Here is a 47,317-nt window from a genome sequence, read left to right as displayed (position 1 = left end):
GCGTTGTACCATATCCACGCTCAAGTGGTTCAATAACGAATTTACCATATTTGGAATCGTCACTGATCTCAACCGTTTCGATTTTCGGCTTTTCGATTTCAATCATTTTTTAAACCCTCCTTCAAAACGTCGAAACCCTCGGTTAGACGATGCTAACCGAAAGTCCCTATTAGGCAGTTCCTAATTGTGCACAACAAGAGATGTCTGTTAATATTTGCCAAACATATATCATAATCCATTATAGACAATTTTTGAAAATTTATACAGACAAATTATACACGACGACGTTTTGGTGGACGGCATCCGTTATGTGGAACTGGAGTAACGTCTCTGATAGCAGTTACTTCAAGACCAGCAGCTTGAAGAGCACGGATAGCAGCCTCACGACCAGCACCCGGACCTTTAACCGTTACGTCAAGAGTTTTTAAACCATGTTCCATAGAAGTTTTAGCAGCAGTTTCAGCAGCCATTTGTGCAGCGAAAGGAGTAGATTTACGAGAACCTCTGAAACCTAATGCTCCAGCACTTGACCAAGAAATTGCGTTACCATGAACATCAGTGATTGTTACGATTGTGTTATTGAAAGTTGAACGAATATGAGCTGTACCAGCTTCAATATTCTTTTTCACACGACGTTTACGTACATTTGTTTTACGTGCCATGTTGAATACCCTCCTTTACTTAAAAAATATTATTTCTTCTTGTTCGCTACCGTACGGCGTGGGCCTTTACGAGTACGAGCATTGTTTTTAGTGTTTTGACCACGAACAGGTAAGTTACGACGGTGGCGAATACCACGATATGAACCGATTTCGATTAAACGTTTAATGTTTAAAGAAACTTCACGACGAAGATCCCCTTCAACTTTTAACTTGTCGACTAATTCACGAATTTTACCTAATTCTTCTTCTGTTAAATCACGTACACGTGTGTCTTCTGAAATACCAGCTTCAGCTAAGATTTTTTCAGAAGTTGCACGACCGATTCCGTATACATAAGTTAAAGAAACAACCACGCGTTTGTCGCGAGGAATATCTACACCAGCAATACGAGCCATTCTAGTGCACCTCCTTCTTTATTAACCTTGTTTTTGTTTATGTTTTGGATTTTCACAAATTACCATTACTTTACCACGTCTGCGGATAACTTTACATTTTTCACAGATTGGTTTTACTGATGGTCTCACTTTCATGATTTCAACCTCCTTGTAGATTACGGAGTGCATAATTATTATTTAAAACGGTACGTAATACGGCCACGAGTTAAATCATATGGAGATAGTTCAACAGTTACCTTGTCACCTGGAAGAATACGAATGAAGTTCATACGAATTTTACCAGAAACGTGTGCAAGAACTACATGACCATTTTCTAATTCAACTTTGAACATCGCATTCGGAAGTGTTTCCGTAACGGTACCTTCAATTTCAATTACATCATCTTTCGCCATTAGGGCATTCTCCTTTCTTCGAATCAGTAGCTTGCTTGTAGGCAAACATACGCTTAGGAACATTAAGCCAAAGTGCTCTGATAAGTTGGAGATTTTTTGGCCTACAAAAGACCTATGTTATATCAATCGTTCCAAGCAAAGCTAAGTTTAAGCTTTTAAATAATAGTATCAGTTTTGACGAAATGACAAAACGTCATACGCATGGAACGACGATCCTATCGTTCAATTATTAAACTAACTCTTTTAAAAGATTATCAATGTCCGTAAAAACTTTGTTAATCTCTTGTTCACCTTCAATTGTTTTTACATAACCAAGGTTATTATAAAAATCAAGTAAAGGCTGAGTTTGTTTGATATTTACTTCAAGACGGTTCGCAACTGTTTCTTCATTATCATCCGCACGTTGATAAAGTTCTCCACCACATTTTGGGCAAATACCTTCTTCAACAGGAGGATTGAAAATTAAGTGATAAGTAGCTCCACAGTCTTTGCAAATACGACGACCTGTTAAACGTTCAATTAAAAGTTGTTGGTCTACATGAATGTTTAACACGAAGTCAATTTTACGATTCATTACTTTCAGAGTCTCTTCTAGTGCTTCAGCCTGCGCAACTGTTCTAGGAAAGCCATCCAATAAGAAACCGTTTTGGCAATCATCTTTAGCTAATCGTTCACGTACAATACCAATTGTTACCTCATCGGGAACAAGATGACCTTGATCCATAAACGATTTTGCTTGAAGACCTAGTTCTGTGCCGTCTTTAATCGCTGCACGGAACATATCGCCAGTAGATATATGAGGAATGCCGTATTTTTCGACAATTTTCTCAGCTTGTGTGCCTTTGCCTGCACCAGGAAGTCCCATTAGAATTAAATTCATGGTTAATCCTCCTCTAAATTAGGAGAGCAATAGGGAAAATTATCAATTCCCTACGCTCGATCTTTAATAAAGCCTTTGTAGTTTCTCTTAACAAGCTGACTTTCTAATTGTTTCATTGTTTCAAGTGCAACTCCGACTACGATTAGTAAACTTGTACCTCCAATTTGAGCTGAAGGTGGTAAGTTCGCAATTTTACCAAATACAATTGGTAATAAAGCGATGACAGCTAAGAAAATAGCTCCTACGAAAGTTAAGCGATATAAGACTTTAATGATATATTCTTGAGTGCTTTTACCTGGGCGAATGCCTGGGATATAGCCACCTTGCTTCTGTAAATTTTCAGCCATTTGTTCTGGGTTAGCCTGAACAAATGTATAAAAATAAGTGAATGCAATGATCAAGATTAAATAAAATGCCATTCCCCATGGATTGTTATACGTAAAATGCGTTTTAATCCAATCAGTTACGTTGTTACTAGGTAAAAACGAAGCGATTGTTGATGGAGTGATTAAAAATGAAACAGCGAAGATTACCGGAATAACCCCAGCACCATTTACTTTTAATGGCAAGTGAGTTGATTGTCCTCCGACATAACTATTATTACCATTGTTACGTTTAGCATATTGAATTGGAATTTTACGATTAGCTTGTTGGATGTAAATTACAGCTACGATTACTAATAGTAAAACTAAAAACACTAAGCCAACTTTAACAATATTTAAGAATAGCGCGTCTCCAGCACCTTTAAATTGTTGCTGATAGACTTGGTTCATTGTATTAGGTATAGCAGCAACTATACCACCAAAGATGATAACTGATATACCGTTCCCAACACCTTTAGCAGTAATCTGCTCACCTAACCACAATAAGAAAGATGTTCCAGCTGTTAGTACAATTGCTATATAAAGATAGGTTGACCAACCTGGATTTTCTATTAACATTCCGCCAGTAACATTATTCATACTGATTGATAACCCAATTGCTTCTACAAAACCGAGAATAATTGTGATATATCTAGTCAGTTGAGTAAGTTTACGTCGACCAATCTCACCTTGCTTCGACCATTCAGTTAATTTAGGAACTACGTCCATTTGAAGTAACTGGATAATGATTGAAGCAGTAATGTAAGGCATTATACCCATTGCAAAAATCGAGAACTGTTTAAGAGCTCCTCCACCGAAAGTATTTAGAACTCCAAATACGCTCAATGAGCTATCTTGAGAAGCTAAAACCTCAGCGTTGACGTTTGGAACAGGTATAAACGTCCCAATACGAAATACAATTAACATTAATAACGTAAAGAATATTTTTTTTCTAATATCTGCAATGCGCATAAAGTTGGAGATTGTCCGGAACATTTTAGATCACCTCAGCATTTCCACCAGCTGCTTCGATTGCCTCTACTGCAGAAGATGAGAACTTGTGAGCTTTAACAGTAAGTTTAACTTCTAACTTACCATTACCTAAAATTTTAATACCAGATAATTCTTTACGAACAATACCAGTTTCAATCAGTAACTCAGGAGTTACTTCAGTTCCGTTTTCGAAGCGGTTTAACGTTTCAACATTAACGATTGCGTAATCTTTACGGTTGATGTTAGTGAAACCACGTTTTGGTAAACGACGGAATAAAGGAGTTTGACCACCTTCAAATCCAAGACGAACACCGCCACCTGAACGAGCGTTTTGTCCTTTATGACCTTTACCAGCAGTTTTACCAGTACCAGAACCAATACCACGACCGATACGTTTAGATACTTTACGAGAACCTTCTGTAGGTTTTAATTCATGAAGTTTCATTAGGGCACCTCCTTACTTATTCATGTTTCATTAAATTTCTTTTACAGATACAAGGTGAGAAACTTTGTTAATCATCCCACGCATTGCAGCGTTATCTTCTTTAACAACAGTTTGGTTTGTTTTAGTAATTCCTAAAGCACGAACTGTTGCTATTTGATCTTGTTTACGACCAATAACACTACGAGTAAGGGTAATTTCTAACTGTTTAGCCATCGTTATCCCTCCTTATTAACCTAGTAATTCTTCTACAGATTTACCACGTAATTTAGCAACTTCATCCGCACGTTTCAAGTTACTTAAACCTTCGATAGTAGCACGTACAATGTTTACCGGTGTGTTTGAACCAAGAGATTTAGATAAAATATCATGTACTCCAGCAAGTTCTAATACCGCACGAACAGGACCTCCTGCGATAACTCCAGTACCTTCAGAAGCAGGTTTTAAGAATACTTCACCAGCTCCAAAACGACCAGTAATTACGTGAGGAATTGTAGTTCCAACGATTGGTACATTAATTAGATTTTTCTTAGCATCTTCAACAGCTTTACGGATTGCATCAGGTACTTCTTGAGCTTTACCAGTACCAAAACCAACATGACCGTTTTTGTCACCAACAACTACTAATGCTGCAAAGCGGAAACGACGTCCACCTTTTACAACTTTAGCAACACGGTTGATCGTAACTAAGCGTTCTTCAAGCTCTAATTTATTAGGATCAATGCGACGCATGTATGTCCCTCCTTCTTTTATTAAAATTGTAAACCAGCTTCACGAGCAGCTTCAGCTAAAGCTTTTACGCGACCATGATATAAGTAACCACCGCGGTCGAATACAACTTCAGTAACACCTTTTTCAGTAGCGCGTTTTGCAACTAATCCACCTACTAAAGATGCTGCATCGATATTACCAGTACCATTTAAAGTTAATTCTTTATCTAAAGTTGATGCACTTGCTAATGTAACACCATTAACATCATCAATGATTTGAGCATAGATATGGTTGTTTGAACGATAAACGTTTAAACGTGGACGTTCTTGAGTACCAGATAATTTAGTACGAACACGAGCATGTCTTTTTTTACGTACTGCATTTTTATCAGCCTTAAAGATCATCTTGGTCACTCCTTTCTCTTATCTAGTTATAGATTACTTCGCAGTTTTACCTTCTTTACGACGAACCATTTCGCCTTCGTAACGAATACCTTTACCTTTGTAAGGCTCTGGTGGACGTACTTGACGGATGTAAGCAGCAAGTGCGCCTACACGTTCTTTGTCGATACCTTTAATACTGATTTTAGTATTTGAAGGTACTTCGATTTCAACACCATTCTCAGGAGTGATCTCAACTGGGTGAGAGAAACCAACAGCTAAAACAAGTTTGTCACCTGTTTTTGTTGCACGGTAACCTACCCCAACTAGTTCAAGGTTACGAGTATAACCATTAGTTACACCTTCAACCATGTTTCCTAAGATAGCACGAGTTGTACCATGAAGAGCACGGTGCTCTTTATTATCAGTTGGACGTGCAACTGTTAATACATTCTCGTTTAATTCGATTGTCATATCAGGACTAAAAGTACGAGTTAACTCACCTTTAGGTCCTTTTACTGTAATAGTATTGTTGTTATTAGTAAGAGTAACTCCAGCAGTAATTACAAGTTCTTTTTTACCAACACGAGACATTCACTACACCTCCATTCTCTCTGTGTTTTATTACCAAACGTATGCTAAGATTTCGCCACCAGTTTTAGCTTGACGAGCTTCTTTATCTGTCATTACACCTTTAGATGTTGAAATAATTGCAACACCTAAACCGTTAAGTACGCGAGGTACTTCGTCAGCTTTCGCGTAAACGCGTAAGCCAGGCTTAGAGATTCTTTTTAATCCAGTGATAACACGTTCGTTGTTCACACCATATTTTAAGAAAATACGGATGATACCTTGTTTATCATCTTCAATGTACTCAACGTCACGGATGAAACCTTCACGTTTTAGAATTTCAGCAACTTCTTTCTTTAGGTTAGAACCTGGGAATTCTAATTTCTCGTGACGTACCATGTTCGCATTACGAATGCGAGTAAGCATATCTGCAATAGGATCTGTCATGACCATGTTCAGATAACCTCCTTCCTAATATCTATTGAATTACCAACTAGCTTTTTTAACGCCAGGGATTTGTCCTTTATAAGCAAGTTCACGGAAACAAATACGGCAAAGTTTAAATTTACGTAATACTGAGTGTGGACGTCCGCAACGTTCGCAACGTGTATACTCTTGTACTTTAAATTTCTGAGCACGTTTTTGTTTCGCAATCATTGATTTTTTAGCCACGTTTTCGCCTCCTCTTCTTTAGCGCTGGCTTTCATTATTTTTGAAAAGGCATTCCAAATAATGTTAGCATTTCACGAGCTTCTTCATCAGTATTTGCAGTAGTTACAATAACGATGTCCATACCACGTACTTTGTTTACTTTATCATAATCAATCTCTGGGAAGATTAATTGCTCTTTAACACCTAATGTGTAGTTTCCACGGCCATCGAATGACTTTTTAGAGATCCCACGGAAGTCACGTACACGAGGTAAAGTTACAGCAACTAATTTTTCAAAGAATTCGTACATACGCTCACCGCGTAATGTAACTTTCGCACCGATAGGCATTCCTTCACGAAGACGGAATTGAGCGATTGATTTTTTAGCTCTAGTTACAACAGGCTTTTGACCTGCGATTAAAGTTAATTCCTCAACAGCAGTATCTAATGCTTTTGAATTTGAAACAGCCTCACCAACACCCATGTTGATGACGATCTTTTCAATTTTTGGCACTTGCATAACTGATTTATAGTTAAACTTGCTCACAAGAGCAGGAGTGATTTCATTTTGATATTTCTCGACTAGGCGGTTCATTCAGTTGACCTCCTTTCATAAATTTCTATTATTTATCAAGTAATTCGCCTGATTTTTTTGCAATACGTACTTTTTTACCATCCACTAATTGGTAACCTACGCGTGTAGGTACTCCAGTTTTTGGATCTAATGCCATAACATTAGAAACATGGATTGGTGCTTCTTTCTCGATGATGCCACCTTGTGGGTTAGCTTGAGTAGGTTTTGAGTGTTTTTTAATGATGTTAACACCCTCAACAAGTACGCGGTTTTTCTTTGGAAAAGCAGCAAGGATCACACCTTGTTTTCCTTTGTCTTTACCAGAGATAACTTGAACTTTATCACCTTTTTTTACATGCATCTTCTTCGTGCACCTCCTTAATAAGGCTTTCTGAAGTATTTATTAAAGTACATTAATTAAAGTACTTCTGGAGCTAATGATACGATTTTCATGAAGTTGCTATCACGTAATTCACGTGCAACTGGTCCGAAAATACGAGTACCACGTGGGCTCTTATCATCTTTAATGATAACAGCTGCGTTTTCATCAAAACGGATGTAAGTACCATCTGGACGACGAACACCACGTTTCGTACGAACGATAACAGCTTTGACTACATCACCTTTTTTAACAACGCCACCTGGTGTTGCTTGTTTTACTGTACAAACGATGATATCACCAATGTTTGCAGTTTTACGGCCTGAACCACCTAATACTTTAATAGTAAGTAATTCACGAGCACCTGAATTGTCAGCAACTTTTAAACGAGTTTCTTGTTGGATCATGTCAAATTGACCTCCTTTCGGATTAAGAATGATATCCGATCATCTATTAGATAATAACAGCTTCTTGTACGATTTCAACTAAACGGAAACGTTTTGTAGCTGATAATGGACGAGTCTCCATGATTTTTACGATATCGCCAACTTTTGCAGCGTTTAGCTCATCGTGCGCTTTATATTTCTTAGAATATTTAACGCGTTTTCCGTATAGTTTATGTGTTTTATAAGTTTCAACTACAACAGTAATTGTCTTATCCATCTTGTCAGAAACTACACGTCCTGTGTAAACTTTACGTTGGTTACGTTCGCTCACTGTGCAAACCTCCCCTCATTATTAATTATTAGAGTTAATTTCTCTTTCACGTACTACAGTTTTCATACGAGCAATACCTTTACGAACCTCACGAATACGCGCAGTGTTCTCTAATTGACCTGTAGCTAATTGGAAACGAAGGTTGAATAACTCTTCTTTAAGAGATTTCACTTTTAATTCAATTTCAGCAGTAGTAAGATCGCGAATCTCATTAGTTTTCATTAGAATCACCACCATTGTCTTCGCGTTTTACGAATTTACATTTAACTGGTAATTTGTGAGCAGCTAAGCGAAGTGCTTCACGAGCTATCTCTTCAGATACACCAGCGATTTCGAACATAATTTTGCCAGGTTTAACAACTGCAACCCAACCTTCTGGAGCACCTTTACCACTACCCATACGAACCTCAAGAGGTTTTGCAGTGTAAGGTTTAGAAGGGAAGATCTTAATCCATACTTTACCGCCACGTTTCATGTAACGAGTCATTGCACGACGCGCTGCTTCAATTTGACGGTTAGTAATCCAAGAAGCTTCAGTTGATTGTAAACCGAATTCACCGAATGCAATTTCAGTACCACCTTTGGCACGTCCACGCATTTTTCCACGATGTTCTCTTCTATATTTAACACGTTTAGGCATTAACATAATTAATTTCCTCCTTCCTCAGAAGCTTTCTTTTTTGTAGGAAGAACTTCACCTTTGTAGATCCATACTTTTACGCCTAGTTTACCGTATGTTGTATCTGCTTCTGCAGTTGCATAATCGATATCCGCACGTAATGTATGAAGTGGCACTGTACCTTCACTATATGATTCTGAACGAGCAATATCTGCTCCGCCAAGACGACCAGAAACTTGTGTTTTAATACCTAATGCACCAGCACGCATAGCACGTTGAAGTACTTGCTTTTGAGCACGACGGAATGAAACACGGTTTTCTAATTGACGAGCGATGTTTTCAGCTACTAATTTAGCATCAAGATCTGCTCTTTTAATTTCGATGATGTTAATATGAACACGTTTGCCAGTAAGTTTGTTTAAAGCTTTACGAAGAGCTTCAACTTCTGAACCACCTTTACCGATTACCATACCTGGTTTTGCAGTGTGTACAGTGATGTTTACACGGTTAGCAGCTCTTTCGATTTCTACTTTAGATACAGCAGAATCTTTTAAACGAGTGCTAATGTACTCACGAATTTTGATATCTTCATGTAAAAGATCAGCGTAGTCTTTTTCAGCGTACCATTTAGATTCCCAATCTTTAATAATACCAACTCGAAGTCCGACTGGATTTACCTTTTGTCCCATCGATTATCCCTCCTTCTTCTCTGATACCACGATTGTAATGTGGCTTGTACGTTTGTTGATTGCGCTAGCACGTCCTTGTGCACGAGGGCGGAAACGTTTTAAAGTAGCACCTTCATCAACGAATACTTTTTCGATGTATAAGTTATTAACATCCATATCATAGTTATGCTCTGCGTTAGCAATAGCAGATTTTAATAATTTTTCTACAACAGGAGAAGCAGTTTTCGGTGTGTGTCGAAGGATTGCGATCGCTTCGCCCACTTGTTTACCTCGGATTAAATCGACTACTAGACGAACTTTACGAGGAGCGATACGAACTGTTCTCAGTACAGCTTTAGCTTGCATTGGAGTGCCTCCTCTCATTATCTTCTAGTTTTCTTGTCATCCGCATCGTGACCTTTGTAAGTACGAGTTGGAGCAAATTCACCAAGTTTGTGACCTACCATATCTTCCGATACATATACAGGTACGTGTTTACGACCATCGTATACTGCAATAGTATGTCCGATAAATTGTGGGAAAATAGTCGAACGACGTGACCAAGTTTTTACAACTTGCTTAGAGTCAGTTTCGTTTAATTTCTCAACTTTAGTTAATAAGTGATCATCAATAAATGGACCTTTTTTCAGGCTGCGTCCCATTGTGGTACCTCCCTTCGTGATTGACCTACGGTTCTGGTGAACCGTAGCACAACCGCGTTATTTTTTACGACGACGAACGATAAATTTGTCTGACGCTTTGTTTTTCTTACGAGTTTTGTAACCAAGAGTTGGTTTACCCCATGGAGACATTGGTGATTTACGTCCGATTGGAGAGCGTCCTTCACCACCACCGTGTGGGTGATCAACTGGGTTCATTACAGATCCACGTACAGTTGGGCGTTTACCCATCCAACGAGAACGACCTGCTTTACCGATGTTAATAAGTTCGTGATGTTCGTTACCTACTTGACCTACTGTCGCGCGGCAAGTAGCTAAGATCATACGTACTTCACCAGAGTTTAAACGAACTAGTACATAACGGTCTTCTTTACCTAATACTTGTGCAGAAGTACCAGCTGAACGTACTAATTGTCCTCCACGACCTGGTTTTAACTCGATGTTGTGAATTGTAGTACCTACTGGAATGTTTACAAGTGGTAAAGCGTTACCTACTTTAATATCAGCTTCAGGTCCTGAAACGATTTCCATTCCTACTACTAAGTTTTTAGGAGCTAGGATATAACGTTTTTCTCCATCAGCGTAGTTAATTAACGCAATGTTTGCAGAACGGTTTGGATCGTACTCGATTGTAGCAACGCGTCCTGGTATACCATCTTTATCTCGTTTGAAATCGATGATACGGTATTGACGTTTGTGTCCACCACCTTGGTGACGAACAGTAATTTTACCTTGGTTGTTACGGCCAGCTTTTTTGCTAAGTGGTGCAAGTAATGATTTTTCTGGTTTATCAGTAGTGATCTCAGCAAAATCATTAGTAGTCATACCACGGCGACCGTTAGTGGTTGGTTTATACTTTTTGATTCCCATCGTAATTTCCCTCCTTTTCTAGTAATTAGTATTAAACGCCTTCGAATAATGTGATTTCTTGGCTATCAGTAGTTAATTTAACGATTGCTTTTCTACGACGGTTAGTGTAACCAGCATGTTTACCCATACGTTTAAACTTACCTTTGTAGTTCATTACGTTAACTTTCTCTACTTTAACACCGAAGATTGCTTCAACAGCATCTTTAACTTCAGTTTTATTAGCTCTTACATCAACTTCAAAAGTGTATTTTTTTTCAGAAATTGCTTCCATAGAAGCTTCAGTGATAACTGGGCGTTTGATAATATCGCGAGGATCCTTCATTATACAAGCACCTCCTCTACTTTTTGCACCGCAGCTTTAGTCATGATTAGAGTATCATGATGTAAAACGTCGATTACGTTTACTTCATTAGCCGCAAGAACTGTAATTCCAGGTAAGTTGCGAGCAGATAAAGCTACGTTTTCATTTAGGTCAGCTGTTACGATTAAGACTTTCTTTTGAACTGATAAGCCTTGTAATACAGTAACCATATCTTTTGTTTTTGGTGCATTTAACGCTAAATCTTCAAGCACTAACATGCTTTGCTCTAATACTTTTGTAGATAAAGCAGATTTAATCGCTAAGCGACGTACCTTTTTAGGTAATTTATATGAATATGATCTTGGAGCTGGACCGAATACGATACCACCACCACGCCATTGTGGAGAACGGATTGAACCTTGACGAGCACGGCCAGTTCCTTTTTGTCTCCATGGTTTACGACCACCACCACGTACTTCAGAACGTGTTTTTACTTTGTGAGTACCTTGACGTAAAGACGCACGTTGCATCATTACAGCATCAAATAAAACGTGTTCGTTTGGAGCAATTCCGAAAACAGCATCTGCTAATTCGATTTCTCCTACTTGAGCACCTGTTTGATTAAACATAGTAACTTTAGGCATTTCATTTCCTCCTTTCTTCTAAATTAATTATTTAGATTTAACCGCAGTACGGATTGTTACGTAAGATTTTTTAGAACCAGGTACATTACCTTTTACTAAAAGTAAGTTACGTTCAACGTCAACTTTAACGATTTGTAGGTTTTGTACAGTTACTTTTTCTCCACCCATTTGACCAGGTAAAGCTTTGTTTTTGAATACACGGTTCGGAGCAACAGGACCCATTGAACCTGGACGACGGTGGTAACGAGAACCGTGAGACATTGGTCCACGAGATTGGTTGTGGCGCTTAATGCTACCTTGGAATCCTTTACCTTTTGAAGTACCAGTTACATCAACGATGTCACCATTTGCAAAAATATCTACTTTGACTTCTTGACCAACTTCATAAGCTGTTACGTCAGCATTGCGAAGTTCACGAACGAAGCGCTTAGGTGCAGTGTTTGCTTTAGCAGAGTGTCCTTTTTCTGGTTTGTTAGCTAATTTCTCACGTTTGTCAGCAAATCCGATTTGGATTGCTTCATAACCGTCAGTTTCAGTAGTTTTCTTTTGTAAAACCACGTTTGGAGTAGCTTCGATTACAGTTACTGGAATTAACTCACCGTTTTCAGCAAATACTTGTGTCATACCGATCTTTTTCCCTAAGATTCCTTTAGTCATAAGTCACACCTCCTGAATTTATATATAATGTTATTAAAGTTTGATTTCAATATCAACGCCAGATGGTAAATCTAGTCTCATTAATGAATCAACTGTTTGTGGAGTTGGATTCACGATATCGATTAAACGTTTGTGTGTGCGCATTTCGAATTGCTCACGAGAATCTTTGTATTTATGAACCGCACGAAGGATCGTGTAAACTGATTTCTCAGTTGGTAATGGAATCGGACCAGATACAGAAGCACCAGAACGTTTCGCTGTTTCAACGATTTTCTCTGCAGATTGATCTAAAATACGGTGATCATAAGCTTTTAAACGAATACGAATTTTTTCTTTTGCCATAATTTTCCCTCCTTTTTCGCCTATTTAAGTAATAGACATACTCCATGGAAATTTCCTTACACTCGCCATGGCAAAGCGGCCGGGTGTATCAGCAACCTTCCATTTCTACGCAGTCAAAGACCAACATCATCTATTATACATAAAAAATAATGCTATTGCAAGCATTTGTTATAAGTTTAAATAAATTAATGTTTTGCCGTCTTTAGTACTTAGTTATTATATTATCTTCGTTTATTAAAATCAAGCAAGAATCGGTTTTCTATTATAATAAAAATATTTCCAATTTACATAAAAAAAAACTTAGAAGAATAAATCTTCTAAGCTTTTAAGTTTAATTATTCAACGATTGTAGCAACTACACCAGCACCTACAGTACGTCCACCCTCACGGATAGAGAACTTAGTACCTTCTTCAACAGCGATTGCGTTGATTAACTCAACAGTCATTTCGATGTTGTCACCAGGCATAACCATTTCAACGCCTTCTGGTAATTGGATGATTCCAGTTACGTCAGTTGTACGGAAATAGAATTGTGGACGGTAGTTAGCGAAGAATGGAGTGTGACGTCCACCTTCTTCTTTAGATAAAACGTAAACTTCAGCTTTGAACTTAGTGTGTTGTTTAACTGAACCTGGTTTAGCTAAAACTTGACCACGTTGGATATCGTCACGAGCAACCCCACGAAGAAGTGCACCGATGTTATCTCCAGCTTCTGCTTGATCAAGAAGTTTACGGAACATTTCTACACCTGTTACAGTAGTTGATTTTGGCTCTTCAGTGAAACCGATGATTTCGATTACTTCACCAACTTTAACTACTCCACGCTCAACACGACCAGTAGCTACTGTTCCACGACCAGTGATTGAGAATACATCCTCAACTGGCATTAAGAAAGGCTTGTCAGTTTCACGAGCTGGTGTTGGGATGTAAGAATCAACTTCAGCCATTAATTCATGAATTTTAGCTTCCCACTCAGCATCTCCTTCAAGAGCTTTAAGTGCAGAACCTTTGATTACTGGAATGTCATCGCCAGGGAATTCGTATTCTGATAAAAGATCACGGATTTCCATTTCAACTAATTCAAGTAATTCTTCGTCGTCAACCATGTCACATTTGTTCATGAATACTACGATGTAAGGTACACCTACTTGACGAGATAAAAGAATGTGCTCACGAGTTTGAGGCATTGGACCATCAGCAGCAGAAACTACTAAGATACCACCGTCCATTTGAGCAGCACCAGTGATCATGTTTTTAACATAGTCAGCGTGACCTGGGCAGTCAACGTGTGCATAGTGACGAGTTTCAGTTTCATACTCAACGTGTGCAGTAGAGATTGTGATACCACGTTCTCTTTCTTCTGGAGCACCATCGATTTGATCGTAAGCGCGAGCTTCAGCTCCACCTACTTTAGCTAATACAGTTGTAATAGCAGCAGTTAATGTAGTTTTACCATGGTCAACGTGTCCGATTGTACCAATGTTAACGTGTGGTTTTACACGTTCGAATTTAGCTTTACCCATTGTAAAAATCCTCCTTATAATTAAGAAAATTAATTTTTAGTTTTATTATTATGCTACAAGAGGGTGAGACACCCTTTGTAGCTAACATAAATAGTTATACATGATGAGAACTAAATAATCAATTACTCACCTTTATATTTTTTGATAATTTCTTCTGAGATTGATTTTGGTACATCTTCATAGTGGTCAAATACCATTGAGAACGTTCCACGACCTTGTGTGTTAGAACGTAATGAAGTTGCATAACCAAACATTTCAGAAAGAGGTACCATTGCACGTACTACTTGAGCGTTACCACGTGCTTCCATACCTTCAACGCGTCCACGACGAGAAGTAATATCACCCATGATATCTCCTAAGTATTCCTCAGGGATAACAACTTCTACTTTCATTAATGGTTCAAGTAGAACTGGGTTACATTTCTTAACAGCGTTTTTAAGAGCTAAAGAAGCAGCTACTTTAAACGCCATCTCGTTTGAGTCAACATCATGGTATGAACCGTCAAAAAGACGAGCTTTAATGTCGATTAGTGGGAATCCAGCTAATACACCATTTTTAAGAGAGTCTTCAAGACCTGCAGCTACTGCTGGGATGTATTCACGAGGAACAACACCACCAACGATACCATTTTCAAATTCAAAGCCTTTTCCTTCTTCGTTAGGTGAGAATTCAATCCAAACATGTCCGAATTGTCCACGTCCACCTGACTGACGAACGAATTTCCCTTCTACTTGTGCAGAAGAACGGAAAGTTTCACGGTATGCTACTTGAGGAGCACCAACGTTAGCTTCTACTTTAAATTCACGACGCATACGGTCAACGATGATATCAAGGTGAAGTTCACCCATACCAGCGATGATTACTTGACCAGTTTCTTGGTCAGTATGTGCACGGAATGTTGGATCTTCTTCAGTTAATTTAACTAATGCTTGACCCATTTTATCTTGGTCAGCCTTAGATTTTGGCTCGATTGCGATTGAGATAACTGGTTCTGGGAACTCCATAGACTCAAGAATTACTAGATTCTTTTCATCACATAAAGTATCTCCAGTTGTAGTATCTTTAAGACCTACAGCCGCAGCGATATCTCCAGCATATACTTTCGAAATCTCTTGACGAGAGTTAGCATGCATTTGTAGGATACGACCTACACGCTCACGCTTACCTTTCGTAGAGTTTTGAACGTATGAACCAGATTCTAACGTACCTGAGTAAACTCGGAAGAACGTTAATTTACCAACATAAGGATCAGTCATGATTTTGAATGCTAAAGCTGCGAAAGGCTCTTCATCACTTGATGGAACTACTTTCTCTTCTTCAGTATCAGGTAATGTTCCTTTGATAGCTGGTACATCTAATGGAGATGGTAGGTAATCAATAACTGCATCAAGCATTAATTGAACACCTTTGTTTTTGAAAGCAGAACCACAAACTACTGGGTAGAATTGTACTGAACATGTAGCTGTACGAATAGCAGCTTTTAATTCAGCAAGTGTGATTTCTTCACCTTCAAGATATTTCATCATTAATTCTTCGTCTAGCTCAGCTACCGCTTCGATTAAACGACCACGGTACTCATCAGCTAATTCTTGATATTCTTCAGGAATTTCGATAGTTTCAATGTCAGTTCCTAAGTCATTATTGTACTTAATAGCTTTCATTTCAACTAGGTCAACAATACCCCAGAAGTTATCTTCAGCACCCATCGCTAATTGGATTGGGTGTGCGTTAGCTTGTAAACGGTCATGTAATGTACCTACAGAGTATAAGAAATCCGCGCCGATTTTATCCATTTTATTAACGAATACTACACGTGGAACTCCGTAAGTAGTTGCTTGACGCCAAACTGTTTCAGTTTGAGGCTCAACACCTGATTGTGCATCAAGTACTGCTACTGCGCCATCAAGTACACGTAATGAACGTTCAACTTCTACAGTGAAGTCTACGTGACCTGGAGTATCAATGATATTTACACGGTGGTTATCCCATTGAGCTGTTGTAGCAGCAGATGTGATAGTGATACCACGCTCTTGCTCTTGCTCCATCCAGTCCATTTGTGAAGCTCCTTCATGAGTTTCACCAATTTTGTGAATACGACCTGTGTAATAAAGGATACGCTCAGTTGTTGTTGTTTTACCAGCATCAATGTGAGCCATGATCCCAATATTACGAGTGTTATTTAAGGAGAACTCTCTTGTCATCAGGGTTCTTTCTCCCTTCCAGTATTAGTTAGGATTTTTTAGTACAAGAAAAAGTTATTCCTATACATACCTCATGTTATTAAGTTAAGCAAGCACTACAATCAAAGAACAATTATGATCCTAAGTTATGTAATCCGACGTTCACCTATTTTATCTAGCGAGCTAAATAATAAATAGGTGAACGACTTAACCAACATTCATTATGTGCAGAAATAACTAAATTGCTTTTAATCTTACCAACGGTAGTGAGCAAACGCTTTGTTCGCTTCTGCCATTTTGTGTGTATCTTCACGTTTCTTAACTGCAGAACCTGAGTTGTTAGCTGCGTCAAGAATTTCGTTAGCTAAACGCTCTTCCATCGTTTTTTCTCCACGAAGACGAGCATAGTTTACTAACCAACGTAGACCTAGAGTAGTACGACGCTCTGGACGTACCTCAACTGGTACTTGGTAGTTTGAACCACCAACACGACGAGCTCTTACTTCTAGAACTGGCATGATATTTTTAAGAGCTGCTTCGAATACTTCCATTGGTTCTTTACCAGAACGTTCTTGGATTAATTCAAATGCTCCGTATAAGATAGCTTGAGATTTTCCTCTTTTTCCGTCAATCATCATTTTGTTGATTAAACGAGAAACTAACTTTGAATTATAAAGTGGATCTGGTAATACATCTCTTTTTGCAACAGGACCTTTACGTGGCATGTTATTTCCTCCTTTCGGCTAGTTGTTATTTATTACTTCTTAGCTGCTTTTGGTCTCTTAGTTCCGTATTTAGAACGACCTTGCATACGCTTGTCAACACCTGCAGTATCTAATGCACCACGAACGATATGGTAACGTACCCCCGGTAAATCTTTTACTCGTCCACCACGGATAAGAACAACACTGTGCTCTTGTAAGTTGTGTCCGATACCTGGGATATAAGCAGTTACCTCGATTTGGTTTGTTAAACGTACACGAGCATATTTACGTAATGCTGAGTTCGGTTTCTTTGGAGTCATAGTACCAACACGAGTACAAACACCACGTTTTTGTGGAGCTGATAAATCAGTTGATTTTTTCTTTAATGAGTTGAAACCTTTATTTAATGCTGGTGATTTTGATTTCCATACTTTAGAAGTACGTCCATTACGCACTAACTGGTTAATAGTAGGCATGAGTTTTCCTCCCTTCAAATATTTATAAGACCACACATCCAGGTGGTTCATAATAAGTTGAAAACAAAGTTTTTGCAAGAAGGAAGAAGACTTCCTTCTCACAAAAACAGTTTTAACTGTATATTCCTAAATTAGCCCCGGATCTAACCTGCTTAGATTAGCAGTGCTATTGTCTAGGAGCAACCTTGAATATCTTATCATTTTTCATCAAATGATGTCAACTCAAGTTTTAAAATATTTTAAGTTTATTTTTCAACTAACACTTCTTCGTTTATTTCAACTGATTCATTTAAATCTTTAACAAGATCTACTCTGCGGTATCTGTTCATACCAGTACCAGCTGGAACCAACTTACCTATAATAACATTCTCTTTTAATCCTAGCAACTCATCTCGTTTCCCTTTAATCGCAGCGTCTGTTAATACACGCGTTGTTTCTTGGAATGATGCAGCAGATAGGAATGAGTCTGTTTCTAATGATGCTTTTGTAATACCTAGTAATAATGGGCGTGCAGTAGCCGGTTGTTTACCTGCAAATAAAGCTTCTTTATTCGCTTCAGTAAACTGATGTAGTTCTAATAATGTACCAGGTAATAAATCAGTTTCACCCGCATCCATTACACGAACTTTTTTCAGCATTTGACGTACCATTACCTCTACGTGTTTGTCTCCAATTTCTACCCCTTGCATACGGTATACTTTTTGTACTTCACGTAGTAAGTATTCTTGAACAGCATTTGTACCTTTTACTTTTAGAAGTTCTTTCGGATCAATTGAACCTTCAGTCATTACTTGACCACGCTCAATTTTTTCACCTTCTTGAACTTTTAGTCTAGCACCATAAGGAACTGGGTAATTTCTAGATTCTACTGTGCCTTGAACAATAATTTCTTGTTTGTCTTTAGCATCAGTAGAAATTGAAATAATACCATCAATTTCAGAAATAACTGCTTGACCTTTAGGATTACGCGCTTCAAATAGCTCTTGAATACGAGGTAAACCTTGAGTGATATCGTCTCCTGCTACCCCACCAGTATGGAATGTACGCATCGTTAACTGTGTACCTGGCTCACCGATTGATTGTGCAGCGATAATACCAACTGCCTCACCAACTTCAACCTCAGCACCTGTAGCTAAGTTGCGACCATAACATTTTTTACATACTCCATGGCTAGTATTACATGTAAATGCAGAACGGATATTAACTTCTTCAATACCTGCATCGATAATTTCACGAGCTAAGTCTTCAGTAATTAAATCGTTTTCTTGAGCAAGTAATTCACCTGTTTCTGGGTGGCGTATAGTTGCACGTAAATGACGACCAACTAGACGATCATACAATCCTTCAATAATTTCATTACCTTCTTTAATCGCCTTTACATGTAAACCGCGGTCAGTACCACAATCATCTTGACGAACAATTACATCTTGTGCAACGTCTACAAGACGACGAGTTAAGTAACCTGAATCGGCTGTTTTAAGTGCTGTATCGGCAAGACCTTTACGCGCACCATGTGTTGAGATGAAGTATTCAAGTACCGTTAGACCTTCACGGAATGAAGATTTGATTGGTAACTCGATAATACGTCCAGCCGGGTTGGCCATCAGACCACGCATACCTGCAAGCTGAGTGAAGTTCGATGCATTACCACGGGCACCAGAGTCACTCATCATAAAGATTGGGTTACGTTTATTTAGGGAAGCCATCAGTTTCCCTTGAATTACATCCTTCGCATCACTCCAAATTGCGATTACACGATCGTAACGCTCATCTTCTGTGATTAAACCACGACGGAATTGTTTTAGAACTTTATCTACTTTTTCTTGCGCTTCAGCAATAATTAATTGCTTCTCAGGTAATACGATGATATCGGATACACCAACTGTAATACCAGCTTTTGTAGAGTGTCTAAATCCAAGATCCTTCATGCGGTCAAGCATTTTAGATGTTTCAGTAATTTTGAAACGTTTAAATACTTCAGCGATGATATTTCCAAGTATTTTCTTTTTGAAAGGAGCAATTTCTTCTCTACTTTCAATAATCTCTTTAATATTCGCGCCTTTAGCAACGAAATACATTTGAGGTGTTTCCTTCTCAAGGTTACTTTGAGTAGGTTCATTTATATACGGGAACGACGTAGGTAAGATTTCATTGAAGATTAGCTTACCAACCGTTGTGATTAATAATGAATTATTTTGCTCTTCTGTAAATGTTTCGTTATTTAAAGAATTAGCCGCAACAGCAACTCGAGAATGTAAATGTACATAACCATTTTGGTATGCAATTAACGCTTCATTAATATCTTTAAATACCATACCTTCACCGACAGCGCCTGCACGCTCAAGAGTTAAGTAATAGTTACCTAATACCATATCTTGAGATGGTGTAACTACTGGTTTACCATCTTTCGGATTCAGGATGTTTTGTGCTGCAAGCATTAGAATACGAGCCTCTGCTTGAGCTTCACTTGATAACGGTACGTGAACAGCCATTTGGTCACCATCGAAATCGGCGTTGTATGCAGTACATACAAGTGGATGTAGACGGATTGCGCGGCCTTCTACTAATGTAGGTTCGAACGCTTGGATACCAAGTCTGTGTAGAGTAGGGGCACGGTTCAGTAACACTGGGTGCTCACGAATAACTGATTCTAATACATCCCAAATTTCTGGGTGTAAACGCTCAATTTTACGTTTCGCTGACTTAATGTTATGTGCTAATCCTCGCTCTACTAATTCTTTCATCACGAATGGCTTGAATAATTCAATCGCCATTTCTTTTGGTAATCCACATTGGTACATCTGTAAGTTTGGTCCTACAACGATAACCGAACGACCAGAGTAGTCAACACGTTTACCAAGTAAGTTTTGACGGAAACGTCCTTGCTTACCTTTAAGCATGTGAGAAAGAGATTTTAATGGACGGTTACCTGGTCCAGTAACTGGACGGCCACGACGACCATTGTCAATTAACGCATCAACAGCTTCTTGAAGCATACGTTTTTCGTTTTGTACGATGATGCTAGGTGCACCAAGGTCTAATAAACGTTTTAAACGATTGTTACGGTTAATTACTCGACGATATAAATCGTTTAGATCTGATGTTGCAAAACGACCACCATCTAATTGAACCATTGGTCGTAATTCAGGTGGAATTACTGGTAGCACATCTAAGATCATCCAAGATGGCTCATTACCAGAGTTACGGAATGCTTCTAACACTTCTAAACGTTTAATTGCTCTTGTACGACGTTGACCTTGAGCAGTTTTTAACTCTTCTTTTAAAGAATCAACATCTTTTTCAAGGTTAATATCGCTTAATAATTTTTTAATTGCTTCTGCACCCATAGATGCTTGGAAAGTTTGACCATAGCGCTCACGATAAGCACGGAATTCTTTCTCAGAAAGCAATTGTTTCTTTTCTAAAGGAGTATCTCCTGCTTCAGTTACTACGTAAGAAGCAAAGTAGATTACTTCTTCCAGAGCACGAGGGGACATGTCTAAAACAAGTCCCATTCGGCTTGGAATACCTTTGAAATACCAAATATGTGAAACTGGTGCAGCTAATTCAATGTGACCCATACGCTCACGACGTACTTTTGCACGAGTAACCTCAACTCCACAACGATCACAAACTACACCTTTATAACGTACACGTTTGTACTTACCGCAATGACATTCCCAGTCTTTTGTTGGACCGAAAATACGTTCACAAAAAAGTCCATCTTTTTCTGGTTTTAACGTACGGTAGTTAATTGTTTCAGGTTTTTTAATTTCCCCGTATGACCACGAGCGAATTTTGTCAGGCGATGCAAGTCCGATCTTCATATACTCGAATTTATTTACATCTATCAAGGGGCCTACCTCCCTTTCTGTCCTAAGGTTTTACCCAATATATTACTTATTCTTTTACGTATTCCATATCCATCGCTAAATGTTCTGAAGCTTGATCATCATCATCTTCAGTATCGCGCATTTCGATTTCTTGATCTGTAGCAGACATCATCTTAACATCCATACCAAGTGACTGTAATTCTTTAATTAATACTTTGAATGATTCAGGTACACCAGGTTCTGGTACGTTTTCACCCTTAACGATTGCTTCGTATGTTTTCACACGTCCAACAACGTCATCAGATTTAACTGTTAAGATTTCTTGTAATGTGTATGCAGCACCGTATGCTTCAAGCGCCCAAACCTCCATCTCACCAAAACGTTGTCCACCAAATTGTGCTTTACCACCAAGTGGTTGTTGCGTTACTAATGAGTAAGGTCCTGTTGAACGAGCATGTAACTTATCGTCAACCATGTGCGCAAGTTTAATCATATACATGACACCTACAGAAACACGGTTATCGAAAGGCTCACCACTACGTCCATCATAAAGTACAGTTTTTGCATCACGTGCCATACCAGCTTCTTCAATTGTTCCCCAAACATCTTCCTCACGCGCTCCGTCAAATACAGGAGAAGCAACATGAATGCCAAGATATCTTGCAGCCATACCTAAGTGTAGCTCTAATACTTGACCGATGTTCATACGAGAAGGTACCCCTAATGGGTTTAACATGATATCAACTGGCGTTCCATCAGGTAAGAATGGCATATCTTCTTCTGGTAAAATACGAGAGATAACCCCTTTATTACCATGACGTCCAGCCATTTTATCCCCTTCAGAGATTTTACGTTTCTGAACGATATATACACGAACAAGTTGGTTTACTCCTGGTGGTAATTCATCACCGTTTTCACGAGTGAATACTTTCACATCAAGAATTATTCCGCCTCCACCGTGTGGAACACGTAAAGACGTATCACGAACTTCACGAGCTTTTTCACCGAAGATTGCGTGTAGAAGACGTTCTTCAGCAGTTAACTCAGTAACCCCTTTAGGTGTTACTTTACCAACTAATAAATCACCATCTTTTACTTCTGCACCAATTCGGATAATTCCGCGCTCATCAAGATTTTTAAGTGCATCTTCACCAACGTTAGGAATATCACGAGTGATTTCTTCAGGTCCTAATTTTGTATCACGAGCTTCCGATTCATATTCTTCAATATGAACTGAAGTGTAAACATCTTCTTTTACAAGACGGCGACTCATAATGATCGCATCCTCGTAGTTGTAACCGTCCCATGTCATGAATGCTACTAATACGTTACGTCCTAGTGCTAATTCACCTTTTTCCATTGAAGGTCCATCTGCAAGAATTTCGCCTCTTACTACTTCATCACCCACACTTACGATTGGGCGTTGGTTATAACAAGTACCTTGGTTAGAACGTACGAATTTTAACATACGGTATTTATCAAGGTCACCTTTAACTTTTTGTCCATCTACTTCTGAGTAACGACGTACCCAAACTTCTTTCGCTTCAACACGTTCAACAATACCAGGATGTTTACAGATTACTGCAGCACCAGAGTCTTTTGCTGATACGTATTCCATACCTGTACCTACGATTGGAGATTCAGGATTTAACAATGGAACTGCTTGACGTTGCATGTTCGCTCCCATTAGGGCACGGTTAGAGTCATCATTCTCTAAGAAAGGAATACATGCTGTCGCAGCTGATACTACTTGTTTTGGAGATACATCCATGTAGTCGATACGTTCACGTTTAACAACTGTGTTATCTCCACGGAAACGAGCTACTACATCTTCATCTAAGAAGCTTCCGTCATCACCTAAACGAGCATTCGCTTGGGCTACAACGTATAGATCCTCTTCATCAGCAGTTAAGTAATCAATTTTATCAGTTAGACGACCTGTCTCAGGGTCTACACGACGATATGGAGTTTCAATAAATCCAAATTGATTTACCTTTGCATAAGAAGAAAGCGAGTTAATTAACCCGATATTCGGTCCCTCAGGCGTTTCAATCGGACACATACGACCATAGTGAGAGTAATGAACGTCACGTACTTCAAAGCCTGCACGCTCACGCGTTAAACCACCTGGTCCTAAAGCTGATAGTCTTCGTTTATGAGTTAATTCTGCAAGAGGATTTGTTTGGTCCATGAATTGTGATAACTGTGAGCTACCAAAGAATTCTTTAATTGAAGCAATTACAGGGCGAATATTAATTAACGCCTGTGGAGTAACTGCATTTGTATCTTGAATTGACATACGTTCACGAACTACACGCTCCATACGAGATAAACCGATACGGAATTGGTTTTGAAGTAATTCTCCAACTGAACGTAAACGACGATTTCCTAAATGGTCAATATCGTCAGTGTCACCTACGTTATGTAGCAGGTTAAAGAAGTAAGAAATAGAAGCGATAATGTCAGCAGGTGAAATATTTTTCACACTTTTACTTACATTAGCATTTCCGATTACTTGAATAACTTGTTCGCCATCACCTTCAACTGGAGCGTAAATTTTAATAGATTGTAGAGTAATCTCTTCTTCTAATACGCCAGCAGCAGGGTGAGCAATTTTTTCACCGATATTCTTCTCTAAGAACGGAATAATGCGGTCTAAAGTACGACGATCAAGAGTTGTCCCTTTTTCCACAATAATTTCACCAGTCTCTGGATCCACTAATGTTTCTGCAATACGTTGGTTAAACAGTCTATTTTTAATGTGTAATTTTTTATTTATTTTGTAGCGTCCAACGCTAGCTAAATCATAACGCTTCGGATCAAAGAAGCGAGTAATTAATAGGTTTTTAGCATTTTCTACTGTAGGTGGTTCACCTGGACGTAATCTTTCATAGATTTCAAGAAGCGCCTTTTCAGTGCTATCTGTGTTATCTTTTTCAAGCGTATTACGTAGGTATTCATTCTCGCCTAGTAAGTCTAGAATCTCTTGGTCTGTACCAAACCCAAGCGAACGTAGTAGTACCGTTACAGGTAATTTTCTCGTACGGTCAATACGTACATAAACTACATCCTTCGCGTCCGTTTCGTACTCTAACCAAGCACCACGGTTAGGAATAACTGTAGCAGTAAAACCTTTTTTACCATTTTTGTCGATCTTCCCACTATAGTACACACTTGGTGAACGAACTAATTGTGAAACGATTACACGTTCAGCACCATTAATAATGAATGTACCTGTGTCTGTCATCAATGGGAAATCACCCATGAAAACGTCTTGCTCCTTAACTTCGCCAGTTTCCTTATTTAATAGGCGAACTTTCACACGAAGTGGAGCAGCGTAGTTTACGTCACGCTCTTTTGATTCTTCTACAACATACTTCGGCTCACCTAAACTGTAATCAATGAATTCTAATGATAGATTACCTGTGAAATCCTCAATCGGTGAAATGTCTTGGAACATTTCTCTCAAACCTTCATCTAAAAACCATTGGTAAGATGCTGTTTGAATTTCAATTAAGTTAGGTAACTCTAAAACTTCACTGATACGAGCATAGCTTCTGCGTTGGCGGTGTCGTCCATATTGAACTAGTTGACCTGTCAACATATTCACCCCTTAAATCAAGAGTATTTATAACAAAAAAATAGTAACAAATAAGCAAAAAAACTCCCTTACTTGTTAAACAAAAAATAAAATGGTTTCAAAATGAAAACCATTTATTAAACTTAACGACAGTCATTTTACTATCATTTCCAAAGAATATAGAAATATACATATTTCCAAAAAAAACATTTTTGAAAATAAATATATATTGGCATTTAATAATACTATCACAAGCAAAATTTAGAGTCAATCTTTTTTACTTTTTATGATATAATATCCTTTATCTTTTTTTACAATCTCTACTTCATCAAAGATCTCCTTTAGCAACTCAAGTGCTGATGGTGCTCCTTGTTTCTTTTGAATCACCACCCATAACTCTCCACCAGGAAGTAATTTTTCATGAGCACCGGCCAAAATTTCATGAACCACAGCTTTACCAGCTCGAATTGGAGGATTTGTTAAAATAGCTGCATATTCACCCATAACATTTTCATAGATACTACTTTCATAGATTTTTACATTTTCTATTTTATTTACATTCGCATTGTCTTTTGCAAGCTCAATCGCTCTTAAATTCACATCGATCATTTCTACCATACGACTAGCATCATCTTTCGCAATCGATAACCCGATCGGACCATAACCACAACCAACATCTAAAATATCCCCTTCAATTTCGGGGAATTTGAAAGAGTCTATTAAAACTCGCGACCCAAAATCTACTTCATTCCTAGAAAAGACACCTGAATCAGATTGAAACCTCAAATCATTACCTCTTAAAGTAAATGAAAATACCTTTTTATCAGTTTTACTATTCGGTTGATTTGTAAAATAATGATCTGCCATAATAAATCCTTCTTCCATATAAACTTAACAATAGTCTTCCCAAAAGTAATTCCATATGTACAAAAAAAGCTCGCATAAATGCGAGCTTTTTTAAAAAGTTTTTAGAAATTACTTAACTTCTACGTTAGCGCCAACTTCTTCAAGTTTAGCTTTCATTTCTTCAGCTTCTTCTTTGCTGATTCCTTCTTTAATTGCTTTAGGAGTGTTGTCAACTAATTCTTTAGCTTCTTTTAATCCTAAACCAGTAATTTCACGAACTACTTTGATTACTTTAATTTTTTGGTCGCCAGGGCTAGCTAATACTAAATCAAATTCAGTTTGCTCAGCAGCAGCTTCAACAGCTCCACCAGCCATAACCATAGGAGCTGCAGCAGTTACGCCAAACTCTTCTTCGATTGCTTTTACTAAGTCATTTAATTCTAATACAGTCATATTTTTAACTGCTTCAATGATTTGTTCTTTAGTCATTGTTAATTTCCTCCTTGTTTATACCTATAAATTATATATTTTAAGCGATCTTGGCATTAAGCGCCTTGTTCTTCTTTTTGTTCTGCAACTGCTTTAGTTGCAAGAGCGAAGTTGCGGATTGGTGCTTGTAGCACGCTAAGCAACATTGAAAGTAAACCTTCGCGAGATGGAAGTTCAGCAAGAGCTTTAACTTCTTCAACAGTAGCAACATTTCCTTCGATCACACCAGCTTTAATTTCTAAAGCCTCATGTTTCTTAGCGAAATCGTTGATTACTTTAGCAGGAGCGATTACATCCTCCATACTAAACGCGATTGCGTTTGGACCAGTTAATGATTCGTTTAAATCAGCTAATCCAGCTTCTTCAGCAGCACGACGAGTTAAAGTGTTTTTGTAAACTTTGAACTCAACGCCAGCTTCACGTAATTGCTTACGTAATTCAGTTACTTCAGCAACATTTAAACCACGGTAGTCAACAACAACTGTTGATTTACTATCACGTAATTTTGCAGCTACTTCAGATACAACTTGTTTTTTAGCTTCTAATACTGCGCTCATTTATTACACCTCCTGTGGATTTTAGTGTGTATACCGCAAAAGTGTAACCATAGCAAAACCTCCACGAATTTTTCAAAAAAAGACATGGAGGTTGTATATGCACGAATTTATCAGTTATACACCTCGGTAGGATATTAAGCGAAAGCACCTACTGTCTACGGTAGTCTATTTAATTAGCAAGACAATCTCCATTATAGAGAGTTCTTGTCGAATTGTCAACTTTGTTTTATATCTTAGAAACTAGATGGATCTACTTTGATACCAGGGCCCATAGTTGAAGTGATTGCTACGTTCTTCATGTATGTTCCTTTAGCAGCAGCAGGTTTAACTTTTAACATAGTTTCAAAGATTGTTGTAAAGTTTTCTACTAACTTTTCGTTTTCGAAAGATACTTTACCGATTGGTACGTGAATGTTACCAGCTTTATCAACACGGTATTCAACTTTACCAGCTTTGATTTCGTTAACAGCTTTTGTTACGTCGAATGTAACTGTACCTGTTTTAGGGTTTGGCATTAAACCTTTAGGTCCTAATACACGTCCTAATTTACCAACTTCAGCCATCATGTCTGGAGTTGCTACTACTACATCAAAATCGAACCAACCTTGTTGGATTTTGTTAATCATGTCAGCATCGCCTACGAAATCAGCACCAGCAGCTTCAGCTTCTTTAGCTTTTTCACCTTTAGCGAATACTAATACACGTTGTACTTTACCAGTACCGTGTGGAAGAACTACTGCACCACGAATTTGTTGGTCAGCTTTCTTTGGATCTACTCCTAAACGGAATGCTACTTCAACTGTCGCATCAAAGTTAACAGTTGTAGTCTTTTTAACAAGTTCTACAGCTTCGTTTACTGCGTAAACAGCTGTACGATCTACTAATTTAATAGCTTCTTGGTATTTTTTACCTTTGTTAGCCATGTTCTATTCCTCCTAATGTGGTTTTAACGGATTTTCCTCCCACGAATAAAGGTTGCGATAAAACACATCATACGATGTTCGCAACCTCCTCAATCACACCTTACTGAAGATGGGATTAGTCTTCAATAACGATACCCATACTACGTGCAGTACCTTCTACCATACGCATAGCAGCTTCAACAGAAGCAGCATTTAAGTCAGGCATTTTTTGTTCAGCAATCTCACGTACTTTGTCGCGTTTTACTGTTGCTACTTTTTTACGATTTGGTTCACCAGAACCAGACTCGATACCAGCCGCTACTTTAAGAAGTACAGCAGCAGGAGGAGTTTTCGTAATAAATGTAAACGAACGATCTTCGAATACAGTGATTTCAACAGGAATAATTAGACCAGCTTGGTCAGCTGTACGAGCGTTGAACTCTTTACAGAATCCCATGATGTTAACACCTGCTTGTCCTAATGCAGGACCAACTGGTGGTGCTGGGTTTGCTTTTCCTGCAGGAATTTGCAATTTTACCATTTTAATTACTTTTTTAGCCACGAGACACACCTCCTTAAGTCCGTGATGTGGTAATGGGTTATTACACCCTCCCACTCATATCGTTTTGCATTTACATGCATATTCTTATTCAGAAGTTAATATCATCTTTTCGATGCATATTGACCTTTAAAAGTCTAACACTTTCAAAATAAAATTGCAAGGTCTTGTATTATAATTTTTCTACAAGATGTAAATCCAGTTCAACTGGAGTTTCTTTATTAAAGAATTCTACTAATACAGTTACTTTTTTCTTTTCAAAATCAATTTCTTTAATTGAACCAGTATAGTTTGCAAATGGGCCTTCTTTTAAGCGAACGACTTCATTTATATCTAAATCAAAATCAATAACTTGTTCATCTAGACCCATATGTTTTAGAATATGTGTAATTTCTTCTTCTAAAAGCGGTGTTGGTTTTGAACCAGATCCCGCTGAACCTACGAAACCAGTTACTCCTGGTGTATTACGAACTACATACCAAGAATCGTCAGTCATCACTAACTCAACTAACACATAACCTGGAAATACTTTGCGCTTTGTTACTTTCTCTTTACCGTTCTTCATTTCTACTTCTGATTCTTCTGGTACGATTACACGGAAAATTTTATCCTGCATTCCCATTGTTTCTACACGTTTTTCTAAATTAGCTTTAACTTTATTCTCATATCCTGAGTAAGTATGAACTACATACCATCTTTTTTCCATGTTAGAGGACTACTTGTCCTTCCCTCCCCGGTCAACTTTCTTTGCAAATTAAAAAACCCGTCACCGGGCTTTTTTTTTAAACATTATCACTCATTATAGCACAATTACTTTTAACTTATTCAAGAATAAGTCGAATTAGTTTAGAAAGTCCAGAATCAATTACAGCAAAGAATACTACAAAAAACAAAACTGTAGCTAATACTGTAACCGTAGAATTAACTAATTCCTTACGCTTAGGCCATGAAACTTTTTTCATTTCACTTTTTACTTCGCGAAAAAACTTACCGATACGACCCACTGATGCAACCCCCATATATACTAGTTTAGAGATTTACGAACCGTCCAACTTGCCCCTAAAAACGAAGCATGCTCATTAGTTTATCTACCGATTAAGGACATTCGTATTTTACATATATCTTATTTCAATTATTTCGTTTCTTTATGTGTGGTATGTTCATTGCACGTTTTACAAAACTTTTTCATCTCCAAACGTTCTATAGAAGTGGAATTCTTCATCGTGGAGTAGTTTCTATTATTGCAATTAGTGCACGACAGGACAACCTTTTTTCTCATGGATACACCAACCTAATTCCTATATAATTATCCATTTAGAATGTACCATGCGAACTATAAACTGTCAAACTGATTTCTTTCATCAAAATCACACTGACAATTCTCTTATTTCCATATACCTTTCAAGCTTTCTTTTCACGCGTTGTAAAGCATTATCAATTGATTTTACATGTCTATTTAACTCTTCTGATATCTCTTGGTAAGATCGACCATCTAAATAGAGTGATAATACTTTTCTTTCTAAATCGCTCAATAATTCAGACATTTTAAGCTCTATGTCCACATTTTCTTCTTGATTTATAACAAGTTCTTCTGGATCCATGTTTTTTGTCTCGGTTAACACATCAAGTAATGTGCGGTCAGATTCCTCATCATAAATAGGCTTGTCCAATGATACATAAGAATTTAATGGAATATGCTTTTGTCTTGTTGCTGTTTTAATTGCTGTAATAATCTGTCTTGTGATGCATAATTCTGCAAACGCCTTAAATGAAGAAAGTTTATCTTCTTTGTAGTCACGAATTGCTTTGTATAATCCAATCATACCTTCTTGAATAATATCTTCGCGGTCAGCACCTATTAGGAAATAAGACCTAGATTTTGCTTTTACGAAGTTTCGGTACTTTTGAATTAAAAATGTTAGTGCTTCTTGATCACCCTCTCGAACATATTCGAGAATTACCTCATCTTCTAAGGGTCCATACTCAATCATTAGCTTCAATTCCTGTTCAACGTTCAAAATTAGCACCTCCGACCTAACAATTTAATTAAATTATACAGCACAAAGAAGAAGGAAACAATAAGTCATCGTTCCCCTCTTCGCCATTTTTCTAAAATTTCTGTTTGTTTCGAATTTAATGTTTTACTAATTGTCAGTCTTTGATCAGGTATTTCATTAATCTGAGTACTAATCATCTTTTTATTTTGAGTAACTGATCTATATAATTCCATTGCAGGTATACGAAGTGCACCTTGTCCAAATATTTGCCATTGCTCTGTAAAGTCCGAAGTCGCGACATAAATTTGATGGTTAACATGACGGAGCTCAATTGCAAGTTTTTCAATTTTTTCATCAGCCGTTTGGCTTTTCCGAGTAAAAATCACTTCAACTTTTGAATGCTTGTCATTTTTTTCAATCCCATTTACAAAATGAGCATCAAATACAACAATTATATACATACCTGTGTATGCCTTATACTCAGCAAGTTGCGTTATTAGAAAATCACGTGATTTATCAAAATCAATTTCGCGAAGTTTTCTAAGATTCGGCCAAGCTCCTATCATGTTATATCCATCTACAATCAGAATTTCTTTCTTTTTATGATCCAAGCGGGTGTCTCTTACGATGTATTTCGTACATTAATAGACTTGCCGCAACAGACGCATTTAATGATGTAACTTTACCAACCATAGGTAGCTTTATTAAGAAATCACATTTTTCCTTTAAGATTCTGCTCATACCTTTACCTTCACTACCAATAATTAAACCAAGAGAGATTTGTCCATCCATGTTTCGATAGTCATCTGCACCTTTTGCATCTGTACCAAATATCCAAACTCCTCTTTCTTTTAATTCATCTACCGTTCTTGCTAAATTTGTTACTCGAGCTACTGGAATATATTCAATTGCGCCTGTTGAAGATTTCGCAACCGCTGAAGTTAAACCTACCGCTCTTCTTTTAGGAATGATAATACCGTGTGCGCCAACTGCATCAGCTGTTCTCATAATTGAACCTAAATTATGTGGATCTTCAATTTCGTCTAAGATTAAAAAGAATGGTTGCTCATTACGGCTATTCGCTACTTCGAATAAGTCATCAACTTCCACATATTCATATGCAGCTACTTGCGCTACTACACCTTGGTGGTTTCCTTTAACCATTCCATCCAATTTTTTGTTCGGTGCAGTTTGTACGATTACTTTGTTTTGATTGGCCAATTCTAAGAGCTTATGGATTTGACCTTTATTTGCTCCTTCACTAACCCATATTTTATTTATATCACGACCTGCACGTATTGCTTCCATAACTGGATTACGCCCTATAATAAATTCCTCAGACATGTTATACTCCTTTATCATTCTCAATAAACTGAATTGCAACTTGTACAATTGTATTGAGTCTATCTTCATTTTTTAATAAATAATGGTACCCAATTAATGCCTCCATCGCTGTTGCGTATCGATACGTTTGCACATCAGTATTTTTTGGTACGGTACCTGATTTTGCATTACGCCCTCTTTTAACAACTGCAACTTCCTCTTCGGACAAGAAATCAGTTGAAAGTATTTCTCTTATCACTTTAGCTTGTCCTTTTGCTGAAACGAATTTTGTTGCCGCTCGATGAAGTTGATTAGGTCTAACAGTTCCTTTTTCAAGGAGGTGATGACGTACATAAATTTCATATACAGCATCACCAATATATGCTAGTGCTAAACTGTTTAGTTGTTTAACATCTATATTTTGACTACTTTCAATCATGAAGTCATCCTCTTTTCCAGCGAATACCTTGTGGAGTATCTTCAATGATAATATTCATTTCTTTTAATTGATCACGAATTTGATCCGCTAAAGCAAAGTCACGATTTTTTCGTGCATCTGTACGTTTTTGAATTAATGCTTCGATTTCATCATCTAACATCGCTTCTTCTTTAACTAATGTAATACCTAGAACACTTGATAATTCATCAAAAGTTGCTACTAACTGATTTAATACATTCGTAGAAGTATGAGTTTCTAATAAATATTGATTAGTTATTTTTACTAATTGATATAAAACTGAAATCGCATTAGCCGTATTAAAGTCATCATCCATTACTTTTACAAATACTGCTTTTTCGTCTTCAATTTCTTTTAACCACTTAGCGTCATCTTCAGTTAAATTAGTACTACTTTCTAGACGGTGTTTACTATTTTGGTAAGCAGTTTTAATACGCTCAAAACCATTTTTTGCTTCTTGTAAAATTTCTTCACTATAGTTAATCGGGTGACGATAATGAACTGATAACATGAAGAAACGTAATAACATTGGATCAATAATCTTAATGATGTCATGTACTAGTACAAAGTTACCTAAAGACTTAGACATTTTTTCGTTATCAATATTGATATAACCATTATGCATCCAATAGTTTGAAAAAGTTTTCCCACTTAATGCTTCAGACTGAGCAATCTCATTCTCATGATGTGGAAATGATAAGTCTTGGCCTCCTGCATGGATATCGATTGTTTCGCCAAGATATTTTTTAGCCATTGCTGAACACTCAATATGCCAGCCCGGTCTTCCTTTCCCCCATGGGCTTTCCCAAGATATTTCACCTGGTTTCGCTGCTTTCCATAGAGCGAAATCTAATGGATCTTCTTTCTTTTCGCCAATTTCAATTCTTTCACCAATTCGAAGGTCCTCAATTGATTGGTGTGAAAGTTTACCGTAACCATTAAATTCCTTTGTTTTGAAATAAACATCACCTTCGGATTCATATGCATAACCTTTTATTACAAGTTCATCAATAAACTCGATAATAATATCCATATTATCCATTACACGAGGATGATTCGTTGCTGTTTTGCATCCTAACTCTTGAACGTCTTCAAAATAAGCATTAATAAAACGGTCTGCAATTGTTGGTACATCTGAGCCTAATTCGTTTGCTGCTTTAATTAACTTATCATCAACATCAGTAAAGTTTGAAACGTAGTTCACTTCATATCCACGGTATTCGAAATAACGTCTCACTGTATCAAATACGATAGCAGGTCTTGCGTTACCAATGTGTATATAGTTATAAACAGTTGGTCCACATACATAAATTTTGACCTTGCCTTCTTCTAAAGGTTTAAAGTCTTCTTTGTTCCTAGTTAATGTATTATAAATTTGAATTGCCATAGTTTTACTTCCTTTCAGATATTCTCATTAAACTTCTTAACTCTTCTAGTTCCGCTTCCAATTGAAGTAGTCGATCTGCTACTGGGTCAGGTAAATCACAATGATCAAATTGATTATTTACTCTAATTCCATCTTGAACAACTATCTTACCCGGTATACCAACAACCGTAGTATTATTTGGAACATCCTTTAATACAACTGAATTTGCACCGATCTTTGCATTTTCTCCGATTGTTATAGAGCCTAGTACTTTTGCTCCAGTTGCTACTAGTACTCCACTTAATAAGGTTGGATGTCTTTTGCCTTTTTCCTTACCAGTTCCTCCTAATGTTACTCCCTGATAAATTGTAACATCATCACCTATTTCACATGTTTCTCCAATTACTACTCCTGCTCCATGATCGATGAAAAATCGTCTACCTATTTTAGCCCCTGGGTGAATCTCAATTCCTGTTAAAAATCGAGCAAACTGTGAAATACTTCTTGCAATAAAGTGCCATTTTTTCCGATAGAAATAATGCGCAAACCGATAAAGCCATAATGCATGTAAACCAGCATAAGTAAGAATTACTTCTAAATAGCTAGTAGCGGCTGGATCGCGTTCAAATATCGTCGCTACATCTTCCTTCATGTACTTTAGCATCTTCATTTCCCCTTAAAGAATTTATTAAAAACTTGATCTTTTATCTCTAAATAATAAAAAGCGTCCCTGTGTAATTAAATACACAGAGACGCTTTAATAGCGCGGTTCCACTCTGTTTAGATAAAATAATTTATCTCAACTCATGTAATGTAACGGTTTCCACCGCCTAAGCCTACTAAATAATTTTTTCGGCTAAGGACTCAAGGGGGCACTTCCATGAATATCGTTAAAATCACTTTCACCATTGTGATTCTCTCTGGGTAACGAGTAAACATGTACTTTTCCCTATCAACATTTTACCTATATGAATATTACTTATATATATTACAAATTTAACAAAATGTTAACCAATAATTTTTTGTAAACGAGCAATTACTTTTTCTTTTCCTAATAAAGTCATCGCAGCTGGTAATTCCGGACCATGACATTGACCAGTTGTCGCAACACGAATTGGCATAAATAATTTTTTACCTTTTTGACCAGTTGACTTTTGAACTGATTTCATTGCTGCTTTGATTGAATCAACTGTAAACTCTTCAGATGCGTTAAGCTCTTCAACTAATGCTGAAAGTACATCCTTCACTTGCTCTTCTGAAATAACAGTTTGTTCTTCTTCACCGAAAGTTAATTCTTCTTTAAAGAATAGACTTGATAATTCAACGATTTCTGCACCAAAGCTCATTTGATCTTGATATAAAGCAACTAAATTTGTTACCCATAGATTTTCATCCGCAGTGCGTTCTTCATTAACAAAACCAGCTTTAATTAGATGTGGTAATGAAATTTCTACTACTTTTTCTAACGGCTGCTCTTTAATATATCGATTGTTAATCCAAGTTAGTTTTTGCTTATCAAACATAGCTGGAGCAGAACTTAAACGGCTAGGATCGAAAATTTTAATAAATTCTTCTTCGCTGAAAATTTCTTCCTCACCAACTGGTGACCAGCCAAGAAGAGCAATAAAGTTAAATAACGCTTCTGGTAAGTAACCAAGGTTTTGATATTGTTCAATAAATTGTAAGACAGATTCATCACGTTTAGAAAGCTTTTTACGATTTTCGTTTACGATAACCGCCATGTGACCGAAACCTGGAGCATCCCAATTTAATGCACGATAAACCATTAATTGTTTAGGCGTATTTGAAATATGCTCTTCTCCACGAAGTACGTGACTAATTTTCATTAATGCATCATCAACTACTACCGCGTAGTTGTAAGTAGCAATTCCGTTCTTTTTAACAAGAACCCAGTCACCAATATCTTTCGATTCGAACTTAATATTTCCACGAACGATATCTTCCCACTCATAAGTATCATTAGCAGGAACTGCAAAACGAATTGTGTATTCTGCACCCGCTGATTCTTTAGTAGCTCGATCTTCGTCTGTTAAATGACGACATTTTCCGCTATAACGTGTAGTTGGAAGTCCAGAAGCTATTTGTGCTTCACGTTCTGCTGTAAGTTCTTCCTCTGTACAATAACATTTATACGCATGTCCACTTTCAATTAACTCATTAGCATATTGCTTGTATAGGTCTAGTCTTTCTAACTGACGATAAGGACCGTACTCGCCACCTTTATCTGGACCTTCATTCCAATCAATACCTAACCAACGTAAATATTTCGCTTGGCTTTCTTCGCCACCTTCAACATTACGCTCAATATCAGTATCCTCTATACGTAGTACCATATCACCATTAAAATGTTTAGCAAATAAATAGACATATAACGCAGTACGTGCATTTCCAATATGTAAATGACCCGTTGGACTAGGTGCATAACGAACTCTTACTCTATTTGACATTTATAGACACTCTCCACTGAATAATTAATATACTTTATTAGTTTAAGCCTTCTTCTGTAACAATACAACTGCTTGGGAAGCAATTCCTTCTTTTCTTCCTGTAAAACCTAACTTTTCAGTTGTTGTCGCTTTTACATTAATACGATCGGCTGTCGTTTCAAGCAATTCTGCTATTCGATCTCTCATGACTTGTATATATGGTGCCATTTTTGGTGCTTGAGCAATGATTGTGCAGTCCGCATTTACTAGCTCATAGCCTTTTTCTTTTACAATTTGAAATACATGCTGTAGTAGCTTTGCAGAGTCGGCATCCTTGAATTCGGGATCCGTATCTGGAAAATGTTTTCCGATATCTCCTTCTCCAACAGCTCCTAATAAAGCATCTGATATAGTATGAAGGAGTACATCAGCATCAGAATGACCTAATAAACCTAATTCATACGGGATTTCTATTCCACCTATAATTAAAGGACGATTTTCCGCAAATGCATGGACATCAAATCCTTGTCCTATTCTAAACATATAAGCACCTTCTAACCTCTATATTGTTCATAGATTGTTTCGGCAAAAAACAAATCTTCTTTTGTTGTTACTTTAATATTATTATAATCTCCATTTACTACAAAAACTTTACTTCCGTTCCATTCAACTAAGCTTGCATCATCAGTTCCTAAATATCCAGCCTGGGTTGCTTTTTGATGCGCCTCAAGTAAACATTTATATGTAAATGCTTGGGGAGTCTGTACTCCCCATAATGTAGAACGATCGATTGTTTCAACCACTTCTTGATTAACAACCTTCTTTATTGTATCTTTCATCGGAACCGCACAGATAACCGCCTCATGCTCTTCCATCTCACTAAGAATCCGATTAATAACCGAGTTAGTCACAAAAGGTCTTGCTCCATCATGTACTAAAACTAAGCTCTCAGAATCTTTTATTGAATCTAAACCGTTATAGACACTTTCCTGTCTTTCTGAGCCACCCTTTACAAAGGTTATTTTTTGCTTAATAAAGTTTGGTAAATTTAACGTTTCAAAGAACTGATTCTCTGATTCTTTTATTGGTAAGATAATCTCAGTACAACGCTCATCTTCACCAAATACTTTTAAAGTCAATTCAATAATTGGTGAGTTCATTATTTTTATAAATAATTTATTGAAGCCTGCACCCATGCGAGAGCCAGATCCCGCTGCTGGAATGATGACCTTATATTGCATTTTACGTTTACCCCTCTAACTTACTTTACTTTTGCAAATATCATACGTCCTGCAGAAGTTTGTAGTACACTCGTAACCACTGTTTCTACTCGTTTTCCAATCGATTCTTTACCGTCTTCTACAACAATCATTGTGCCATCATCTAAATAAGCCACACCTTGTAGTTTTTCTTTACCTTCTTTTACGACAAATGCCGTTAATACTTCTCCAGGTAGCACTACTGGCTTAATTGCATTCGCAAGGTCATTAATATTCCAAACTTTAATTTGTTGAAGTTCACTTACTTTATTTAAATTAAAGTCATTCGTCACTAAAATACCATGTTTTAATTTTGCAAGCTTAACTAACTTTGCGTCAACTTCAGGAACATCTTCAAAATCACCTTCGTAGACTTCTACCTTCATAGCAAGCTCTTTTTGGATTCTGTTTAGAATATCTAATCCTCTTCGTCCTCTATTTCGTTTTAATGTATCTGAAGAATCTGCAATATATTGTAGTTCTGCTAATACGAATTGTGGAATCACAATTGTTCCTTCGATGAATCCAGTCTGACATATATCAGCAATTCGACCATCGATGATTACACTTGTATCTAATATTTTCACTGGTATTTCCGCTATTTCCTGTTCTTCAGCGGCTTTTTTCTTAGCTGACCTTGAAGATAAGGTAAACAAACTTAATAATTCTTCTCTTTTTTTAATTCCAACTTGAAAGCCTAAATAGCCTAATAAAATCGTAACAACTATTTGTATAATTGATGAAACGTATTGCAATCTAATTGAGTCAATTGGCAATGAAATAAGAAATGCCAGAATAAGTCCAAAAACAAGTCCTAAACTACCAAACAAAATCATTGAAATAGGAGCTTTTAATAATTTTTCCTCAATATACTTGATAAATGTTACTGTTGGATCAACTAACCAAAGCGATAAAATAAAAAAGATCACCGCTCCACTTAAAGCTTGCACATATGAATTATGCAAAATATTAGGCATATCTGTTTTTAACAGTTTATCTAATAGTGGAAAAAGCACTAAACCTAGCGTACTTCCGACAAAGATATAAATAACTTGAACGATCCTCTTTATCACTTCGCCACCTCCTTTAAATAAATAATTATATATTATAGGTTAACTAAAAATATAATCAACTCTATCTTAGACGAAATAACTTAGTTATGTCTATTGATATACAGTTGCTCCTGAATTCGCTTTAAACCTTCTTTGATTTTCTTCGCACGAATTTCACCAATTCCATCTACGTCGTCTAACTCGGCAAGGGTAGCTTTGTAGATCCCTTTAAGATGCTTAAACCGCTGTGTTAAATTTTCAATTACTAATGGCGGTAATCTAGATATTTTCATCAACATTCGGTAACCTCTTGGTTCTACCATTTCCTCAAGATTCGTGTTATTTGGATAACCAAGCAATTTAATAATGGCATGGTCCTCTAACAATTCTTCATTGGCTAATTCTTGTAGCTTTAACAAGATTGTCTTTGGATCTTGTTCCTTATTATAATGATAATCCTTTATTAAAAGTAATGCCTCCTCCTCAAGGTCCGAAATTATCTCTATTAACTGTAGTTCGATTAACCTTCCTTCATCACCAAGCTCAATTACATAGTTATTAATTTCATTTTTTATTCGAAGTACCATTTCTACGCTATGTAAAACATTTACGACTTCAAATAAAGTAACTAACTCTTCGAACTCTAAAATACTAAGTGAAGTTATCCCTTGATTCCATACAATCTTATATTTCTCAAGGGTTTGAATCGCCTGATTTGCTTTTGTTAAAATTACGCCAATGTCTCGCAAAGTATACCGCAAGTTCCCTTTATAGAGTGTAATAACATTACGTCTTTGTGAAATAGCGATTACTAAGTTTCCGGTCTGCCTTGAAACACGCTCTGCTGTTCGATGACGCATACCAGTTTCTTTTGTAAAGATCGATTGATCCGGAATTAATTGTGCATTAGCTAATAGGATTTTTGTCCCACTTTCATTTAAAATAAGTGCTCCATCCATTTTTGCTAATTCATATAAACTCGCTGGAGAGAAAGGGTCATTAATATGAAATCCTCCATCGACCATTTCCTTTGTTTCATCATTAAAGCCAAGTACAATTAATCCGCCAGTTTGTGCCCGAAGTACATTGTCTATGCCATCACGCAAAGGTGTACCCGGAGAGATCATTTGTAAAACTGGCAACATTGATTTAGCTTTTTGTTTTTGATCTTCCATTTCTACCCTCCTAACACGTATTTTAGTGCCTCATGTACTGTATTAACACCTATTATTTCCATTCCTTCAGGAAAACTCCATCCTCCAATATTTTTTGATGGAATTATTGCTCTTTTAAATCCAAGCTTTGCCGCTTCTTGTACTCTTTGCTCAATTCTAGATACTCTTCGCACTTCTCCAGTTAAACCAATCTCACCAATTACTACATCTGTAGGATTTGTGGGCTTATCTTGGAAGCTTGAAGCTATACTTACTGCGACTGCTAAATCAACGGCTGGTTCATCTAACTTCAGACCTCCGGCAACTTTTAAATAAGCATCTTGATTTTGCAACAATAGCCCCATTCTCTTTTCTAAAACGGCCATTATTAGAGATACTCTATTATGGTCTATACCTGTTGCCATGCGTCTTGCATTCCCAAAGCTTGTAGGTGAAACTAGTGCCTGTAACTCTACAAGTACCGGTCTAGTTCCCTCCATCGAGGCTACAACTGTTGAACCAGCTACTCCAAATGGCCTTTCTTCTAGAAATATTTCAGATGGATTTAGTACCTCCACCAATCCTAGCTCTTTCATCTCAAATATACCAGTCTCATTAGTAGATCCAAAACGATTTTTAACCGCTCTTAATATGCGATATGTATGATGTCTTTCACCTTCAAAATATAACACTGCATCTACCATATGTTCCAATAATCGTGGGCCAGCAATTGCACCCTCTTTTGTCACATGACCTACAATGAAAATCGGAATACCTTTTGTCTTTGCGATTTTCATTAATTCCGATGTACATTCTCGAACTTGAGAAACGCTACCTGGAGCAGATGTTACTTCTTGTAAATAGATTGTTTGAATCGAATCGATTACTACAAAATCTGGTGCCATTTCATCCATATATCTCGCAATATAAGACAAATCCGTTTCTGATAAAACATATAAGTTTTGAGTAGCGACACCTAGACGTTCTGCTCTTAATTTAATTTGCTTCTGAGATTCTTCCCCTGAAACATATAAAACTTTATGATCCTTTTTAGCTAATTGAGATGAAACCTGTAAGAGCATCGTAGATTTACCAATTCCAGGATCACCACCAATTAAAACTAATGAACCTAAAACGATTCCACCGCCTAATACGCGGTTAAACTCTTCGAAGGAAGTTCCAATACGAGTTTCATTGCCTAATTCAACTTCCATAATCGAAATAGGTCTAGTCCCTTCTGTTGTAGCATTTGTATTAAAAGTTAACCTCCTAGAACTAGGCGGTTGTTCGATAAACTCAACCATTGTATTCCACTCATTACATGCAGGACACTTTCCGACCCACTTAACCGATTCGCACCCACATGATTGACACACGAATTTAGTTTTCTTTTTAGCCATATGTATAGTACCTCTTTTGTTACATGATTTTCTATATTAATAGAGTATGTATTCTAAGTATATCCTAACGCTTTTTTGATATAAGAAAAAGGGCTTCACGCCCTTTTTCACAAATTAGATAACTTTACAATCAAATGTTCAAAATTCCTTCACAAAAAGACATGAACTTTATCACTACTTATTGATTTACAGTTTCAACCGCTGGTTTAATAACATACTCGTTATCCTGTACATCAAGAACGACCTTTCGACCTTTCTCAATATTACCTTTTAATAACTCTTCAGATAAACGATCTTCTACTTGTTTTTGAATCGCTCTTCTTAATGGACGAGCACCATATTCAGCATCGAATCCTTCATCAGAAATTTTATCGATCGCTGCATCTGACAACTCTAAATCAATTTCTTGTTCTTTTAAACGTTTCGTTAAGCTATTAACCATTAAGTGAACAATCTCTTTAATATGTTTCTTCTCTAATGAATGGAATACAATTGTTTCATCAATACGGTTTAGGAATTCTGGACGGAATGCTTTTTTCAGTTCCTCCAATACTTTCCCTTTCATATCTTTATAATCTTTTTCACCATCATTAATATTGAATCCAACATATTTATTTGTTTTTAAAGCACTTGCCCCGACATTTGATGTCATGATCACAAGCGTATTTCTAAAATCAACTGTACGTCCTTTTGAATCAGTTAAACGGCCATCCTCTAATACTTGAAGTAAGATATTAAACACATCCGGATGAGCTTTCTCAATTTCATCTAGTAAAATTACTGAGTAAGGTTTACGTCTAACTTTCTCAGTTAATTGACCGCCTTCATCGTATCCTACATATCCTGGAGGTGCCCCTACTAAACGAGAAGTTGCGTGTTTTTCCATGTACTCTGACATATCAATTCGAATCATTGCATCTTCATCACCGAAAATTGTTTCAGCTAATGCACGCGCTAATTCTGTTTTACCTACCCCTGTAGGCCCTAGGAAAATAAATGAACCTATCGGACGCTTTGGATCCTTTAATCCCGCTCTAGCACGTCGTACAGCTTTAGAAACTGCTACAACAGCCTCTTCTTGACCAATTAATCGCTTATGAAGAACACTTTCCATATTTAACAGTTTATCTGCCTCTGTTTGTGCTAATTTTGTAACTGGGATATTCGTCCATGATGACACAACATTTGCGATATCTTCTACAGTTACTTCAGAATTTTCTTTGCCTTGTTTTTCTTTCCACTGACGTTTCGTATCTTCTAATTGTTCACGTAGCCTTTGTTCAGAATCTCTTAATGATGCTGCTTTTTCAAACTCTTGACTTTGAACAGCTGCATCTTTTTCTTTGCGAACTTCTTCTAACTTTAATTCTAACTCTTTTAAGTTCGGCGGTGTTGTAAAGCTACGTAAACGTACTTTAGATCCTGCCTCATCAATTACGTCAATCGCTTTATCCGGTAAGAAACGGTCTGTAATATATCGGTCTGATAGTTTTACAGCTTCAATAATTGATTGATCAGAAATTGATACTCTATGATGCGCCTCATATCGGTCACGTAAACCTTGAAGAATTTGAATTGACTCTTCTACGCTTGGTTGGTCGACTTGAATTGGTTGGAAGCGACGCTCTAATGCAGCATCCTTTTCAATATATTTTCGGTATTCATCAATTGTTGTAGCGCCGATACATTGTAGTTCACCACGTGCTAATGATGGCTTTAAGATATTAGAAGCATCAATTGCACCTTCAGCTCCACCTGCACCAATTAATGTATGAAGTTCATCAATGAAAAGAATAATATTACCAGCTTGGCGAATTTCATCCATTACCTTTTTCAAACGGTCTTCAAATTCACCACGGTACTTAGTTCCTGCTACTACAGTACCCATATCAAGAGTCATTACTCGTTTATCTCTTAAAATTTCTGGCACTTCATTATTAACAATTTGCTGAGCCAACCCTTCCGCAATTGCAGTTTTACCTACACCTGGCTCACCAATTAATACTGGATTATTTTTTGTACGACGACTTAATACTTCAATAACTCGTTGAATTTCTTTACTACGTCCAATTACTGGATCTAAGCGGCCTTCTCTAGCCGATACTGTTAAATCACGAGCTAAGCTGTCTAATGTTGGAGTATTTGCTTGGTTTGCAGAACCATTTTGATGATTAGACGAACTTTCATTACTCCCTAACAATTGAAGGACTTGTTGGCGAGCTTTATTTAAGCTAACACCAAGATTATTTAATACTCTTGCTGCTACACCTTCTCCTTCTCTAATTAGACCTAATAGAATATGTTCTGTTCCTACATAAGAATGGCCTAATTTACGAGCTTCATCCATTGATAATTCAATTACTTTTTTAGCTCTCGGTGTGTAATGAACTGTTTGAGCTACTCCTTGGCCGCGTCCTATTAATGTTTCTACTTCTTGTTGCACTTTTTCTGGACTTAATCCAAGAGCAAGTAATGCCTTTGCTGCAATACCTTCTCCTTCACGAACAAGCCCTAGTAAAATATGTTCTGTACCTATATTTGAGTGTCCAATTCGGATTGCCTCTTCTTGAGAAAGAGCTAATACTTTTTGAGCACGTTCTGTAAATCGACCAAACATCATAATTGGTTCCTCCCATATAATTAATTATTTTTATCAGATAGTCTTTCGCGTATTAGTGATGCCCTCTTAATATCCCTTTCCTCAGGAGTAAGTTGATCACCTACGAATTGTTGTAAAATACCTGGTTGAGTTAATATCATTAATTCATGTAAAAAGTTTTTAGATAAACCTTGAATTAATCCTAAATCAATCCCTAATTGTACGTCTGATAAACATTTAGCACTTTCCTTTGTCTCTATTATTCTCCCGTACTTCAAAGTACCGAGAGAACGAAAAACTCGATCCTCTAAGCGAATTAAGGAGGTTCTGGCAAGTGCGTCTCTTGCTGATTTTTCATGTTTTATCAGTTGTTGTACAATTGTCGTTAAATCTTCTATTATCTCTTCTTCCGATTTCCCTAAAGTAATTTGATTTGAAATCTGAAAGATATTACCTAAAGCTTCGCTACCTTCACCGTAAATTCCTCTTACAACTAATCCAAGTTGATTAATTGTAGGAATTAATCGGTTAAATTGTTTTGTTATGACTAGCGCCGGAAGATGCATCATCACTGAAGCTCTCAATCCGGTACCAACATTTGTAGGGCAGCTCGTTAAGTAGCCTATTGTTTCATCAAAAGCATATTCAAGCTGACTCTCTATATAATTATCAATATGATTCGCTTGAGTAAGTGCCTCTCTAAGTTGTAACCCAGGAAATAAAGCCTGAATACGTAAATGATCTTCTTCATTTATCATTATGCTAATTTGTTCATCTTGAGATAGTATACATGAGCCATGTACGGACTCTTGAACTAAATTAGGACTTATTAAATGCTTCTCAATTAGTACTCTCTTCTCTACTGGTTCTAACTTATTAATTTCAATATATTCAAAAGGTCCATTTGGTAAAGCTGTACTACCTTCAAAATAATGTTTAACTAAATGACAAATTTCTTTAGCTTTATCTTGGCTAAGTAGCGATGGGTACAAATATGCATTAAAGTTTCTAGCTAACCTAATACGGCTGCTTAAGACTATATCGTCATCAGGACCTTCTTGTTTCATCCATGGACTAATTGCCTCATTAATAATACGGTCAATAGACATAATTTACTCCACCTCCTTTTGAAGGGCTTGTAAATCTCTTTCAAGATCACGGATCTCATCCCGAACCTTAATTGCCTGCTCAAAATTCTCACTATCAATAAAATTTTTCATTTGAGACTTCAAATCTTGTAGCTTTCTCTTTAAAGAGATAGTCCCATTTATCTTTTGAGGTAACTTACCTGTGTGCGTTGCATTACCGCTATGAATTCTTTTAACAATTGGTTTCATCTGATCCATAAATGTTTCATAACAAGTTGAACAACCTAAACGTCCAATCTTAGTAAACTTTTGAAAAGTCATCTTGCATCTAGGACATTCAATATGTGGATCATGATGAATTTTATTTTTCTTCATTTCATAAATACCAGTATTTCCTTTAAACAATCCAGCTAACAGATCATTTACAGAATAACCACCTATTTCAGAAAAAATATATTTATTGTTTGATTCAGTTGCACATTTCTCACATAGGCGTATATCTGTTTTTTCACCATTAATAATTTTAGAATAGTGTAATGTTGCCGGACGTTCTTGACATTCTTGACAAATCATTATGGGCAACCTCCATACTCTATTTAAACTTTAAGCTTCTTAGCATTGCTTTGAACATTCTTGCTCTTAACTCATCTCGATAAGGTAAATTTACCATTATTACTGAACGGTCTAATACGCTTAACATCATCTTGGCTTCACGTTGGGTAATTACACTATTCTCAAGCAGTAATCGAATATAGTCTTCAGAGCTAGACTGTGCAATATTACTACTAAAGCTGTCTAATATTTGATCAATTACACTCGCTTTATCATGAAATTGCACTTTAATAATTCGAATATACCCTCCTCCACCACGTTTACTTTCAACTACGTATCCTCGTTCTAAAGTGAATCTTGTATTTATTACATAATTTATTTGAGAAGGAACACAGTCGAATTTATTCGCTATTTCACTTCTTTTTATTTCGACATAATCTTTATCTGATATGTCAAAGTAGTGCATTAGATATTGTTCAATGATATCTGATATGTTTTTCATCTATTTACCACCTTTACTGACTTTGACTATCTTTGACTATTATTATATTCCTTTCATAAAAAAATTCAACTATTATCTCTTTATCATTTTTTCCAAACTACTTTGCTCTTAATCTTTTTTTGTACGATTAAGAAAGTATAAATTGGAAGCGGTCAAGAAAGACGATATAGTTTCCGATTTTACGCATTAAGTATATGTACCATTACTCTTCTTTTTTCACCTACAGGCTTGCTAATCGGTCAGCATTATTTATCAGTATAAATATATATATGTTTAACATTTCTTTTAAGAAGCTTTTTTTCCTCTAGATTTTACTAAAAAAATTACTTAGACGAGTAGCAATTGTAAAATTGTTGACAATTTATTGCACAAAAAAACATCAGCCTAATAGCTGATGTTTTTGTTTTAACCAGGCGACGTTCTACTCTCACAGGGGGAAACCCCCAACTACCATCGACGCAAAAGAGCTTAACTGCCGTGTTCGGTATGGGAACGGGTGTGACCTCTTTGCCATAATCACCTGATTTACCTGAGTTGTACTTCGTACCCTCAAAACTAGATAATGTCATTATCAAACTTGTTAGTTAAGTCCTCGACCGATTAGTATCAGTCAGCTCCACATGTCACCATGCTTCCACCTCTGACCTATCAACCTGATCGTCTCTCAGGGGTCTTACTAGCTTAACGCTATGGGAAATCTCATCTTGAGGGGGGCTTCATGCTTAGATGCTTTCAGCACTTATCCCTTCCACACATAGCTACCCAGCCATGCTCTTGGCAGAACAACTGGTACACCAGCGGTGTGTCCATCCCGGTCCTCTCGTACTAAGGACAGCTCCTCTCAAATTTCCTGCGCCCACGACGGATAGGGACCGAACTGTCTCACGACGTTCTGAACCCAGCTCGCGTACCGCTTTAATGGGCGAACAGCCCAACCCTTGGGACCGACTACAGCCCCAGGATGCGATGAGCCGACATCGAGGTGCCAAACCTCCCCGTCGATGTGGACTCTTGGGGGAGATAAGCCTGTTATCCCCGGGGTAGCTTTTATCCGTTGAGCGATGGCCCTTCCATGCGGAACCACCGGATCACTAAGCCCGACTTTCGTCCCTGCTCGACTTGTAGGTCTCGCAGTCAAGCTCCCTTATGCCTTTACACTCTTCGAATGATTTCCAACCATTCTGAGGGAACCTTTGGGCGCCTCCGTTACTCTTTAGGAGGCGACCGCCCCAGTCAAACTGCCCACCTGACACTGTCTCCGAGCCGGATAACGGCTCTAGGTTAGAATTTCAATACAGCCAGGGTAGTATCCCACCGACGCCTCCACCGAAGCTAGCGCTCCGGCTTCACAGGCTCCTACCTATCCTGTACAAGCTGTACCAAAATTCAATATCAAGCTGCAGTAAAGCTCCACGGGGTCTTTCCGTCCTGTCGCGGGTAACCTGCATCTTCACAGGTACTATAATTTCACCGAGTCTATGGTTGAGACAGTGCCCAAATCGTTACGCCTTTCGTGCGGGTCGGAACTTACCCGACAAGGAATTTCGCTACCTTAGGACCGTTATAGTTACGGCCGCCGTTTA

Annotated in this window: 57 protein-coding genes, 2 rRNA genes, 1 pseudogene and 2 other annotated features; all 60 genes and pseudogenes read right to left on the bottom strand. The window is 37.4% G+C overall.

Annotated features, from left to right (window positions below):
• Window positions 1–106: pseudogene (locus ACFCYN_RS16195) on the bottom strand (DNA-directed RNA polymerase subunit alpha); the annotation flags it as partial.
• A gap of 166 nt (window positions 107–272) precedes the next feature.
• Window positions 273–662, bottom strand: coding sequence for a 30S ribosomal protein S11 (rpsK, locus tag ACFCYN_RS16190; protein ID WP_098121870.1), 390 nt, complete (start codon window positions 660–662; stop codon window positions 273–275).
• Window positions 663–691: 29 nt separating this feature from the next.
• Complete coding sequence (gene rpsM, locus ACFCYN_RS16185) at window positions 692–1,057, bottom strand: 30S ribosomal protein S13 (protein ID WP_098121869.1); 366 nt, start codon at window positions 1,055–1,057, stop codon at window positions 692–694.
• A 21-nt stretch (window positions 1,058–1,078) separates the two neighbouring features.
• Window positions 1,079–1,192, bottom strand: a complete 114-nt coding sequence (gene rpmJ / locus ACFCYN_RS16180) for a 50S ribosomal protein L36 (protein WP_000868344.1) — start codon at window positions 1,190–1,192, stop codon at window positions 1,079–1,081.
• 38 nt (window positions 1,193–1,230) lie between these two features.
• Window positions 1,231–1,449 carry a translation initiation factor IF-1 gene (gene infA / locus ACFCYN_RS16175; protein WP_056467475.1) on the bottom strand — a complete coding sequence of 73 codons (219 nt, stop codon included), beginning with the start codon at window positions 1,447–1,449 and terminating at the stop codon, window positions 1,231–1,233.
• Between the two features lie 229 nt (window positions 1,450–1,678).
• Window positions 1,679–2,329 (bottom strand): adenylate kinase, encoded by a 651-nt coding sequence (locus tag ACFCYN_RS16170; RefSeq protein WP_172446637.1) that lies wholly within the window; start codon window positions 2,327–2,329, stop codon window positions 1,679–1,681.
• Window positions 2,330–2,379: 50 nt separating this feature from the next.
• Window positions 2,380–3,687 (bottom strand): preprotein translocase subunit SecY, encoded by a 1,308-nt coding sequence (gene secY, locus ACFCYN_RS16165; RefSeq protein WP_172446636.1) that lies wholly within the window; start codon window positions 3,685–3,687, stop codon window positions 2,380–2,382.
• Between the two features lies 1 nt (window position 3,688).
• Window positions 3,689–4,129 (bottom strand): 50S ribosomal protein L15, encoded by a 441-nt coding sequence (gene rplO, locus ACFCYN_RS16160; protein WP_098121866.1) that lies wholly within the window; start codon window positions 4,127–4,129, stop codon window positions 3,689–3,691.
• A gap of 30 nt (window positions 4,130–4,159) precedes the next feature.
• Entirely contained in the window at window positions 4,160–4,342 is a 183-nt protein-coding gene (gene rpmD, locus ACFCYN_RS16155) for a 50S ribosomal protein L30 (RefSeq protein WP_088070790.1), read from the bottom strand.
• A gap of 15 nt (window positions 4,343–4,357) precedes the next feature.
• Window positions 4,358–4,858, bottom strand: a complete 501-nt coding sequence (gene rpsE / locus ACFCYN_RS16150) for a 30S ribosomal protein S5 (RefSeq protein WP_056467462.1) — start codon at window positions 4,856–4,858, stop codon at window positions 4,358–4,360.
• A gap of 20 nt (window positions 4,859–4,878) precedes the next feature.
• The gene (gene rplR, locus ACFCYN_RS16145; protein ID WP_098121865.1) at window positions 4,879–5,241 is read right to left on the bottom strand and encodes a 50S ribosomal protein L18; all 363 of its coding nucleotides are present in this window, start codon (window positions 5,239–5,241) and stop codon (window positions 4,879–4,881) included.
• A 33-nt stretch (window positions 5,242–5,274) separates the two neighbouring features.
• Window positions 5,275–5,811 (bottom strand): 50S ribosomal protein L6, encoded by a 537-nt coding sequence (rplF, locus tag ACFCYN_RS16140; protein ID WP_375950323.1) that lies wholly within the window; start codon window positions 5,809–5,811, stop codon window positions 5,275–5,277.
• 30 nt (window positions 5,812–5,841) lie between these two features.
• On the bottom strand, window positions 5,842–6,240 hold the full coding sequence (gene rpsH, locus ACFCYN_RS16135; RefSeq protein WP_098121863.1) for a 30S ribosomal protein S8: 399 nt from the start codon (window positions 6,238–6,240) through the stop codon (window positions 5,842–5,844).
• A 33-nt stretch (window positions 6,241–6,273) separates the two neighbouring features.
• A complete protein-coding gene (locus ACFCYN_RS16130; RefSeq protein ID WP_056467450.1) occupies window positions 6,274–6,459 on the bottom strand; it encodes a type Z 30S ribosomal protein S14 in 186 nt (61 codons plus the stop codon).
• A 34-nt stretch (window positions 6,460–6,493) separates the two neighbouring features.
• Window positions 6,494–7,033: a 50S ribosomal protein L5 gene (rplE, locus tag ACFCYN_RS16125; protein ID WP_098121862.1), complete on the bottom strand. Its 540-nt coding sequence runs from the start codon at window positions 7,031–7,033 to the stop codon at window positions 6,494–6,496.
• A gap of 28 nt (window positions 7,034–7,061) precedes the next feature.
• Entirely contained in the window at window positions 7,062–7,373 is a 312-nt protein-coding gene (rplX, locus tag ACFCYN_RS16120) for a 50S ribosomal protein L24 (protein ID WP_098121861.1), read from the bottom strand.
• Between the two features lie 56 nt (window positions 7,374–7,429).
• A complete protein-coding gene (gene rplN, locus ACFCYN_RS16115) occupies window positions 7,430–7,798 on the bottom strand; it encodes a 50S ribosomal protein L14 (protein ID WP_088003815.1) in 369 nt (122 codons plus the stop codon).
• A 46-nt stretch (window positions 7,799–7,844) separates the two neighbouring features.
• Window positions 7,845–8,108, bottom strand: coding sequence for a 30S ribosomal protein S17 (gene rpsQ / locus ACFCYN_RS16110; RefSeq protein ID WP_172446635.1), 264 nt, complete (start codon window positions 8,106–8,108; stop codon window positions 7,845–7,847).
• 21 nt (window positions 8,109–8,129) lie between these two features.
• A complete protein-coding gene (rpmC, locus tag ACFCYN_RS16105) occupies window positions 8,130–8,330 on the bottom strand; it encodes a 50S ribosomal protein L29 (protein WP_088044553.1) in 201 nt (66 codons plus the stop codon).
• A complete protein-coding gene (rplP, locus tag ACFCYN_RS16100; protein ID WP_098809309.1) occupies window positions 8,320–8,754 on the bottom strand; it encodes a 50S ribosomal protein L16 in 435 nt (144 codons plus the stop codon). The genes rpmC and rplP overlap by 11 nt, the downstream gene beginning before the upstream one ends.
• A 2-nt stretch (window positions 8,755–8,756) precedes the next feature.
• Window positions 8,757–9,416 (bottom strand): 30S ribosomal protein S3, encoded by a 660-nt coding sequence (rpsC, locus tag ACFCYN_RS16095; RefSeq protein ID WP_172446634.1) that lies wholly within the window; start codon window positions 9,414–9,416, stop codon window positions 8,757–8,759.
• A gap of 3 nt (window positions 9,417–9,419) precedes the next feature.
• The gene (gene rplV / locus ACFCYN_RS16090; RefSeq protein ID WP_056467425.1) at window positions 9,420–9,761 is read right to left on the bottom strand and encodes a 50S ribosomal protein L22; all 342 of its coding nucleotides are present in this window, start codon (window positions 9,759–9,761) and stop codon (window positions 9,420–9,422) included.
• A gap of 17 nt (window positions 9,762–9,778) precedes the next feature.
• Window positions 9,779–10,057: a 30S ribosomal protein S19 gene (rpsS, locus tag ACFCYN_RS16085; RefSeq protein WP_056467422.1), complete on the bottom strand. Its 279-nt coding sequence runs from the start codon at window positions 10,055–10,057 to the stop codon at window positions 9,779–9,781.
• A gap of 57 nt (window positions 10,058–10,114) precedes the next feature.
• The gene (gene rplB, locus ACFCYN_RS16080) at window positions 10,115–10,945 is read right to left on the bottom strand and encodes a 50S ribosomal protein L2 (RefSeq protein WP_056467419.1); all 831 of its coding nucleotides are present in this window, start codon (window positions 10,943–10,945) and stop codon (window positions 10,115–10,117) included.
• A gap of 31 nt (window positions 10,946–10,976) precedes the next feature.
• Complete coding sequence (rplW, locus tag ACFCYN_RS16075; RefSeq protein WP_172446633.1) at window positions 10,977–11,267, bottom strand: 50S ribosomal protein L23; 291 nt, start codon at window positions 11,265–11,267, stop codon at window positions 10,977–10,979.
• Window positions 11,267–11,890 (bottom strand): 50S ribosomal protein L4, encoded by a 624-nt coding sequence (rplD, locus tag ACFCYN_RS16070; protein WP_098121856.1) that lies wholly within the window; start codon window positions 11,888–11,890, stop codon window positions 11,267–11,269. Before rplD ends, rplW begins: the two co-directional genes overlap by 1 nt.
• A 27-nt stretch (window positions 11,891–11,917) precedes the next feature.
• Window positions 11,918–12,547, bottom strand: a complete 630-nt coding sequence (gene rplC / locus ACFCYN_RS16065; protein WP_098121855.1) for a 50S ribosomal protein L3 — start codon at window positions 12,545–12,547, stop codon at window positions 11,918–11,920.
• 33 nt (window positions 12,548–12,580) lie between these two features.
• Entirely contained in the window at window positions 12,581–12,889 is a 309-nt protein-coding gene (gene rpsJ, locus ACFCYN_RS16060; protein WP_056467407.1) for a 30S ribosomal protein S10, read from the bottom strand.
• A 335-nt stretch (window positions 12,890–13,224) separates the two neighbouring features.
• Window positions 13,225–14,412: an elongation factor Tu gene (tuf, locus tag ACFCYN_RS16055; RefSeq protein ID WP_098121854.1), complete on the bottom strand. Its 1,188-nt coding sequence runs from the start codon at window positions 14,410–14,412 to the stop codon at window positions 13,225–13,227.
• A 122-nt stretch (window positions 14,413–14,534) separates the two neighbouring features.
• Window positions 14,535–16,613, bottom strand: a complete 2,079-nt coding sequence (gene fusA, locus ACFCYN_RS16050) for an elongation factor G (RefSeq protein ID WP_098121853.1) — start codon at window positions 16,611–16,613, stop codon at window positions 14,535–14,537.
• A 233-nt stretch (window positions 16,614–16,846) separates the two neighbouring features.
• Entirely contained in the window at window positions 16,847–17,317 is a 471-nt protein-coding gene (gene rpsG / locus ACFCYN_RS16045) for a 30S ribosomal protein S7 (protein WP_056467395.1), read from the bottom strand.
• A gap of 32 nt (window positions 17,318–17,349) precedes the next feature.
• Window positions 17,350–17,772 (bottom strand): 30S ribosomal protein S12, encoded by a 423-nt coding sequence (gene rpsL, locus ACFCYN_RS16040; RefSeq protein ID WP_056467392.1) that lies wholly within the window; start codon window positions 17,770–17,772, stop codon window positions 17,350–17,352.
• 245 nt (window positions 17,773–18,017) lie between these two features.
• Window positions 18,018–21,626, bottom strand: coding sequence for a DNA-directed RNA polymerase subunit beta' (gene rpoC / locus ACFCYN_RS16035; RefSeq protein WP_172446632.1), 3,609 nt, complete (start codon window positions 21,624–21,626; stop codon window positions 18,018–18,020).
• 46 nt (window positions 21,627–21,672) lie between these two features.
• On the bottom strand, window positions 21,673–25,206 hold the full coding sequence (gene rpoB / locus ACFCYN_RS16030; protein ID WP_172446631.1) for a DNA-directed RNA polymerase subunit beta: 3,534 nt from the start codon (window positions 25,204–25,206) through the stop codon (window positions 21,673–21,675).
• Window positions 25,207–25,452: 246 nt separating this feature from the next.
• Window positions 25,453–26,052, bottom strand: a complete 600-nt coding sequence (locus tag ACFCYN_RS16025) for a class I SAM-dependent methyltransferase (RefSeq protein WP_172446630.1) — start codon at window positions 26,050–26,052, stop codon at window positions 25,453–25,455.
• A 108-nt stretch (window positions 26,053–26,160) separates the two neighbouring features.
• On the bottom strand, window positions 26,161–26,520 hold the full coding sequence (gene rplL / locus ACFCYN_RS16020) for a 50S ribosomal protein L7/L12 (protein ID WP_098121849.1): 360 nt from the start codon (window positions 26,518–26,520) through the stop codon (window positions 26,161–26,163).
• A 56-nt stretch (window positions 26,521–26,576) separates the two neighbouring features.
• Window positions 26,577–27,077 (bottom strand): 50S ribosomal protein L10, encoded by a 501-nt coding sequence (gene rplJ / locus ACFCYN_RS16015; RefSeq protein ID WP_098121848.1) that lies wholly within the window; start codon window positions 27,075–27,077, stop codon window positions 26,577–26,579.
• 43 nt (window positions 27,078–27,120) lie between these two features.
• Window positions 27,121–27,256: a sequence feature (ribosomal protein L10 leader region), on the bottom strand.
• 54 nt (window positions 27,257–27,310) lie between these two features.
• A complete protein-coding gene (rplA, locus tag ACFCYN_RS16010) occupies window positions 27,311–28,000 on the bottom strand; it encodes a 50S ribosomal protein L1 (RefSeq protein ID WP_098121847.1) in 690 nt (229 codons plus the stop codon).
• A gap of 115 nt (window positions 28,001–28,115) precedes the next feature.
• Window positions 28,116–28,541 carry a 50S ribosomal protein L11 gene (gene rplK, locus ACFCYN_RS16005; protein WP_056467373.1) on the bottom strand — a complete coding sequence of 142 codons (426 nt, stop codon included), beginning with the start codon at window positions 28,539–28,541 and terminating at the stop codon, window positions 28,116–28,118.
• 169 nt (window positions 28,542–28,710) lie between these two features.
• Window positions 28,711–29,244, bottom strand: coding sequence for a transcription termination/antitermination protein NusG (nusG, locus tag ACFCYN_RS16000; RefSeq protein WP_098121845.1), 534 nt, complete (start codon window positions 29,242–29,244; stop codon window positions 28,711–28,713).
• A 115-nt stretch (window positions 29,245–29,359) separates the two neighbouring features.
• Window positions 29,360–29,542 carry a preprotein translocase subunit SecE gene (gene secE, locus ACFCYN_RS15995; RefSeq protein ID WP_172446629.1) on the bottom strand — a complete coding sequence of 61 codons (183 nt, stop codon included), beginning with the start codon at window positions 29,540–29,542 and terminating at the stop codon, window positions 29,360–29,362.
• 128 nt (window positions 29,543–29,670) lie between these two features.
• Complete coding sequence (gene rpmG / locus ACFCYN_RS15990; protein WP_098121843.1) at window positions 29,671–29,817, bottom strand: 50S ribosomal protein L33; 147 nt, start codon at window positions 29,815–29,817, stop codon at window positions 29,671–29,673.
• Window positions 29,818–29,905: 88 nt separating this feature from the next.
• The gene (gene sigH / locus ACFCYN_RS15985; protein WP_056467364.1) at window positions 29,906–30,556 is read right to left on the bottom strand and encodes an RNA polymerase sporulation sigma factor SigH; all 651 of its coding nucleotides are present in this window, start codon (window positions 30,554–30,556) and stop codon (window positions 29,906–29,908) included.
• A gap of 65 nt (window positions 30,557–30,621) precedes the next feature.
• Entirely contained in the window at window positions 30,622–31,101 is a 480-nt protein-coding gene (locus ACFCYN_RS15980) for an NYN domain-containing protein (protein WP_172447757.1), read from the bottom strand.
• Between the two features lie 34 nt (window positions 31,102–31,135).
• Window positions 31,136–31,879 carry a 23S rRNA (guanosine(2251)-2'-O)-methyltransferase RlmB gene (rlmB, locus tag ACFCYN_RS15975; RefSeq protein ID WP_172446628.1) on the bottom strand — a complete coding sequence of 248 codons (744 nt, stop codon included), beginning with the start codon at window positions 31,877–31,879 and terminating at the stop codon, window positions 31,136–31,138.
• Window position 31,880: 1 nt separating this feature from the next.
• Window positions 31,881–32,297 (bottom strand): Mini-ribonuclease 3, encoded by a 417-nt coding sequence (locus ACFCYN_RS15970; RefSeq protein WP_172446627.1) that lies wholly within the window; start codon window positions 32,295–32,297, stop codon window positions 31,881–31,883.
• 4 nt (window positions 32,298–32,301) lie between these two features.
• The gene (gene cysS / locus ACFCYN_RS15965) at window positions 32,302–33,702 is read right to left on the bottom strand and encodes a cysteine--tRNA ligase (protein WP_375950318.1); all 1,401 of its coding nucleotides are present in this window, start codon (window positions 33,700–33,702) and stop codon (window positions 32,302–32,304) included.
• Window positions 33,703–33,706: 4 nt separating this feature from the next.
• On the bottom strand, window positions 33,707–34,345 hold the full coding sequence (gene cysE, locus ACFCYN_RS15960; protein WP_097978211.1) for a serine O-acetyltransferase: 639 nt from the start codon (window positions 34,343–34,345) through the stop codon (window positions 33,707–33,709).
• Window positions 34,346–34,426: 81 nt separating this feature from the next.
• Window positions 34,427–34,646: a binding site (T-box leader), on the bottom strand.
• A 42-nt stretch (window positions 34,647–34,688) separates the two neighbouring features.
• Window positions 34,689–36,149 carry a glutamate--tRNA ligase gene (gene gltX, locus ACFCYN_RS15955; RefSeq protein WP_172446625.1) on the bottom strand — a complete coding sequence of 487 codons (1,461 nt, stop codon included), beginning with the start codon at window positions 36,147–36,149 and terminating at the stop codon, window positions 34,689–34,691.
• A gap of 42 nt (window positions 36,150–36,191) precedes the next feature.
• Window positions 36,192–36,671, bottom strand: a complete 480-nt coding sequence (gene ispF / locus ACFCYN_RS15950) for a 2-C-methyl-D-erythritol 2,4-cyclodiphosphate synthase (RefSeq protein WP_172446624.1) — start codon at window positions 36,669–36,671, stop codon at window positions 36,192–36,194.
• An 11-nt stretch (window positions 36,672–36,682) separates the two neighbouring features.
• Window positions 36,683–37,369, bottom strand: a complete 687-nt coding sequence (ispD, locus tag ACFCYN_RS15945) for a 2-C-methyl-D-erythritol 4-phosphate cytidylyltransferase (RefSeq protein ID WP_172446623.1) — start codon at window positions 37,367–37,369, stop codon at window positions 36,683–36,685.
• Between the two features lie 20 nt (window positions 37,370–37,389).
• A complete protein-coding gene (locus tag ACFCYN_RS15940; RefSeq protein ID WP_172446622.1) occupies window positions 37,390–38,460 on the bottom strand; it encodes a PIN/TRAM domain-containing protein in 1,071 nt (356 codons plus the stop codon).
• Window positions 38,461–38,540: 80 nt separating this feature from the next.
• Window positions 38,541–39,614, bottom strand: a complete 1,074-nt coding sequence (gene disA / locus ACFCYN_RS15935) for a DNA integrity scanning diadenylate cyclase DisA (RefSeq protein ID WP_098121835.1) — start codon at window positions 39,612–39,614, stop codon at window positions 38,541–38,543.
• Window positions 39,615–39,616: 2 nt separating this feature from the next.
• Window positions 39,617–40,993 carry a DNA repair protein RadA gene (gene radA, locus ACFCYN_RS15930; RefSeq protein ID WP_098121834.1) on the bottom strand — a complete coding sequence of 459 codons (1,377 nt, stop codon included), beginning with the start codon at window positions 40,991–40,993 and terminating at the stop codon, window positions 39,617–39,619.
• Between the two features lie 178 nt (window positions 40,994–41,171).
• Window positions 41,172–43,613 (bottom strand): ATP-dependent protease ATP-binding subunit ClpC, encoded by a 2,442-nt coding sequence (clpC, locus tag ACFCYN_RS15925; RefSeq protein ID WP_172446621.1) that lies wholly within the window; start codon window positions 43,611–43,613, stop codon window positions 41,172–41,174.
• 20 nt (window positions 43,614–43,633) lie between these two features.
• A complete protein-coding gene (gene mcsB, locus ACFCYN_RS15920; RefSeq protein ID WP_375950314.1) occupies window positions 43,634–44,701 on the bottom strand; it encodes a protein-arginine kinase McsB in 1,068 nt (355 codons plus the stop codon).
• 3 nt (window positions 44,702–44,704) lie between these two features.
• The gene (gene mcsA, locus ACFCYN_RS15915; protein WP_375950312.1) at window positions 44,705–45,253 is read right to left on the bottom strand and encodes a protein-arginine kinase activator protein McsA; all 549 of its coding nucleotides are present in this window, start codon (window positions 45,251–45,253) and stop codon (window positions 44,705–44,707) included.
• Window positions 45,254–45,272: 19 nt separating this feature from the next.
• A complete protein-coding gene (locus ACFCYN_RS15910) occupies window positions 45,273–45,734 on the bottom strand; it encodes a CtsR family transcriptional regulator (RefSeq protein WP_172446618.1) in 462 nt (153 codons plus the stop codon).
• 408 nt (window positions 45,735–46,142) lie between these two features.
• Window positions 46,143–46,258, bottom strand: a 5S ribosomal RNA gene (rrf, locus tag ACFCYN_RS15905).
• Between the two features lie 56 nt (window positions 46,259–46,314).
• A 23S ribosomal RNA gene (locus ACFCYN_RS15900) occupies window positions 46,315–47,317 on the bottom strand; the annotation flags it as partial.

It is taken from the genome of Gottfriedia sp. NPDC056225, from assembly GCF_042267765.1.
Classification (GTDB): domain Bacteria; phylum Bacillota; class Bacilli; order Bacillales; family Bacillaceae_G; genus Gottfriedia.
This window is presented reverse-complemented; position numbering and strand designations above follow the sequence as displayed.

Bases quoted from the DNA above. Each gene is read 5' to 3' on its own strand.
- rpsK (WP_098121870.1), bottom strand. From the start codon at position 662: ATGGCACGTAAAACAAATGTACGTAAACGTCGTGTGAAAAAGAATATT.
- rpsM (WP_098121869.1), bottom strand. From the start codon at position 1,057: ATGGCTCGTATTGCTGGTGTAGATATTCCTCGCGACAAACGCGTGGTT.
- rpmJ (WP_000868344.1), bottom strand. From the start codon at position 1,192: ATGAAAGTGAGACCATCAGTAAAACCAATCTGTGAAAAATGTAAAGTT.
- infA (WP_056467475.1), bottom strand. From the start codon at position 1,449: ATGGCGAAAGATGATGTAATTGAAATTGAAGGTACCGTTACGGAAACA.
- ACFCYN_RS16170 (WP_172446637.1), bottom strand. From the start codon at position 2,329: ATGAATTTAATTCTAATGGGACTTCCTGGTGCAGGCAAAGGCACACAA.
- secY (WP_172446636.1), bottom strand. From the start codon at position 3,687: ATGTTCCGGACAATCTCCAACTTTATGCGCATTGCAGATATTAGAAAA.
- rplO (WP_098121866.1), bottom strand. From the start codon at position 4,129: ATGAAACTTCATGAATTAAAACCTACAGAAGGTTCTCGTAAAGTATCT.
- rpmD (WP_088070790.1), bottom strand. From the start codon at position 4,342: ATGGCTAAACAGTTAGAAATTACCCTTACTCGTAGTGTTATTGGTCGT.
- rpsE (WP_056467462.1), bottom strand. From the start codon at position 4,858: ATGCGTCGCATTGATCCTAATAAATTAGAGCTTGAAGAACGCTTAGTT.
- rplR (WP_098121865.1), bottom strand. From the start codon at position 5,241: ATGATCTTTAAGGCTGATAAAAATGCAGTACGTAAAAAAAGACATGCT.
- rplF (WP_375950323.1), bottom strand. From the start codon at position 5,811: ATGTCTCGTGTTGGTAAAAAAGAACTTGTAATTACTGCTGGAGTTACT.
- rpsH (WP_098121863.1), bottom strand. From the start codon at position 6,240: ATGGTCATGACAGATCCTATTGCAGATATGCTTACTCGCATTCGTAAT.
- rplE (WP_098121862.1), bottom strand. From the start codon at position 7,033: ATGAACCGCCTAGTCGAGAAATATCAAAATGAAATCACTCCTGCTCTT.
- rplX (WP_098121861.1), bottom strand. From the start codon at position 7,373: ATGCATGTAAAAAAAGGTGATAAAGTTCAAGTTATCTCTGGTAAAGAC.
- rplN (WP_088003815.1), bottom strand. From the start codon at position 7,798: ATGATCCAACAAGAAACTCGTTTAAAAGTTGCTGACAATTCAGGTGCT.
- rpmC (WP_088044553.1), bottom strand. From the start codon at position 8,330: ATGAAAACTAATGAGATTCGCGATCTTACTACTGCTGAAATTGAATTA.
- rplP (WP_098809309.1), bottom strand. From the start codon at position 8,754: ATGTTAATGCCTAAACGTGTTAAATATAGAAGAGAACATCGTGGAAAA.
- rpsC (WP_172446634.1), bottom strand. From the start codon at position 9,416: ATGGGACAAAAGGTAAATCCAGTCGGACTTCGAGTTGGTATTATTAAA.
- rplV (WP_056467425.1), bottom strand. From the start codon at position 9,761: ATGCAAGCTAAAGCTGTACTGAGAACAGTTCGTATCGCTCCTCGTAAA.
- rpsS (WP_056467422.1), bottom strand. From the start codon at position 10,057: ATGGGACGCAGCCTGAAAAAAGGTCCATTTATTGATGATCACTTATTA.
- rplB (WP_056467419.1), bottom strand. From the start codon at position 10,945: ATGGGAATCAAAAAGTATAAACCAACCACTAACGGTCGCCGTGGTATG.
- rplW (WP_172446633.1), bottom strand. From the start codon at position 11,267: ATGAAGGATCCTCGCGATATTATCAAACGCCCAGTTATCACTGAAGCT.
- rplD (WP_098121856.1), bottom strand. From the start codon at position 11,890: ATGCCTAAAGTTACTATGTTTAATCAAACAGGTGCTCAAGTAGGAGAA.
- rplC (WP_098121855.1), bottom strand. From the start codon at position 12,547: ATGACTAAAGGAATCTTAGGGAAAAAGATCGGTATGACACAAGTATTT.
- rpsJ (WP_056467407.1), bottom strand. From the start codon at position 12,889: ATGGCAAAAGAAAAAATTCGTATTCGTTTAAAAGCTTATGATCACCGT.
- tuf (WP_098121854.1), bottom strand. From the start codon at position 14,412: ATGGGTAAAGCTAAATTCGAACGTGTAAAACCACACGTTAACATTGGT.
- fusA (WP_098121853.1), bottom strand. From the start codon at position 16,613: ATGACAAGAGAGTTCTCCTTAAATAACACTCGTAATATTGGGATCATG.
- rpsG (WP_056467395.1), bottom strand. From the start codon at position 17,317: ATGCCACGTAAAGGTCCTGTTGCAAAAAGAGATGTATTACCAGATCCA.
- rpsL (WP_056467392.1), bottom strand. From the start codon at position 17,772: ATGCCTACTATTAACCAGTTAGTGCGTAATGGACGTACTTCTAAAGTA.
- ACFCYN_RS16025 (WP_172446630.1), bottom strand. From the start codon at position 26,052: ATGGCAGATCATTATTTTACAAATCAACCGAATAGTAAAACTGATAAA.
- rplL (WP_098121849.1), bottom strand. From the start codon at position 26,520: ATGACTAAAGAACAAATCATTGAAGCAGTTAAAAATATGACTGTATTA.
- rplJ (WP_098121848.1), bottom strand. From the start codon at position 27,077: ATGAGCGCAGTATTAGAAGCTAAAAAACAAGTTGTATCTGAAGTAGCT.
- rplA (WP_098121847.1), bottom strand. From the start codon at position 28,000: ATGGCTAACAAAGGTAAAAAATACCAAGAAGCTATTAAATTAGTAGAT.
- nusG (WP_098121845.1), bottom strand. From the start codon at position 29,244: ATGGAAAAAAGATGGTATGTAGTTCATACTTACTCAGGATATGAGAAT.
- rpmG (WP_098121843.1), bottom strand. From the start codon at position 29,817: ATGAGAAAAAAGGTTGTCCTGTCGTGCACTAATTGCAATAATAGAAAC.
- ACFCYN_RS15980 (WP_172447757.1), bottom strand. From the start codon at position 31,101: ATGATAGGAGCTTGGCCGAATCTTAGAAAACTTCGCGAAATTGATTTT.
- rlmB (WP_172446628.1), bottom strand. From the start codon at position 31,879: ATGTCTGAGGAATTTATTATAGGGCGTAATCCAGTTATGGAAGCAATA.
- ACFCYN_RS15970 (WP_172446627.1), bottom strand. From the start codon at position 32,297: ATGATTGAAAGTAGTCAAAATATAGATGTTAAACAACTAAACAGTTTA.
- cysS (WP_375950318.1), bottom strand. From the start codon at position 33,702: ATGGCAATTCAAATTTATAATACATTAACTAGGAACAAAGAAGACTTT.
- cysE (WP_097978211.1), bottom strand. From the start codon at position 34,345: ATGCTAAAGTACATGAAGGAAGATGTAGCGACGATATTTGAACGCGAT.
- gltX (WP_172446625.1), bottom strand. From the start codon at position 36,149: ATGTCAAATAGAGTAAGAGTTCGTTATGCACCTAGTCCAACGGGTCAT.
- ispF (WP_172446624.1), bottom strand. From the start codon at position 36,671: ATGTTTAGAATAGGACAAGGATTTGATGTCCATGCATTTGCGGAAAAT.
- ispD (WP_172446623.1), bottom strand. From the start codon at position 37,369: ATGCAATATAAGGTCATCATTCCAGCAGCGGGATCTGGCTCTCGCATG.
- disA (WP_098121835.1), bottom strand. From the start codon at position 39,614: ATGGAAGATCAAAAACAAAAAGCTAAATCAATGTTGCCAGTTTTACAA.
- radA (WP_098121834.1), bottom strand. From the start codon at position 40,993: ATGGCTAAAAAGAAAACTAAATTCGTGTGTCAATCATGTGGGTGCGAA.
- clpC (WP_172446621.1), bottom strand. From the start codon at position 43,613: ATGATGTTTGGTCGATTTACAGAACGTGCTCAAAAAGTATTAGCTCTT.
- mcsB (WP_375950314.1), bottom strand. From the start codon at position 44,701: ATGTCTATTGACCGTATTATTAATGAGGCAATTAGTCCATGGATGAAA.
- mcsA (WP_375950312.1), bottom strand. From the start codon at position 45,253: ATGATTTGTCAAGAATGTCAAGAACGTCCGGCAACATTACACTATTCT.
- ACFCYN_RS15910 (WP_172446618.1), bottom strand. From the start codon at position 45,734: ATGAAAAACATATCAGATATCATTGAACAATATCTAATGCACTACTTT.